General features: G+C 73.5%; 43 protein-coding genes and 1 pseudogene (1 of these 44 only partly in view). 15 read left to right on the top strand and 29 right to left on the bottom strand.

The window, feature by feature from the left end; translation table 11 throughout:
- From AFM16_RS34820 to tap, 4 genes are all read right to left on the bottom strand, one after another.
- On the bottom strand, positions 1–1,309 hold the 5' portion of the coding sequence (locus tag AFM16_RS34820) for a serine/threonine-protein kinase (protein WP_078636340.1). Its footprint begins 278 nt before the window's first position; the window shows 1,309 of its 1,587 coding nt (coding positions 1–1,309); its start codon is at positions 1,307–1,309; its stop codon lies beyond the left edge, outside the window.
- 112 nt (positions 1,310–1,421) lie between these two features.
- On the bottom strand, positions 1,422–2,162 hold the full coding sequence (locus tag AFM16_RS34815) for a VOC family protein (protein ID WP_030783115.1): 741 nt from the start codon (positions 2,160–2,162) through the stop codon (positions 1,422–1,424).
- 39 nt (positions 2,163–2,201) lie between these two features.
- On the bottom strand, positions 2,202–2,762 hold the full coding sequence (gene tpg / locus AFM16_RS34810) for a telomere-protecting terminal protein Tpg (protein ID WP_030783117.1): 561 nt from the start codon (positions 2,760–2,762) through the stop codon (positions 2,202–2,204).
- Between the two features lie 3 nt (positions 2,763–2,765).
- The gene (gene tap / locus AFM16_RS34805) at positions 2,766–4,952 is read right to left on the bottom strand and encodes a telomere-associated protein Tap (protein WP_078636339.1); all 2,187 of its coding nucleotides are present in this window, start codon (positions 4,950–4,952) and stop codon (positions 2,766–2,768) included.
- A gap of 147 nt (positions 4,953–5,099) precedes the next feature.
- On the opposite strand from tap, the gene AFM16_RS34800 reads away from it, so the two are divergent.
- Both AFM16_RS34800 and AFM16_RS34795 read left to right on the top strand, forming a co-directional pair.
- Positions 5,100–6,266, top strand: a complete 1,167-nt coding sequence (locus tag AFM16_RS34800) for an SMI1/KNR4 family protein (protein WP_078636338.1) — start codon at positions 5,100–5,102, stop codon at positions 6,264–6,266.
- The gene (locus tag AFM16_RS34795) at positions 6,263–7,096 is read left to right on the top strand and encodes a GNAT family N-acetyltransferase (RefSeq protein WP_078636337.1); all 834 of its coding nucleotides are present in this window, start codon (positions 6,263–6,265) and stop codon (positions 7,094–7,096) included. The genes AFM16_RS34800 and AFM16_RS34795 overlap by 4 nt, the downstream gene beginning before the upstream one ends.
- A gap of 3 nt (positions 7,097–7,099) precedes the next feature.
- On the opposite strand, the gene AFM16_RS34790 is transcribed toward AFM16_RS34795, so the two are convergent.
- The 5 genes from AFM16_RS34790 to pgm form a co-directional block, all read right to left on the bottom strand.
- Positions 7,100–8,362 carry a YhgE/Pip domain-containing protein gene (locus tag AFM16_RS34790; protein ID WP_078636336.1) on the bottom strand — a complete coding sequence of 421 codons (1,263 nt, stop codon included), beginning with the start codon at positions 8,360–8,362 and terminating at the stop codon, positions 7,100–7,102.
- Between the two features lie 168 nt (positions 8,363–8,530).
- Complete coding sequence (locus AFM16_RS34785; protein ID WP_078636335.1) at positions 8,531–9,628, bottom strand: GNAT family N-acetyltransferase; 1,098 nt, start codon at positions 9,626–9,628, stop codon at positions 8,531–8,533.
- A gap of 284 nt (positions 9,629–9,912) precedes the next feature.
- Positions 9,913–10,917, bottom strand: a complete 1,005-nt coding sequence (locus AFM16_RS34780; protein WP_030783137.1) for an MASE1 domain-containing protein — start codon at positions 10,915–10,917, stop codon at positions 9,913–9,915.
- A gap of 50 nt (positions 10,918–10,967) precedes the next feature.
- Positions 10,968–11,813, bottom strand: a complete 846-nt coding sequence (locus AFM16_RS34775) for a PP2C family protein-serine/threonine phosphatase (RefSeq protein WP_078636333.1) — start codon at positions 11,811–11,813, stop codon at positions 10,968–10,970.
- A 139-nt stretch (positions 11,814–11,952) separates the two neighbouring features.
- The gene (gene pgm / locus AFM16_RS34770; RefSeq protein ID WP_030783145.1) at positions 11,953–13,593 is read right to left on the bottom strand and encodes a phosphoglucomutase (alpha-D-glucose-1,6-bisphosphate-dependent); all 1,641 of its coding nucleotides are present in this window, start codon (positions 13,591–13,593) and stop codon (positions 11,953–11,955) included.
- Positions 13,594–13,788: 195 nt separating this feature from the next.
- Here pgm and AFM16_RS34765 point away from each other — a divergent pair, with 195 nt between their 5' ends.
- Positions 13,789–14,445: a lysophospholipid acyltransferase family protein gene (locus tag AFM16_RS34765; protein ID WP_030783148.1), complete on the top strand. Its 657-nt coding sequence runs from the start codon at positions 13,789–13,791 to the stop codon at positions 14,443–14,445.
- Positions 14,446–14,856: 411 nt separating this feature from the next.
- Here AFM16_RS34765 and AFM16_RS34760 read toward each other — a convergent pair whose 3' ends face one another.
- Positions 14,857–15,906, bottom strand: coding sequence for a LacI family DNA-binding transcriptional regulator (locus AFM16_RS34760; RefSeq protein WP_078637191.1), 1,050 nt, complete (start codon positions 15,904–15,906; stop codon positions 14,857–14,859).
- Positions 15,907–16,152: 246 nt separating this feature from the next.
- On the opposite strand from AFM16_RS34760, the gene AFM16_RS34755 reads away from it, so the two are divergent.
- The 4 genes from AFM16_RS34755 to AFM16_RS34740 all read left to right on the top strand — a co-directional run bounded on the left by AFM16_RS34755 (position 16,153) and on the right by AFM16_RS34740 (position 21,640).
- Entirely contained in the window at positions 16,153–17,079 is a 927-nt protein-coding gene (locus tag AFM16_RS34755) for a carbohydrate ABC transporter permease (RefSeq protein ID WP_078636331.1), read from the top strand.
- 4 nt (positions 17,080–17,083) lie between these two features.
- Positions 17,084–18,034 carry a carbohydrate ABC transporter permease gene (locus AFM16_RS34750; protein ID WP_030783157.1) on the top strand — a complete coding sequence of 317 codons (951 nt, stop codon included), beginning with the start codon at positions 17,084–17,086 and terminating at the stop codon, positions 18,032–18,034.
- A 126-nt stretch (positions 18,035–18,160) separates the two neighbouring features.
- Positions 18,161–19,498 carry an ABC transporter substrate-binding protein gene (locus tag AFM16_RS34745; protein ID WP_030783160.1) on the top strand — a complete coding sequence of 446 codons (1,338 nt, stop codon included), beginning with the start codon at positions 18,161–18,163 and terminating at the stop codon, positions 19,496–19,498.
- 84 nt (positions 19,499–19,582) lie between these two features.
- A complete protein-coding gene (locus tag AFM16_RS34740; protein ID WP_078636330.1) occupies positions 19,583–21,640 on the top strand; it encodes a beta-galactosidase in 2,058 nt (685 codons plus the stop codon).
- Positions 21,641–21,653: 13 nt separating this feature from the next.
- Here the strand turns inward: AFM16_RS34740 and AFM16_RS34735 are convergent, their stop codons facing one another.
- Genes AFM16_RS34735 through AFM16_RS34715 form a run of 5 tightly spaced genes read right to left on the bottom strand, consistent with a single transcriptional unit; the run spans position 21,654 to position 26,936 of the window.
- Positions 21,654–22,550, bottom strand: a complete 897-nt coding sequence (locus AFM16_RS34735; protein WP_078636329.1) for an STM4011 family radical SAM protein — start codon at positions 22,548–22,550, stop codon at positions 21,654–21,656.
- Between the two features lie 10 nt (positions 22,551–22,560).
- On the bottom strand, positions 22,561–23,910 hold the full coding sequence (locus AFM16_RS34730) for an STM4012 family radical SAM protein (protein WP_078636328.1): 1,350 nt from the start codon (positions 23,908–23,910) through the stop codon (positions 22,561–22,563).
- Positions 23,907–24,722, bottom strand: coding sequence for an STM4013/SEN3800 family hydrolase (locus AFM16_RS34725; protein ID WP_179123400.1), 816 nt, complete (start codon positions 24,720–24,722; stop codon positions 23,907–23,909). Before AFM16_RS34725 ends, AFM16_RS34730 begins: the two co-directional genes overlap by 4 nt.
- A 34-nt stretch (positions 24,723–24,756) precedes the next feature.
- Complete coding sequence (locus AFM16_RS34720; protein ID WP_179123344.1) at positions 24,757–25,962, bottom strand: STM4014 family protein; 1,206 nt, start codon at positions 25,960–25,962, stop codon at positions 24,757–24,759.
- An 11-nt stretch (positions 25,963–25,973) separates the two neighbouring features.
- Positions 25,974–26,936 carry an STM4015 family protein gene (locus AFM16_RS34715; RefSeq protein WP_078636326.1) on the bottom strand — a complete coding sequence of 321 codons (963 nt, stop codon included), beginning with the start codon at positions 26,934–26,936 and terminating at the stop codon, positions 25,974–25,976.
- A 201-nt stretch (positions 26,937–27,137) separates the two neighbouring features.
- Here AFM16_RS34715 and AFM16_RS34710 point away from each other — a divergent pair, with 201 nt between their 5' ends.
- Both AFM16_RS34710 and AFM16_RS34705 read left to right on the top strand, forming a co-directional pair.
- Positions 27,138–27,464 (top strand): DUF8820 family protein, encoded by a 327-nt coding sequence (locus tag AFM16_RS34710; protein WP_030783179.1) that lies wholly within the window; start codon positions 27,138–27,140, stop codon positions 27,462–27,464.
- Between the two features lie 53 nt (positions 27,465–27,517).
- A complete protein-coding gene (locus tag AFM16_RS34705) occupies positions 27,518–28,582 on the top strand; it encodes a DUF6745 domain-containing protein (RefSeq protein WP_030783182.1) in 1,065 nt (354 codons plus the stop codon).
- Between the two features lie 30 nt (positions 28,583–28,612).
- Here the strand turns inward: AFM16_RS34705 and AFM16_RS34700 are convergent, their stop codons facing one another.
- A complete protein-coding gene (locus tag AFM16_RS34700) occupies positions 28,613–29,332 on the bottom strand; it encodes an FAD binding domain-containing protein (protein ID WP_078636325.1) in 720 nt (239 codons plus the stop codon).
- Between the two features lie 181 nt (positions 29,333–29,513).
- On the opposite strand from AFM16_RS34700, the gene AFM16_RS34695 reads away from it, so the two are divergent.
- The gene (locus AFM16_RS34695) at positions 29,514–30,440 is read left to right on the top strand and encodes a GNAT family N-acetyltransferase (protein ID WP_078636324.1); all 927 of its coding nucleotides are present in this window, start codon (positions 29,514–29,516) and stop codon (positions 30,438–30,440) included.
- Between the two features lie 56 nt (positions 30,441–30,496).
- Here AFM16_RS34695 and AFM16_RS34690 read toward each other — a convergent pair whose 3' ends face one another.
- Together AFM16_RS34690 and AFM16_RS34685 are read right to left on the bottom strand one after the other, a co-directional pair.
- A complete protein-coding gene (locus AFM16_RS34690) occupies positions 30,497–33,871 on the bottom strand; it encodes a pyruvate carboxylase (protein WP_078636323.1) in 3,375 nt (1,124 codons plus the stop codon).
- A 177-nt stretch (positions 33,872–34,048) separates the two neighbouring features.
- Positions 34,049–35,836: an FAD-binding dehydrogenase gene (locus tag AFM16_RS34685; RefSeq protein WP_078636322.1), complete on the bottom strand. Its 1,788-nt coding sequence runs from the start codon at positions 35,834–35,836 to the stop codon at positions 34,049–34,051.
- 246 nt (positions 35,837–36,082) lie between these two features.
- On the opposite strand from AFM16_RS34685, the gene AFM16_RS34680 reads away from it, so the two are divergent.
- Both AFM16_RS34680 and AFM16_RS34675 read left to right on the top strand, forming a co-directional pair.
- Complete coding sequence (locus AFM16_RS34680; protein ID WP_078636321.1) at positions 36,083–37,240, top strand: PucR family transcriptional regulator; 1,158 nt, start codon at positions 36,083–36,085, stop codon at positions 37,238–37,240.
- Between the two features lie 85 nt (positions 37,241–37,325).
- The gene (locus AFM16_RS34675; protein WP_078636320.1) at positions 37,326–38,834 is read left to right on the top strand and encodes a hypothetical protein; all 1,509 of its coding nucleotides are present in this window, start codon (positions 37,326–37,328) and stop codon (positions 38,832–38,834) included.
- On the opposite strand, the gene AFM16_RS34670 is transcribed toward AFM16_RS34675, so the two are convergent.
- From AFM16_RS34670 to AFM16_RS34650, 6 genes and pseudogenes are all read right to left on the bottom strand, one after another.
- Complete coding sequence (locus tag AFM16_RS34670) at positions 38,809–41,616, bottom strand: DUF5682 family protein (protein WP_078636319.1); 2,808 nt, start codon at positions 41,614–41,616, stop codon at positions 38,809–38,811. The two genes, AFM16_RS34675 and AFM16_RS34670, sit on opposite strands and share 26 nt — an antisense overlap.
- Positions 41,613–42,734, bottom strand: a complete 1,122-nt coding sequence (locus tag AFM16_RS34665; RefSeq protein ID WP_078636318.1) for an ATP-binding protein — start codon at positions 42,732–42,734, stop codon at positions 41,613–41,615. Before AFM16_RS34665 ends, AFM16_RS34670 begins: the two co-directional genes overlap by 4 nt.
- Positions 42,735–42,802: 68 nt before the next feature.
- The gene (locus AFM16_RS34660; protein WP_078636317.1) at positions 42,803–44,239 is read right to left on the bottom strand and encodes a vWA domain-containing protein; all 1,437 of its coding nucleotides are present in this window, start codon (positions 44,237–44,239) and stop codon (positions 42,803–42,805) included.
- Positions 44,236–45,675 (bottom strand): hypothetical protein, encoded by a 1,440-nt coding sequence (locus AFM16_RS34655; RefSeq protein ID WP_245178025.1) that lies wholly within the window; start codon positions 45,673–45,675, stop codon positions 44,236–44,238. Before AFM16_RS34655 ends, AFM16_RS34660 begins: the two co-directional genes overlap by 4 nt.
- Positions 45,649–46,149: pseudogene (locus tag AFM16_RS40310) on the bottom strand (hypothetical protein); the annotation flags it as partial. The gene AFM16_RS34655 and the pseudogene AFM16_RS40310, both read right to left, overlap by 27 nt.
- A gap of 259 nt (positions 46,150–46,408) precedes the next feature.
- The gene (locus tag AFM16_RS34650) at positions 46,409–46,744 is read right to left on the bottom strand and encodes a hypothetical protein (protein WP_245177873.1); all 336 of its coding nucleotides are present in this window, start codon (positions 46,742–46,744) and stop codon (positions 46,409–46,411) included.
- A 407-nt stretch (positions 46,745–47,151) separates the two neighbouring features.
- On the opposite strand from AFM16_RS34650, the gene AFM16_RS40525 reads away from it, so the two are divergent.
- Together AFM16_RS40525 and AFM16_RS34640 are read left to right on the top strand one after the other, a co-directional pair.
- Complete coding sequence (locus AFM16_RS40525) at positions 47,152–49,008, top strand: NlpC/P60 family protein (protein ID WP_306293485.1); 1,857 nt, start codon at positions 47,152–47,154, stop codon at positions 49,006–49,008.
- Positions 49,009–49,126: 118 nt separating this feature from the next.
- Complete coding sequence (locus AFM16_RS34640; protein ID WP_030795880.1) at positions 49,127–50,311, top strand: cytochrome P450; 1,185 nt, start codon at positions 49,127–49,129, stop codon at positions 50,309–50,311.
- A gap of 24 nt (positions 50,312–50,335) precedes the next feature.
- Here the strand turns inward: AFM16_RS34640 and AFM16_RS39595 are convergent, their stop codons facing one another.
- The gene (locus AFM16_RS39595) at positions 50,336–50,512 is read right to left on the bottom strand and encodes a hypothetical protein (RefSeq protein ID WP_167797308.1); all 177 of its coding nucleotides are present in this window, start codon (positions 50,510–50,512) and stop codon (positions 50,336–50,338) included.
- A gap of 427 nt (positions 50,513–50,939) precedes the next feature.
- Here AFM16_RS39595 and AFM16_RS34635 point away from each other — a divergent pair, with 427 nt between their 5' ends.
- The gene (locus tag AFM16_RS34635) at positions 50,940–51,575 is read left to right on the top strand and encodes a class I SAM-dependent methyltransferase (RefSeq protein ID WP_245177872.1); all 636 of its coding nucleotides are present in this window, start codon (positions 50,940–50,942) and stop codon (positions 51,573–51,575) included.
- Between the two features lie 38 nt (positions 51,576–51,613).
- On the opposite strand, the gene AFM16_RS34630 is transcribed toward AFM16_RS34635, so the two are convergent.
- From AFM16_RS34630 to AFM16_RS34615, 4 genes are all read right to left on the bottom strand, one after another.
- Complete coding sequence (locus tag AFM16_RS34630) at positions 51,614–52,186, bottom strand: phosphatase PAP2 family protein (protein WP_030795878.1); 573 nt, start codon at positions 52,184–52,186, stop codon at positions 51,614–51,616.
- A complete protein-coding gene (locus AFM16_RS34625; protein WP_051780968.1) occupies positions 52,179–53,468 on the bottom strand; it encodes a diacylglycerol/lipid kinase family protein in 1,290 nt (429 codons plus the stop codon). Before AFM16_RS34625 ends, AFM16_RS34630 begins: the two co-directional genes overlap by 8 nt.
- A gap of 173 nt (positions 53,469–53,641) precedes the next feature.
- Entirely contained in the window at positions 53,642–55,342 is a 1,701-nt protein-coding gene (locus tag AFM16_RS34620; protein ID WP_030795876.1) for a tetratricopeptide repeat protein, read from the bottom strand.
- A gap of 177 nt (positions 55,343–55,519) precedes the next feature.
- Complete coding sequence (locus AFM16_RS34615; RefSeq protein ID WP_030795875.1) at positions 55,520–57,619, bottom strand: DUF1996 domain-containing protein; 2,100 nt, start codon at positions 57,617–57,619, stop codon at positions 55,520–55,522.
- Positions 57,620–57,671 lie beyond the last annotated feature (52 nt).

The raw sequence follows: 57,671 nt of genomic DNA, 5'->3' as shown, positions 1-57,671 counted from the left end.
ACACGTGCTCGGCCTGGCAGTCGGCGCGGCTGACGGTGATGATCCCGGAGATGTCGGTGATGCCGCTCCAGCACTCGGGGGTGGCGGTGCACCGGCCGCCGAGCCCGTCGACGGCCGTGGCGGCGCAGTCCTCCGTCGTGGTGGCGACGCCGAAGCCGGGTCCGGCGGACGGCGTGGCGGAGGCCGAGGACGAGGCGCCCGAGCGGGCGTCGGTGTCGCGGCCGCCGTCCGGCTGCCGTCCGTTGCCGTACGTCAGGACGGTGACCGTGACGCTCACCGACACCGTGACGACCGCCAGCGCCCCGATCAGCAGGGACCGGGACCGTCCGGCCCGCCCGCCACCGGGCGCGACGGGCGCGGTCGTCGCCCCGCCGCCCGGCCGGTCCGGCGGGGCGGGGGCGATCACGGGCGCGGGAGGCACGGTCAGGGGCGCCGCGTCCCGATAGGCGGGCACGGTCGCCAGGGTGTTCATGCCGGGCGCGGGTCCGAAGCCGCCCGGATCGGCGAGGTCGACGGCCGCGAGGGCGTCACGGAAGGCGCCCGCGTCCGAGAGCCGCTCGGCGGGCTCGGGGGCCATGGCCTGCCGCAAGGTCTCGTTCAGGGCGGCCGGTACGCCGGGGAGGGCGGGGTAGGGCCAGGTGTGCCGGACGATGAGTTCGGCGATGCTGAGGTGGGTGCCGTCGTCCGGGTGGTGCGGCGGGCGGCCGGACAGCAGGGCGTAGACGGTGGCGGCGAGCGAGTACACGTCCCCGGCGGGGGTCGGGTCCGCGCCGCGGAACGCCTCGGGCGGGGCGTAGGCGGGGGTCAACGCCTCCCGGGTGACGGAGAGTTCCTGGCCGGGCCGGGGCATCGCCGCGAGCCCGAAGTCGGTGAGGGCGATCCCGCCGTACCGGTTGACCATGATGTTGCCGGGCTTGATGTCGCGGTGCAGCACACCGGAGGCGTGCGCGGCGGCCACCGCGTCCGCGAGGCCGACGCCGATGTCGCGGGCCTCCTTCGGCGGCAGCGGGCCCTGCCGGACCAGCCGCTCGCCCAGGGAGCCGCCGGGGCACAGCTCCAGCACCATGTAGGGGCGGTTGTCGGGCAGCACCCCCGCGTCGTACACGGGCACCACGTGCGGGTGTCCGGAGAGCTGTCCGGCCGCCGTGACCTCGCGCAGGAAGCGCTGCCGGTCGCGCGGGGTGGCGAGCAGCCTGCCGTCCACCTTGAGCGCGACCTCCCGGCCCACGGCGAGCTGCCGGGCCCGGTAGACCGTGGCGAATCCGCCCTGGCCCAGGACACCCTGGATCTCGTAACCGGGCAGTTCCATGCGTCGTGGCTCCCTCTGCCGTACCCCAGCACGTCCCCGGGGCGAAGACGTCGTCCGGCCGAGGATGAGCCGAGACTAGCCGAGACCTCGGACACCGGTACGAGGAGCGTCCTCAGGACAGGGCCAGTACGCAGAACTCGTGCCCCTCGGGGTCGGCCAGGCACGTCCACGGGACGTCCCCCTGGCCGAGGTCGAGGTCGACGGCACCGAGGGCGCGCAGCCGGGCCACCTCCGCCGCCTTGTCGTCACCGGGGTACGGCAACAGATCGAGATGGACGCGGTCCGGCACGGTCTTCGCGCCGGGCGTGCGCAGGAACTCCAGATACGGTCCGCCGCCCGACGCGGACCGCAGCACCGCCTGCCGGTCGTTCACCTCGTGCACGGTCCAGTCGGTCGCCGCGCCCCAGAACCGCGCCATCTCCCGCGGCTCCTCGCAGTCCACGACCACCGCGGCGATCGGCCCGGTGTCCCGGTAGACCTCCCGGGGCTCCAGCACACAGAACTCGTTGCCCTCGGGATCGGCGAGCACCACCCACGGCACGTCCCCCTGCCCCACGTCCACGGCCGTCGCGCCCAGCGCCTTCAGCCGCGCGACCAACTCCTCCTGATGCGCTAGGGAGTTGCTGGCGAGATCGAGATGCGTACGGTTCTTCACCGCCGACTTGGCCCCCGGAACCGGCACGACATCGATCCCGAGCACCACCGGATCCGGCCACACGAACACCTCCCCCGGCCCCACATAGGCGGTCACACCGGGCTGGAACACGGTCCACCCGAGCGCCTCCCCCCAGAACCGCCCGACCACCGCCGCGTCGAGAGCCTTCAGGTTCACGTGAACGGGTCGCAGTGCCATGCGGCCGATCATCCCACCCCGCCCCGGAGCGGACGCGGATCAGAAGGAGACGTCGAAGTAGTCGATGTCGGTGAGGGACACGTCCAGGGCGGCGGCGCGGTGGCCGCCGTCCCGGAAGTAGATGTCGCGCAGGCCCTCGGCGACGATGCCCCGCAACTGGGCGTCCTCCGCGCCGGCTCGGGCGGCGTCGAAGAGACGGCGGGCGTACTCCGGGGGCAGGTGGACGGTGAGGCGGCGCATGCGGGGGTCGTCGGTGGTGCCGACGGGGGCGCTGTAGCCGAAGCGGGCGCGGGTCTCGATCGTGATGCCGGTGCGGGCGGCGGCGTTCTTGCGGGCGCGCTGCCGGACCCGTGGCTGCCAGGCTTTGGCGACCTCGCGTTCCAGGGCCCGGCGCAGGGCCGGACGCGGGTGCTTGGCCGTGCCGGCCAGATAGCGTTCCACCTGCCGCTGGGAGATGCCGAGGCGGCGCGCCACCGCCTTCGTGGAGCCCTTCTCCGCCCGCAGCAGCAGCCGGATCTGCGCGGGCGCGGTCTTGGGCGGCGGCTTGGTGACATGGGCCCGGCCGCCGCGCTCGAGGGCGTCGTCGATCTCTCCCGCCACCGGTCACTCCCCTTCGTCGACGACGGCGTCGCCGCCCTTGATGTGGCGGGCCGGGTTGTGTCCCTGTTCGAGGAGGTCCACGGCCCAGGCCGTCTCCTGGACGCCCTCGAGTTTGCACTGCCCGGGGCCCACGCCGACCCGGAACGTGCCGTGCACCGGGCTGCCGTCGGCGTTCACCGGCAGAAGGTCCAGCGGGGAGGCGCCGGGGGCGGCGTAGACGACGCAGTCGGAGAGTACCGCCAGCGGGTGGCGGCCGGTCAGGGCGGCGAGCCGGGCCATCTTGCGGTGCATGTTCACGCGCGCCTTGGCGATGACGGCCGCGCGGATGTGCGGGCTCCAGGTGGGACGTTCGAGGGCGGGCCAGCGCGCGCCGTCCCGGTAGGTGTGGCCCTGCGGCCGTTCCCTGAGCTTGCCGATGCCGCCCTTGACGGTCGCCTTGATCGCCGACAGCACCATCGCGCCCTGCCGGTGCCTTCGTACGGCGGCGACGAGCCGCGCGTCGTCCGCCTCGACGGGACGGGCGTGGTGCAGGGGCAGCCGGCGCAGGGCGTCCCGCAGCGCGTCGAGGTCGTCCTCGTCGGCGGCCGCGTACGTCCGGTGCACCGCCATCGCGTCGAGGTACGCGGCCGGATCGGCGTCCTTGGCGACGGGGACGCCCATGTCCGCGCTGGTGGTGAGATACGCGTCCTTGAGCCGGTCGTGCCAGGGGTCCAGATAGGCGCCGCTCTCCTGCCGTACGTACGCCTCCGACGGGCGGACGGCGCAGCCGAGTTCCTCGGCGTAGGCCAGCGTCGGCGTGCTGTACCAGGCCGGACCCTCGGGGCGCAGGCCGGTCGGGGTGAAGGGGTTGGGCAGCCGCGGGTCGAGTTCGACGCCGGAGAGGTCCACCAGCCACGAACCGGGAACCTTCTTGTCGAAGACGGGCGCGGTGACGTGCACCGGCTCCGACAGACCGACCGGAAGCCGGGACGCGGCGGCGAGGAAGGCCGTGTTGATGTCGATGCCCACCGCCCACGGCAGCAGGCACTCCTCGTCCGACAGCAGATCCGCCGTCCGCGTCCACTGCCACGCCTCCTCGTCGAGGAAGCCGCCCTGCCAGCCCTGTGCGACGGGATGCTCGACGGGCGCCTCCGGCGGCGCCGGGTCCACCGGCCGGGTGAGCGCACCCGGGTTCGGCCCCGACACCCACGCGCCGGTCGCCTCGTCCCGGACCGGGCGGGTCGGCGGCCGCAGCGCGGTCATCAGCTCCAGGCCGGTCACGGCCGACGAACCGCGCGGGGTCAGCACCCGGGACGCGAACACGCCGAGGACGCGGGCCAGATCGGCCGGGTGCAGCCGGTCCGCGTCCCCCCAGGCCCGGGGGTCCAGGGCCTCCCAGGGCAGGACCGCGAGCTGCACGCACTGCCGCCGGCCGTTCTGCGCGGGCCGGTAGATCCGCGCCCACGGTCCGAACCCTCGCTGCGTGAGCTGCCACTTGGCGCGCGTCAACTGCTTGACGACGGGATGGTCCGGGGCGAGCCGCAGACCCCGGCGGTCCTCCAGCCGTTCCGGCAGCCCGAACCGGGCGGCGGCGGACGCCGTCAGCACGACGAGCGGGTCGGAGTCCTTGCCGTGCCGGTGCAGCCGCGGCGCCCCGATCCCGGCCTCGGCCAGGGTCCACTCCACGAGCTGCGGCAGGGTCGTCGCGGGGCACTCCAGCAGCACACCGCCCAGGCAGTACGCCGTACCGTCCCCGTCGACGACGGCCAGGGGGCCGTTGGTGAAATGGGGATCGGAGGCGAGGGCGGGCGCGGCGGCGCGACGCGGGGCCGGGGGGCGGCGGGTGGCGGGGCGGGGTGAGCCGCGGACGGGTTCCGGCGGCTCGGGACTCACTGCCGCTTCCGCTTCCGGTTCCGTCACAGCGTCCGGCGGTTCGGGCTCCTCCGTCGCCGGCGCCGCCGGATCCGGGTACTTGGCCGCCCAGCCCTCCAGCAGGCGCAGATACGCCTGGCGGCGCGGCGGGCGTGGTTCGGAGCGGCCGTTCTCCCAGTTCTTCACCGTCTGCGGGGTGGTCCGCAGTGCCGCGGCGAGCCGGGCCTGGGTCACCCCGGCCGCCTCCCGCAGCCGACCCCGCTCCTCGGGGTCCGGCAGATCGGGTTCGCCCGCGAGCAGTTCGTCCACGGCCGCGAACAGCTCTTCCTCCGTCGCCACAGGCCACCTCCTCCCCGGAGACTAGCAATGTTCCACCCCGGATTTAGCCTCGAAATCGCCTCGGAATCGCCGCGGAATTAGCCTGCCGTGCGCGCGGTCCGGGCCCCGTCAGGTCCGTTGTCAGTGGCTGCCCGTATGTTCGGGTGCATGACGACAGACCTGGTCGCGGCCTCGTGGGACCGTATCGACGCCTGGCTGCGGGTGCATGCGCCGCGCACGTTCGCTTCCCTCGGCGCGCCTGCGGCGGAGGCGGAGATACGGGCGGCGGAGGCGGACCTCGGGCTGGTGTTCCCGGCCGACCTGGTCGCGTCGTTGCGGCGGCACGACGGGGCGGCGGAGGGGACGGAGGCGTTCCGGCTGCCGACGGGTGACCGGCTGCTCGGGGTGCGGGAGATCGTGGCGGCGACCGAGTTCCTGCGGACGGCCGCCGCCGATCTGGACGAGGAGAGCGCCGAGTTCTACTGGCTTCCCGGCTATGTGCAGTTCGGGTCGTACGGGGTCACCGCCGACGGTCTCACCGTCGACTGCCGTCCCGGTGACTCCCTCGGCGCGATCGGGCGGTTCTTCGACGAGACCGGCACCGACTTCGGCCGGGCCGATTCGCTGGGCGGGTATCTGGAGGGGGTGGCCGACCAGTTGGAGCGCGGGCCGGTCGCGGGTGCGGTGACGTTCAACGGCCGTCTGATCTGGGAGTGGGCGGCGACCGGCCGCCCGGACTGGGGCGACGCCGGGGATCCGCTGCCGACGGCGGCCGCGGACCTCGCGCCGCTGGAGTGGCCGGCCGGGCCGACGGAGGCGCTGCGGCCCGGACCGCTGTTCGGGCTCGAGGAACTCGGCGCGCTGATCGCCTCGACGTCCCGGGAGCAGGTCACGGTCGCGGCGTGGCGGCAGATGCGCAGACTGGCCGTGGAGACCGGCCTCGCCAAGTATCCGGAGGTCGCGGCTGCCCTGGACGCGGGCGGGCGGGGCGAGTCCGTGGCTCTCGCTCAGGACGAGCCGCTCGGCCTCAGGCTGCGCGGCGTGATCGCCGCGGCGGGGGCACAGCGGGACAGCTACCGGGAGTGGGCCGCGCAGGCCCTGGTGGTCACCGTGTGCGGATCGCCGTACGCCGCGCTGGCGAAGAGCGCGACGATCCGGGGCCGGCTGAACCCGGACTGGCGGGAGGAGCTGCACTCCGACCTCGGCGGCCCGCCCCTGCCGCCCGTCCCGGACGACCGGTTCTGGGCGACGCTGGGCAACCCGGCCATCGACACCGGCTACTACGAGGGGCTGTTCGCCGCGAGCGGCGACGGCGTGGAGGGTGGGGCCGGATGAGCGGCGACGGCTCCCTGCTCGCCCGGATCGAGCGGTACTACGCCACCGTTCCGCTGCTGTTCGCCGATGCCGAGGAGTACGGCACGCTGCGGCTGTTCGTGCGGAAGGAGCCGGGTGCGCCGTACTACGGCGGGCCGGGGCACGCCCAGCCCGGCGGGGCGGGCGGTGTGGCCGACGGTGACATCGCGCGGGTGCGGGCCCGGCAGCGGGAGCTGGGGGTACCGGAGGCGTTCGAGTGGCTGGCCGAGGCCGCGCCGGATCTGCGGGAACGGGTCGGGGCCGCCGGACTGACCGTGGCGGAGCGGCCGTTGATGGTGCTGGACCCGGGGCTGCCCCTGGCGCCGCGGGCGCTGCCGGCCGGGGTGTCCGTCCGTGCGGTGGAGGCCGACGATCCGGCCCTGCCCGCCGTCCTCGCGCTGCCCCGGCTGGCCTTCGGCCCGGACGGCACGGCCGGTGCGCGGGAGTTGGCGGCGGCCGCCGAGGGCGTGGTCGCGGACGGCACCGTCGAGGCGGTACGGCCGACCCTGCGCGCCGGGCACAAGCGGCTGCTCGCCGCCTTCGGGCCGGACGGCGTCCCGCTGGCCGCCGGCCACTTCCATCCGGCGGGCGGCGCTACCGAGATCGGCGGCGTGGGCACCCTGCCCACGGCCCGTCGGCAGGGGCTGGCCGCCGCGGTCACGACAGCCCTGGCCGTCGACGCCCGGGAGCACGGTGTGACCACCGTGTTCCTGGCCTACGCCGCGGAATCCGTCGCCCGTCTCTACGCCCGACTGGGTTTCCGCCCCGCCGGGGTCACGCTCCTGATAGCCGATCAGCCCGCCCGCTCCTGACCGTCACGCGGGCTGGGGGGTGAGGCGCTTGTGGCCCTTCCTGTCGTAGTAGCCGGTCATCGCGAAACCGAAGGCGAACGCGAGGACCGTGCCGATGGCGATCATGATCCAGGAGCGGGTGAGGCCGGCGTCGCCGCGGGCGTCGAAGAAGAGGATGGCCCGGACGCCGTCGCTGAGCTGGCGCATCGGCTCGAAGTAGGACAGGAAGCGGTAGAACGCGGGCACCGCCTGGAGCGGGACGGTGGCCCCGGAGGAGGGCAGGCCCAGGACGATGAAGACGAACATGGAGACCAGTTGGCCGATCCCGCCGAACGCGGCGTTGATGGCCTGCACGCCGAGGCCGACGGCGAGCGCCGCGCAGTACGAGTACACCCACAGCAGGGGCAGATGGGTGGCGTCCATGCCGAGGATCGTGACGCAGGCCAGCATGACGAGGGAGACGCTGACGAGGGTGATGCCCGCCGTCATCGCCATCTTCAGCAGCAGGGTCTGGGTGCGGTTGATGGGCACGGTCGGGCGGCGGGTGTGCCAGGGGCCGATCTCGTTGTCGGCGTAGCCGAGGGCGGTGTCGACGCCGTTGCTGATGACGTTGCCGCCCATGAAGCCGGCCAGGACGAGCAGCAGCGTGTAGTAGAAGGCGGACAGGCCCAGGCCGCTGTGGCTGCCGATGGGGTGCCCGACCTCGGTGACGATCTCCACCGGGTCGGCGAGCAGCACCTTGATGGTGGAGTCGGCCGAGCCGGCGGCCGCGGTGAGCTGTTCGCCGAGGCCGGCGGACGCCTGCCGGGCCGCCGCGGTGGAGATCTGGCTCGCCAGGGAGGAGCCGAGGCTGCCCTTGCCGGGGTTGGTGAGCACCGTCATCGTCGGCCGGGCGGTGGCGCCGGTGGTGGTCAGCGCCGTGACCGAGTCGGTGAAGCCGGGCGGGATGACGAGGGCGCCGTAGACCCGGCCGGAGTCGAGCTGTTCCTGCGCCTCGGCGCGGGTGAGGGTGCGCCAGTCGGCCTTGCCGCCGGCCGTGTCGGCGGCGATGGCTTCGGCGATCCGCGTGCCGACGTTCTGCCGCTGTCCGGCGGGCGGTTCGCCGGTGTCGCCGTTGACCAGGGCGATGGGCAGATCGCGCAGGTCGCCGTTGGGGTTGACGATGCCGCCCATGTAGAGGAGGGACAGCAGCAGGGTGAGCAGTCCGGTCAGGACGGTGGGGACGAGCCACAGGTGGGGTCGGCGCAGCAGTGCGGTGGCGCGGGCCTCGGGACCGGGGGCGGCCATGGTTCTCCGTAGGGTCCGGGCGGTGCGGGGACCGCGCTGGGAGGGGCGGGGCGGTGCGGCCTCGTCGGAGGTCAGGTTGCAGGATGCGGTGTGCGCCGGGGCGGGACGGCCACCGCCTCGCCCCGCCTCCCCCGGTTGCAGTACAAGGAGCTGCGGCGGTCGGTCCGGTCAGCGGGCGCGGATCGTGCCCACGGTCCTCAGGGTCCGTACGGCCGCGCTCTTGAGGGCCGGATGGTCCCGCACCAGCCGGTGGGCGGCCCGCATCGGCTCACGGCGCAGCCAGTGCAGGGCGGCGCCGGGGCCCGCCGTGCGCAGGGCGCCCTCGTGGACGAGCAGATCGCCCGTCTTGAAGGAGTTCTTGTACGCCGCCTCGCCTCGGCCGAAGTCCACGAGGTCGATGCCGGCCCCGGCGGCGGCCTCGATCATGCGCAGATAGAGGACACGGCCGGGTGAGTACGTCGCCACGGCGAGGTCGTACGAGGGGAACCAGCAGGACAGGACGGTGCGGGAGCGCAGGCCGAAGTGGGCGGCGACGGGGCGGTCCGCGGCGTAGAGGACCGACAGGGTGCCCGTGCAGTCCGGGGCGGCGGTCGCGGAGAGCAGGTCGACCAGCCGGGCGATCCAGGGCTGGGAGAAGGGGTCGCGGCGGCCGGTGCGGCGGTAGTGGGCCGACTTCCAGGCGATCAGGGCGCGCAGGGCGGCGGGGTCCGGGTCGTCGAAGACGAAGCGCAGCGGGCCGAGGTTGCGGGTCATCCGGCGTTCCTGGGACCGGGCCGCCTTCCAGAAGCCGCGGGCGTGGGCGCGCAGGTGGTCCTCGTAGGCGGTGAAGCCGCCGGTGAGGTCCACGACGGGGGAGGCGAACTGGGCGGTGGCGTACGGCAGGAAGAGGTCCTGGCCGCTCTCCAGGTGGTTGAACTCCCAGGCGTTCAGGGAGCAGGCCCGCATCAGGTGGTGCGGGTCCAGGTGCAGGCCGGGCGGGAGGACGGCCCCCTGGCAGTCGGAGACGCCCAGGCCGACGGCGCGGCCGCAGCCCCATCGGCCGCGCTGGTAGGGGAAGTAGCCGACGGGTTTGCCTCTGCGGCGCAGGACCGCGACGCGGGTGTCCGAGCGGACCCGGCCGACTGCCTGGCTGAACTCCGCGCTCATGAAAGGGTTGGCCGCGCTGGCTGTCGCGGCGGTGGTGCGGAGGTCGTTCCACAGGGCGAGGTCGGTGTCCGTCAGGTCGGTGGGGTGGACGATGTCGATTCGGGGTGCGGGGGCGGTCATGGCGGGGTGGCTCCTGGGGTCGCGCGGGGCGGAGTTTGGGCGACATGGCCTGGGTCTGGGGGGTGGTGTCGGGTGCGGGTGGTTGTCTGCGTGCGGGTGCGTGGGGGTTGCTCGCGCGGTTCCCCGTGCCCCTGGGTGGGTCGGGCCGGTGTCGGTGGTGAGAGCGGCGTGATCATGGTTTTTCCATGGTCCGGGAGAAGCGTGGGGTGCGCTCCGGAACCGGGAAACCCGGTGATGTGAACGTTCAGCCGAAGGCTCACGGGCACGGGTGAACCGCCGGACGGTCAGTCGTCGCGGCCGTGGGAGAGGGGGTCGTAGGGGGCGGGGCGGTTGTCGCCGGCGGTGAGGTGTTCGAGGACCTCGACCAGTTCCTGGCAGGCGCTCTCCACGGAGCGGCGGGTGTTGCGCTGTTCCATGATCACGGCGGACAGCAGCAGCGCGGTCAGCGCCATGGTGCCGTTGAACGCCTGGAGCTTGACCATCACCTCGACCCGCGTCAGCCGGGCGAACGGCCCCACGTGGTCCGTGGCGGCGAGCGTGGCCATGACCGAGGTGAAGAGCGCGCACAGCATGCTGCCGGCCAGCTCGAAGCGGAGCGCCGCCCAGATCAGCAGCGGGTAGACGAGGAAGAGCACGCTGACGGGGCTGCGGGTGGCGAGCGGGACGACGGCCAGGCAGATGAGCGCGAGCCCGACGGCCTCCTTCCAGCGGGCCAGATGCAGCGCCCGCTGCGCCCGGTGGAGCAGGAGCAGCACCGGGGTGACGATCAGGACGCCCATCGCGTCCCCGACCCACCAGGCCAGGAACACCGGCCAGAAGCTGTCCGCGTCCAGCCGGTCGCCGTACACCAGGAGGCCCACGCCGATGCCGGAGCTGATCAGCATGGCGGTGAGGGCGCCCAGGAAGACCAGGGCGAGGCCGTCGCGTAACCGGGCGAGGTCGGTGCGGAAGCCCACCTTGCGCAGCATGAGGCAGGCGCAGACGGGGGCGAGCGTGTTGCCGACCACGGTCACCAGCCCCAGGGGCCGCAGTGTGGTGATCGTCAGAAGGACGAGGAGGACGCCGAGGGAGATGCCGGGCCAGACCCGGAGTCCGAAGATCAGCAGACAGGCGACCGCCACTCCGGTGGGCGGCCAGATGGGGGTGAACACCGCGCCCTCGACCGTGAGCTGACGCATCAGTCCCAGGCGCCCGGCCCCGTAGTAGCAGACGGCGACCGCGAGCACCTGGACGGCGTAGAGCGCCGTCCGCCGCAGCTCCGATTCCGGGGTACCCACCACAGCAGCCATCAGACACCGCTCCGTCCGCCGCGGCGAGGTGAGGGGCCCGCCGTCCGGCCCTATGGCTGAATCCGGGGCGGTCCGGTGAGCGGTCCGTCGTGTCCGACGACGAGGACCGCCGCGTCGTCCTCGTGGCCGACCCGCTCGGCGCCCTTGATCACGGCGGAGGCGAGCGCGCCGGCCTCCAGTCCGGCCACGGCGGCGATGCCGGCCAGCCGTACGACCTGGTCGAGGCCCTCGTCCACGGACATCGACGGTCCCTCCACCACCCCGTCGGTGAGCAGCACGAACACCCCGCCCTTGGTCAGCCGGTAGCGGGTGACGGGGTAGTCGATGCCCGCGGCGACGCCGAGCGGCGGGCCGCCCTCGTCCTCGGCTATGCCGGACTTGCCGTCCGCGGTCGCCCAGACGCACGGGATGTGTCCGGCGCGGGCGCTCTCCAGGACGCCGGTGGCGGGGTCGAGCCGCATGAAGGTGCAGGTGGCGAAGAGGTCGCCGCCGAGGGAGAGCAGCAGGTCGTTGGTGCGGGCGAGGAGGTCGCCGGGTTCGCCGGTGACGGAGGCGAGGGCGCGCAGACCGACCCGCACCTGGCCCATGAACGCGGTCGCCTCGATGTTGTGGCCCTGGACGTCCCCGATGGACAGACCGATCCGTCCGTCGGGCATGGTGAAGACGTCGTACCAGTCGCCGCCGACGTTGAGGCCGTAGCAGGCGGGGGCGTAGCGGACGGCCAGCCGGAAGCCTTCGGCGACGGGCAGGTCCCTGGGCAGCATGCCGCGCTGGAGGGCGAGGGCCAGTTCGACGCGTGAGCGTTGCAGCTCCGCGCGCTCGCGCGCCTGGGCGGTCAGCGAACCGAGCCGGGCGAGCAGCTCGTCGCTTTCGTCCGGGGGGCGCTTGCGGGACACGGGGGGCCTTTCCGACAGCACGCTCGACTCTCGACAGACCTCTATGAAACTCGACAAACCTCGCGTTCACACCTGAGAGGACCACAACGAGAACGGGGGACGCCCCCTCGGCGAGCGGCCCCGCGGTCCCCGTCGTGCGTCAGCCGCCCAGCGCCCGCATCACCACGTCCTTCGCCTCCTCCTGGACCCGGCGCAGATGGTCGGCGCCGAGGAACGACTCGCCGTAGATCTTGTAGACGTCCTCGGTGCCCGACGGCCGGGCCGCGAACCAGGCGTTGGCGGTGGTCACCTTGATGCCGCCGATGGCCGCGCCGTTGCCCGGGGCCTCGGTGAGGACGCCGGTGACCGGCTCCCCGGCCAGGGTGTCGGCGGTGACCTGCGCGGGCGAGAGCCTGGCCAGCAGCGCCTTCTCCTCGCGGGTCGCGGGGGCGTCGATGCGGGCGTAGGCCGGTGAGCCGAACCGGTCGGTCAGGGCGGCGTAGTGCTGCGAGGGCGTCCTGCCGGTCACCGCGGTGATCTCGGAGGCGAGCAGCGCCAGGATGATGCCGTCCTTGTCGGTGGTCCACACGGAGCCGTCGCGGCGCAGGAAGGAGGCGCCGGCCGACTCCTCGCCGCCGAAGCCGAGAGAACCGTCGACCAGGCCGTCCACGAACCACTTGAAGCCGACGGGCACCTCGACGAGCGGGCGGCCGAGGTCGGCGGCGACCCGGTCGATCATCGAGGAGGACACCAGCGTCTTGCCGACACCCGCCGCGGCCGGCCACTGCTCGCGGTGGCTGTAGAGGTAGGCGATGGCGGTGGCCAGGTAGTGGTTGGGGTTCATCAGGCCCCCGTCGGGGGTGACGATGCCGTGCCGGTCGGCGTCGGCGTCGTTGCCGGTGGCGATGTCGAAGCGGTCCCGGCGCTCGATGAGCGAGGCCATCGCGTACGGCGAGGAGCAGTCCATGCGGATCTTGCCGTCCCAGTCGAGCGTCATGAACCGCCAGGTGGGGTCGGTGAGCGGGTTCACCACGGTCAGGTCGAGGCGGTGCTGCTCGGCGATCCGGCCCCAGTAGGCGACCGAGGCGCCGCCCAGCGGGTCGGCGCCGATGCGTACCCCGGCGGCCCGGATCGCGTCCAGGTCCAGGACGTTCGGGAGGTCGGTGACGTAGGCGCCGAGGAAGTCGTGGCGGCCGGTCGTGGCGGCGGTGAGCGCCCGGGTGTACGGGAGGCGGCGGACGTCCTTGAGGCCCGCGGCGATCACGTCGTTCGCCCGGTCCTGGATCCAGGAGGTGGCGTCGGAGCCGGCCGGGCCGCCGCTGGGCGGGTTGTACTTGAAGCCGCCGTCGCGGGGCGGGTTGTGCGAGGGGGTGACGACGACGCCGTCCGCGAGGCCGGTGGTGCGGCCGCGGTTGTAAGTGAGGATGGCGTGCGAGACGGCCGGGGTGGGGGTGTAGCCGTCGGCGCTGTCCAGGAGCACGGTGACGTCGTTGGCCGCGAACACCTCCAGCGCGGTGACCCGGGCGGGCTCGGACAGGGCGTGGCTGTCGGCGCCGAGGAAGAGCGGGCCGTCGATGCCCTGGGCGGCGCGGTACTCGCAGATGGCCTGGCTGGTGGCGGCGATGTGGTCCTCGTTGAACGCGGTGTCGAGGGACGAGCCGCGGTGCCCCGAGGTGCCGAACGTGACGCGCTGCGCGGGGTCGGACGGGTCCGGGTGCAGGGCGTAGTACGCGGTGACCAGCCGGGCGACGTCGACGAGGTCCTCGGGGCCGGCCGTCCGACCCGCTCGCTCGTGCTGCATGTGCCCGCTCCTCCGTGTCGGTTGACCTGTGGCTTGCGTGGGGTGTGCAGGGGGCTTGCGTGGTTCATCTTCCCCCGCCGGGGCGCGAACTCCCTTGCCCCGCACGGTATGAGTATCCGTACTCAGGCGGTACGGCGCCCGCGGCGGCGAGACTGTGCGCACACCAGCGTTCAGCGTTTCCGGGGAGGTCCGCACGTGTTCAGCCGTACCGTCGTCGCCCTGACTCCGTTCTTCGGCCGGCTCACCACCACGAGTGAGATCACTCTGCGGCTGCCCGCGGGGAGCATCTTCGTCGCCAACCACGACTCCCTCGCGGACCCGGCGGTCGTCATGGCCGCGCTGCGCCGCTACGACCTGGAGCCGGTCGTGCTGGCCGCCGCCGGGCTGTGGCGGATCCCCGGGTTCGGGCGGGCGCTGACCCGGGCCGGGCACATCCCCGTCCGGCGGGGGACGGCCCAGGCGGCGCTGGCGCTGGACGCCGCCGCCGAGGCGCTGGCCGGCGGCCGGCACGTGCTGCTGTACGGCGAGGGGAGGCTGCCGAGCCGCAGGGACGCGGGCGCGGCGCCGCCGGAGCCGTTCCGCACGGGACTGGCCCGGCTGGCCCGGACGTCCGGCGCGATGGTGGTCCCGGTGGGGCACGCGGGCGCCCGGCGGATCGCGTCGGGCTCGGCGGCGAAGCAGTTGGCCGGCACGCTCACCGCCCCGGTCCGGCGCCCACACTGCCACGTCCACCTCGGCGCCCCCCTCCGCCTGCCGACGGAAACCGACCGGGGCACGGCCTTCGCCCGCCACGCGGTCACGACGGCCTGGCGCACCGCGGCCCGAGCGGTCGGCGAACGCCTCCCGGTCTGAGCCCGGCACCGGCCCCACCGGGCACGCCGCCGACGGACACACGACCACCCGGCCACGTACACCCCTCCGGGCCGGGCCCACACGGTCGGACCCGCTCTCACATCGGACGCCGCACTCTCCCGCACGACCGGCCGCCCCGGGACGAGCGCCCTGCCCGGGCACGGGATCGCCCTGCCGCACCCCGCGAGACCCCCTGCGCACAACCGACCGGCCGCAACCGAGCCCACGCAGCCACGCCCACACAGACCGCCGGCCCTCAGCCCCGCCCCTCCCGCACGACCAGCCGCCCCGGGACGAGCACCCCACCGCGCACAGGACCGCCCTGCCGCACCCCCGCGACACCCCCTGCACGCACAGCGGACCGGACTCGGCCAAGCCCTCGAAGCCACCGTCCGCACAAACCCCCAGCCCTCAGCTCGCCCTCCCGCCCGGCGGCGCCGTACTCGCCCGCATGACCAACCGCGTCGGAACCAGCGTCGTGCCGTGTTCCGGGTCGTCCTGGCGCATCTTGCGGAGCACCGCCTGGACGCAGAGGCGGCCGACCTCGGCGAAGTCCTGGTGGACCGTGGTGAGCGGGGGCAGGAAGGAGCCGGACTCGGGTATGTCGTCGAAGCCGATGACGCTGACGTCCTCCGGTACCCGCCGGCCCCGTTCGTGCAGGGCGCGCAGCAGGCCGAGGGCCATCTGGTCGTTGGCGGCGAAGACGGCCGTGCAGTCCTCGTGGGCGGCGAGTTCGAGGCCGGCCCGGTAGCCGGACTCGGCGGACCAGTCGCCGCGGATCAGGGGCGGCGGGGTGCGGCCCGCCTCGGTGAGCGCGGCGCGCCACGCGTCGGTGCGGCGCTGCGCGGCGAAGGAGTCCTCGGGTCCGCCCAGATGCCATACGGTCTCGTGGCCGAGGCCGAGCAGATGCTCGACGGCGGTCCGGCTGCCGCCGGCCTGGTCGGTGTCGACGACCGTGTAGTGGTCCCCGGCGTCGGAGTCGACGACCAGGACCTGTACGTAGGGCGGGAGCATGATGGTCGCGGCGTCCAGGAGGTGCACCTCCATGATGACGATGACCGCGTCGACGGCCAGCTCCTCGAGCCGGGTGAACGCGCCGCGCACCTCGTCCTGGGTGGGGACGGCGACCGGCAGCAGGGTCACGGCGTAGCCCTCGGCGGCGGCGGAGGTGGCGATCGCCTCCAGGGTGCGGACGTTGCCGGTGCTGGAGAGCGAGAAGGTGATCACACCGATGGTGCGGAACTCGCCACGCTTGAGGGCGCGGGCGGCGCTGTTGGGGCGGTATCCCAGCTCCTTCATGGCGGCGAGGACCTGTTCCCGGGTCTCCTCGTTCACGCCCGCGTAACCGTTGGAGACCCGCGAGACGGTCTGTGAGGAGACCCCCGCGAGCCGGGCCACGTCGGCCATGGAAGCGGTGGTCCGCGAGCGTCTCTTTCCCCTGGCCTGGGCTGTTTCAGCCATGTCCACCGGGCGTCCCCACCTCTCTGTCCGCGCTGTCCGGGCGGGTGTCACGGCACCGTAGACGACCCTTGACCACCGTCATCAGGGCAGTGTAGACATGCCGCCATCAGATGTTTACGTAAACATAACAGCTCGGTCCCGCTTCTTGCGTGACTGATGTTTGCGTAAACATCATGGGTGCGGCGCAGCGCTCGACAGCAGAGCGCGGCACCGCCCGGTTCCAGGACTTCTCTAGCGAGGACCGACATGACGACGCTGCAACCGCCGGCCGCCGCCGAGCCGCGGCCCGCACCGCCTCCGGCGCGACGGGACCGCCGCTCGTGGACCGGATGGGGGTTCATCGGCCCCTTCGTGGCCGTGTTCGCGCTGGTCTTCCTGGCCCCGATCGCGTACTCGATCTATCTCAGCCTCTTCCGTGACCAGCTCATCGGCGGCACCACGTTCGTCGGCCTGGACAACTACACGCAGGCGCTGAAGGACGAGCGGTTCTGGGACTCCCTCGGCCGGGTGACCCTCTTCCTGCTGATCCAGGTGCCGATCATGCTCGGCATCGCCCTGCTGGCGGCCCTGGCCCTGGACAGCGGACGCCTCTACGGCAAGAGCTTCTTCCGCATCACGATCTTCCTGCCGTACGCGGTGCCCGCCGTGGTCGCCACCCTGATGTGGGGCTTCATGTACGGCACGAAGTACGGCCTGGTGGGCGACATCAACGGCGCCTTCGGGGTCACGCTGCCCGACCCGCTCTCCCCCGACCTGGTCCTCGCGTCCATCGGCAACATCGTGACCTGGGAGTTCGTCGGCTACAACATGCTGATCTTCTACTCCGCGCTGCGCGTGGTCCCGCACTCGCTGTACGAGGCGGCGGAGATCGACGGCGCCGGACAGTTCCGGGTGATCACCGCGATCAAGCTGCCCGCGATCCGGGGCGCCCTGGTCATCGCGACGATCTTCTCCATCATCGGCAGCTTCCAGCTCTTCAACGAGCCGAGCATCCTGCGCCCGCTGGCCCGCAACGCGATCACCACGGACTACACCCCCAACTTCTACACGTACTCGCTGTCGTTCAACGGCCAGCAGCACAACTACTCCGCGACGGTGGCGATCATCATGGGCCTGATCACGATGGTGATCGCCTACGTCGTGCAGCTTCGCGGCATGCGCAAGGGAGCGTGACCCGATGAGCAGCCCTCTCACCACCGCCTCCCCCGCCGCACCGGCCGAGCCCGCGGGCCCCGGCAGGCGCGCCCCGCGCCTGCGCCGCCCGCGCGGCGGACATCAGCCCGGCAGGCCGAAGCGCAGCGTGCTCCTCACGGTGCTGGCCTCCCTCGTGGTCCTCTACACCGTGGTCCCGCTGATCTGGCTGGCCGTCAACGCCACCAAGACCCAGTCGGGCCTGGCCGACTCCTCCGGCCTGTGGTTCGCCCGCGACTTCGCCCTCTGGGACAACGTCCGCGAGACGTTCACCTACGACGACGGCGTGTTCACCCGCTGGCTCCTCAACACCCTGCTGTACGTGGTGCTCGGCGCCGGCGGCGCGACCCTCCTCGCGGTCCTGGGCGGCTACGCGCTGGCGAAGTTCGCCTTCCCCGGCAAGCGCGGGATCTTCGCCCTGGTCATCGGTGCCGTCGCCGTCCCCGGTACGGCGCTGGCGGTGCCCACCTTCCTGATGTTCAGCAAGATGGGCCTCACCGACACCCCGTGGGCGGTGATCATCCCCTCGCTGGTGTCGCCGTTCGGCCTCTATCTGATGTGGGTCTTCGCCACCGAGGCGATCCCCACGGAGCTCCTGGAGGCCGCCCGGATCGACGGGGCCGGCGAGGCGCGCACCTTCTTCCGGGTCGCCCTGCCGCTGCTCGCCCCCGGCATCGTGACCGTGCTGCTGTTCACCACGGTCGCCACCTGGAACAACTACTTCCTGCCCCTGATCATGCTCAAGGACCCGGACTGGTACCCCCTGACCCTGGGTCTGAGCGCCTGGAACTCCCAGGCGGAGACCATCGGCGGCGACGTGATCTTCAACCTGGTGATCACCGGTTCGCTGCTCACCATCCTCCCGCTGATCGCCGCGTTCCTGCTGCTCCAGAAGTACTGGCAGTCGGGTCTGTCCGCGGGCAGCGTCAAGGAGTGATCCGGCGGCCCTCGGCCGCCCCCTCAGCCCCACACTCGCGCACCATCCTCACGTTCGCGCACCACCCCCACCCTCACCTGTCCCACCCCTGCCCTGTCCCACCCACGAAGAAGTGGAAGCATCCTCATGCGCAGAAAGACCGGCCGCCTGCTGCGCGGCCTCGCCCTCCTGTCGACCCTCGCCCTGGGCGCGACCGCCTGCGGCGGCTCGGACGACTCCTCGGACACCAAGGCGGTCTCCGCCGGGGACATCCAGGCGGCCCTGAAGAAGGGCGGCTCGGTCACGGTCTGGGCCTGGGAGCCCACGCTGAAGTCGGTCGCCGCCGACTTCCAGAAGAAGTACCCCAAGGTCAAGATCAACCTGGTCAGCGAGCGGTCCGGGGACAAGCACTACACCGCGCTGTCGAACGCCATCTCCGCCGGCAAGGGCGTGCCCGACGTCGCCCAGGTCGAGTACTTCGCGCTCGGCCAGTACGCCCTCACCAAGGGCCTGAGCGACCTGGCCCCCTACGGCGCCGACAAGCTCGCGTCCAAGTACACCCCGGGCCCGTGGAACGCGGTGACCGAGGGCGACAAGGTCTACGGCCTGCCGATGGACTCCGGCCCGATGGCGCTGTTCTACAACAAGAAGGTCTTCGACAAGTACAAGATCGCCGTCCCGACCACCTGGGACGAGTACCTGGACGCGGCCCGCAAGCTCCACAAGGCCGACCCGAAGGCCTACATCGCCAACGACGCCGGTGACGCCGGCTTCACCACCAGCATGCTGTGGCAGGCCGGTTCGCGCCCCTACCAGGTCGACGGCACCAAGGTGAAGATCGACTTCTCGGACGCGGGCGCCACCAAGTTCGAGGCCGTCTGGCAGAAGCTGATCGACGAGAAGCTCCTCGCGCCCGTCAACGGCTGGACCGACGACTGGTACAAGGGCCTGGGCGACGGCACCATCGCCACCCTGGCCACCGGCGCCTGGATGCCCGCCAACTTCGTCACCGGTGTCCCGGACGCCGCCGGCGACTGGCGCGCGGCCGCGCTGCCGGCCTGGACCGCGGGCGAGAAGGCCAGCGCGGAGAACGGCGGCAGCTCGCTGACGCTGCCCGCCCTGGGCAAGAACAAGGAACTGGCCTACGCGTTCGTCGAGTACGCCAACTCCGGTGACGGCATCGCCACCCGCGTGAAGGAAGGCGCCTTCCCCGCCACCAAGGCCGAGCTGGAGTCCCCCGACTTCCAGAGCACGAAGTTCGAGTACTTCGGCGGGCAGGAGGCGAACAAGATCTTCGCCGAGTCGGCCGCGAACGTCGCCGACGACTGGTCGTACCTGCCGTTCCAGCCGTACGCCAACTCGATCTTCAACGACACGGTCGGCAAGGCGTACGTCTCCGGCACCACCCTGGCCGACGGCCTCAAGGCGTGGCAGGACGCCTCGGTGAAGTACGGCGAGGAGCAGGGCTTCACCGTCGAGAAGTAGCGCTCCGCGCAGGACCGGCATCACACCGGGCGGCGCGGCACCCGGGCCGCGCCGCCCCACTGCACCACCTTCGGAAGGACCGCCATGATCTCCACCCTCCAGTCCCGCATGCTGCGCGGGGCGGACGGTGACCCCGCTCCGCGTCTGGCCTACGGCGCCGACTACAACCCCGAGCAGTGGCCCCGGGACGTGTGGGAGGAGGACGTCCGGCTGATGCGGGAGGCCGGCGTCACCATCGTCTCCGTGGGGATCTTCTCCTGGGCCCGGATCCAGCCGGGCCCGGACACCTGGGACTTCGGCTGGCTCGACGAGGTCATGGACCTGCTGCACGCGGGCGGGATCGGCGTCGACCTGGCCACCGCCACCGCCTCCCCGCCGCCGTGGCTGACCACCGCCCACCCCGAGATCCTCCCCGTCACCGCGAGCGGCGAGACGCTCTGGCCGGGCGCCCGCCAGCACTGGCGGCCCACCTCCCCCGTCTTCCGCGAGCACGCCCTGCGCCTGGTCCGGAAGATCGCCGACCGCTACCGGGACCATCCGGCGCTCGTCGCCTGGCACGTCAACAACGAGCTGGGCTGCCACAACGTCTACGACCACTCCGACGACGCGGCCCGCGCCTTCCGGGTCTGGCTGCGCGCCCGCTACGGCACGCTCGACGCCCTCAACCACGCCTGGGGCACGGCGTTCTGGTCGCAGCGCTACAGCGACTGGGAGCAGATCCTGCCGCCCCGGCTGGCCGCCTCGCACCCCAACCCGACCCAGCAGCTCGACTTCAAGCGGTTCTCCTCGGACGCCCTCAAGGACCATCTGATCGCCGAGCGCGACATCCTGAAGGAGATCACGCCCGGGATCCCGGTCACCACGAACTTCATGGTGATGGGCAACACCAAGGGCATGAGCTACCCGGACTGGGCGGGCGAGATCGACTTCGTCTCCAACGACCACTACGTCCACCCCGGCCCGCAGGACCGCGACGAGCTGTCCTTCTCCGCGAACCTCACCAGCGGCATCGCGTCCGGCAGGCCGTGGTTCCTGATGGAGCACTCCACCAGCGCCGTCAACTGGCAGTCCGTGAACGTCGCGAAGCGCCCCGGCGACCTGGCCCGCGACGCGCTGCTGCACGTGGCGCACGGCGCCGACGCGGTCTGCTACTTCCAGTGGCGGCAGTCGGCGGCGGGCGCCGAGAAGTACCACTCGGCGATGGTCCCGCACGCCGGCCCCGACAGCGAGGTCTTCCGCGCGGTCACCGATCTCGGCGCCACCCTCAAGGCCCTTGCCCCGGTGGCCGGTTCGGAGCGCGAGAGCGCCGCCGTCGGCATCGTCTACGACTGGGACTCGTGGTGGGCGAGCGAGCAGGACTCGCACCCCACCGCGCTGCTGGAGTACCGGCAGGAGGCGCTCGACTGGTACTCGGCGCTCCTCGCCCTCGGCATCCGCGCCGACCTCGTCACCACCCGCGCCGACCTCTCCCGCCACCGGGTGCTGATCGCGCCCGTCCTGCACATGGTGCCCGCCGGTCTCGCCAAGGACCTGACGTGCTACGTCGAGCAGGGCGGCCACCTCGTCACCACCTACTTCTCCGGGATCGTCGACGAGAACGACCATGTCTGGCTGGGCGGCTATCCGGGCGCCCTGCGGGAGCTTCTCGGCATCCGTGTCGAGGAGTTCGGGCCGCTGCTCGCCGAGGAGAGCGTGGAACTGGACGACGCCTCCACCGGCACCCTGTGGACCGACCGGATCACCCTCGCCGACCCCGACACCGAGGTCCTGGCCCACTACCGCACCGGCGTCCACGCGGGCCGCCCGGCGATCACCCGCCGTACGACGGGGGCCGGTTCGGCGTCGTACGTCTCCACGCGGCTCGGCGTCGACGGGCTGCGGGCCCTGCTGCCCCGGCTCCTGGAGCCGGCCGGGGTGCGCAGCGAACTCCCCGAGGACGTACGGGGATCGGTGGAGCTGACCGTGCGCGCAGGCGAGCGGGGACGGTTCCTGTTCCTGGTCAACCGCACCGACGGCACCGTGCCGGTGGCCGGACTGGCGGGCGAGGTCCTGACCGGCGGCACGGCGGGCGCGGACGGCGCGCTGGTCCTCGGCCCGCGCGAGGTCGCCGTGCTCCACCAGGCAGTGGAGCCCACGCCGTAGCCCCCCGTGGCCTTCAGTGGTCCCGGTTCTCCGCCCGTGTCGCGATCGTCGTGACGCGGGCGGAGTGCTGTGCGGCGGGGATCCGCTCCAGGACGCCGCCCGCGAAGACGTCGTACAACGGCAGCGTCTCCAGATGGACATAGCCGATGTGGCAGTCGCAGACGGCGAGCGGGCAGGCGCGCGGGCGCAGCGCGGCCCGGTAGGAGCCGTCGTAGAGGTTGCCGAGTTCGGCGCGCACGAAGTGGCAGCGGCGGACCGTGCCCTCCCCGTCGACCGAGATCACGGACTCGCCGGTGCGGCAGGGCAGTCCGGCGCTGCGGTGCGGGTGGCGGCTGTAGGGGAAGAGCGGGTCGAGGGCCGTCCAGGTGTCGGCCTCCGCGTCGGTGTAGGTGTGCCCCTCGGCGGCGTTGATCCACAGATAGACGTGGCCGGGCAGTTCGGCGCGCAGCCGGCGGGCCGCGTCGAGGTGTTCGGGCAGGCCGACGACACCGACGCTGAAGCGGACGCCCCGGTCGGCGAGGTCGCGGCACTTGCCGAGGAAGCGGTCGTACGGGGTCTGCCCCGGGTGGTAGGTGCACCACAGGGCGAGGGTGCCGGGGTCGGCGCCGTCCAGCCAGTCGGTGCGGCAGCTCAGATTGGTCTGGATGGCCACCCTGCGGATGTGCGGGAGGTGGGACAGCTCGGTGAGCGCGCGCCGGTACCAGGAGCGGACCAGGCCCTCGCCCCACGGGGTGAAGAGGACCGAGAGGCGGTCCCCGGTCTGCGCGGCGGCCCAGCCCGCGAACCGTTCGAGGGCGGCGCGGTCGGCGCGGAGCTGGGCGGTGGAGTCGCGGCGCTTGGCGAACGGGCAGTAGGGACAGTCGTAGTCGCAGGAGGCGAGCGGGCCGCGGTAGAGGAGGGTCAGGTCCATGGGGGGCCGGTCACTTCCGCTCGTAGGCGGCCATCGCGGCGCGCACGGCCGGGGAGAACAGCTCGGGGCCGATGGCGTCGGAGTGGGCGAGGCCCTCCGGGGTGAGGCGCAGAATCGTCCCATCAGCGCCTGTGAGCCAGCCGTGGTCGGTCAGGCGGGCCAGTTCGGGGCCGAAGTCCTCGGCGGGGGTGGCGCCGAAGCGGGCGCGGTAGTCCTCGACGGGGAGTCCGTCGGCCTGGAGCAGGGACTGCAGCAGATGGCGGCGGCGCGCCTCGTGGGCGTCCATGGCGTAGCCGACCTCGGCGCGGGAGAAGTCGGTCGTGGTGACGTAGGTGTCGATGATGCCGCGGATCTCGTGCATGCCGACGGCGTAGTCGAACGAGTAGTGCAGCCCGGCCGTGTAGGAGCGGGCGCCGCAGCCCAGGCCGATCATGCCGTCGGTCTGGCAGGCGTAGTCGTCGGCGCCCTGGGCGGGGGCGTCGGCGCGGCGGAACATACGCATCGACTGCTGGGTGTAGCCGTGCGCGAGGAGATGGTCGCGGCCCGCCCGGTACAGGCGCAGCCGCTGCTCGTCCCAGGCCGGGTCGGGTCCGGGGCCGATGTCGGGGCCCTGGCCGCGGCGGCCGAGGCCGGTGAGGGGGCGGACGTAGAGCGGGTAGAGGTACAGCTCCTCGGGCCGCCACGCGAGCGCCGCGTCCAGCGACCGCCGCCAGGTGCGCTCGGTCTGGCCGTCGATGCCGTAGATGAGGTCGATGTTGAGGACCGGGATCCGCGCGTCGCGGACCCGGCCGAGGGCGGCCTCGACGTCGGCGCGCCGCTGCGGGCGTACGGCGGCCCGGGCCTCGCTGTCGACGAAGCTCTGGACGCCCAGGCTGAGGCGGGTGGCGCCCCGGTCGGCCAGGACGGTGAGCCGGTCGGCGGTCGCGGTGGCGGGCGACGCCTCCACGGACAGCGGGATCGCGCGCAGGTCGGCGCCCATGCGGTGTTCGGCGAGGTCGCAGAGCCGCTCCAGCTCGGCCGCGGTGAGGAAGGTGGGGGTGCCGCCGCCGAACGCGGCCGTCGCGAACCGGACTTGGTCCGACTCCCCCAGCGCCTCGCGTACCGCGACGGCCTGGCGTTCCAGGGCGTCCAGGTAGGCGCCGGTCAGTCCTTCGGGGGCTCCGACGCGGGTGAAGAGGTTGCAGAAGCCGCAGCGCACCTCGCAGAACGGTATGTGGAGGTAGAGGGAGAGGGCGTCCTTGGGCTCGTCCGCCCACAGTCCGGCGAGCGCGGGGCGGTCCGGCAGTGGGCGGTAGGCGGTCTTGTGCGGGTAGGCGTAGACGTAGTGCTGGTAGGGGCTGGTGAGTTGGGCGGTGGTCATCGGGCGGCCTCGGCGGGGTCCAGGAAGAAGTGGGCGTACGGCACGGTCCACACGCACGCGTGGCCGAGGCGGTGGCCGGTGTAGCCGTCGTCGCCGTAGGCGGTGCCGTGGTCGGAGCAGACGATCGCGAAGCAGGGGCGCCTGCTGCTCGCGGCGGCGAAGAGCCGGCCGATGTGCCGGTCGACGTACTCCAGGGCGGCGGCGTGCGTCGCGCGGCTGTCGCCGGCCTCGCGGGTCGCGCCGGGCAGGTGGAACCAGTTCGGCTGGTGCAGCGCGGAGACGTTGACGAAGAGGAACAGTCGCTGCTCGGCCGGGAGTTCGCCGATGACCTGCTCCGCGCGGGCGATCTGGTTCTCGAAGGAGTGGGGCGAGGTGACGCCGAACTCCGGTTCCCAGTGCGCCTCGTGGAAGAGGCCGGGCAGCACCGAGCCCAGCGGGCCCTGCCGGTTGAAGAAGCCCACGCCGCCGATGCACACCGTGTGGTAGCCCTCCTTCGCGAGGCCGGAGACGAGGTCCGGGGTGTCGTACACGAAGGTGCCGTCGGCGGTGCTCTCGCTGCCCGCGAAGCTCGCCGCGAAGAGCCGCGGGTGGGGGCCGGGGGCGGCCGGGGTCGGCAGGAAGCCGGCGAAGATCGCCTGGTGGGAGGCGTAGGTGAAGCTGCCCGGGGCGTGGCGCTTCTCCCAGCGGCCGTGCGGGAGCCGGCGGGCGAGGTGCGGGATGCGGCCCGCCTCGGCCAGCTCGACGGCCACGTCGTGGCGGAGGGTGTCGAGGGTGACGAGGAGGATGTCGTGACTGCCGACGACCTCGTTCATGTCCACTGGGTCGAGGGGTACGGGCATCTCGGGCTCAGGCATGGGGTGTTCCTGTTCTGTACTGGTCGTGCGCGCCGCGCCCGCGGCCGAGGTGCGCGCCGCGCAGGACGGCCGCCACCTGGGTGGCGTAGGTGTCCAGGCCCTCGGCCCCGCTGCCGGGCAGTCCGGTCAGCCGGGGCAGCAGGTCGCCGAAGGCGTTGACCTCGCCGACGGCGGCGCCGCGCCAGCCGACGGCCGGGAGCAGGTCGACGCCGACGCAGAGGGTGCGCGGGAAGCAGGCGGCCGCCCGTTCGCAGACGTCGAGCAGGTCGCGCCAGCGGGCGCCTGCCGCCTCGACGGCGCGCCGGGCGGCGTCGAGGTCGCCCCGGCGGCCGCCGAGGTGGAGGTTGGTCATGGGCGAGCGGCTGGTGCGCAGCACGGCGTGGGTCGCCCTGCCCGCCACCACGACGACCCGGAGGTCGGCGGCGCGGCCCTCCTGGGACGCCTTGGGCAGCCAGCGTTCGAGGTGCAGTCCGTCGGGGGCGAGCGCGTCGACGATGGCGGCGAGGTCGCTCTCGCGCTCGTAGCGGCGCACCTTGAGGGAGTTGAACAGCCGTCCGTCCGGGGTGAGTTCCACGGAGGTGGTGGCCCGGATCCGGCCGCCGCCCGTCTCGACGGCGAGGACGCCCGACGCGGACGAGCCGTGCGCGGGCTTGACGAAGAGCCGGGGCATCCGGTGCTCCAGCATCAGCGCCCGTACGTCGTCCCAGCCGCGCACCGGCGTGCCGGCCGGGCCCGAGGTGGGCGAGGCGGGGACCGGGACCCCCGCCGCGTCCAGGACGGCGTGGCAGAGCCGTTTGTCGAACAGCACGGCGAGATCGTCGGGGTCGTCGAGGCGGACGCCGCCGCGCAGTCCGCTCAGCGCGGCGGTGAAACCGGCGTACCAGCGGCCGGAGCCCTCGACCCGGGTGGGGTCGTCGGTGCCGCGCCAGGCGTGGTCCACGCGCGCGTTCTCCCCCGGGGAGTCGATGCGGAGGATCTCGTCGGGGGCGAACTCGGCGCCTCCGTCGCGCAGGACGTCCGTCCAGGCGACGACGCGCGGGGCGGGCAGGCCGGCCGCGCGGACGGCGTCGGCGAAGAGGGTGACGCGGCGGTTCTCGGGGTTGCCGACGACCGCGAACCGCGGCGGCCGGTGCGGGCCGTCGGAGGGCGGGGCGACTGGCACGGAGGCCGTCGGTGCGGCAGGCGGTGCGGCGGGCATGTGCGGGGTGTTCACTCGCCCACGGCGACCCAGCGCCAGACCGTGCCGTCGTCCTCGTCCACGTCCTCGTCGACGCCGTCGCGGTCGAGGTCGACCTCGACGCCCGCCGGCTCCAGCGTGCCGCGCAGCCGGTCCAGCAGGGGTTCGCTGAGGTAGTGGTGGTGCAGGTCGAGCTTCTTGAGGTGGGTGAGGGGCTGGCCGCCGAGCAGCGCGGCGGCGCCCTCGTCGGTCAGGACGCCCATGGACAGGTCCAGCACCTCGAGACGGGCGACGACGGGCGCGGAGGCGACGGCCGCGGCGACGGCGTCCTGCATCTCGCTGTTGCGCAGCGCCAGATGACGCAGCTTCGGCAGCCGGCCGCCGGACAGCAGGGGCTCCAGGTCGGCGGCCTCGCTGTCGCCGCCGTACTCGGGGGTGCCGAGCCACAGGTCGAGGTGCTCCAGCGCGGGCAGGTCGCTGCCGCCGACACCGCGCACGACGTCGGCGGGCAGGCCGCCGCTCTCCAGGACGAGGCGGCGCAGCGCCTCGTGCCGCACGGCGGACAGGCGCAGTCCCGAACCGCCGCGCACGCCCAGCTCCTCCAGCTCGGGGAAGCCTTCGAGGAGCGGGGTCACGTCGGTCTGGTTGATCCAGGAGATCTCGCACTCCTCGGACTCCATGTCGCCGAGGAACAGCGCGCGCAGTGCCGGGAAGCGGTCCTTGGCGGCCAGCAGGGCCTCGATCACGTCGGAGGGGTCGGTGTCGTACGCCCCTTCCCAGGCACCCACGATCAGGGCTTTCACCCGGGTGGTGTCGACGGTGTCGCAGAAGCGGGCGAAGGCCGCCGTCCACTCCTCCTCGCCGTCGTAGACGTCGCTCGCGATCCGCCAGGCGCGGGAGTCGGCGGCGGGCAGGTCGTCCGTCTTCCCCTCGGGGCCCGGGAAGGTGTGGGCGGGCAGCCGGTACAGCGAGGTGAGGTGGGTGGGGTAGGACATACGGCTGCTCCTGTGCGGAAGGGGTCTGCGATCCCCGACGTGCGATCCGTGACGTGCGATCCCTGACGCCCGCAGTTCTACCAACAGCCACTGACAACGCCGGTCGGCGGGGGCGGGCTTCGGGGCGTTGTCAGTGCCGGGTCGTACGGTCGTCGTCATGAGGCCGGCGCGTTCGGTGCGTCCGGCGGTGAGGGGAGAGCCATGTACCGGCAGGGAGATGTGCTGATCGTGCCCGTGGCCGAGGAGGCGGTGCCGGCGCATGTGGCGCGGGCGCCGAAGGAGCGGCGGGACGGGCGGGGCCGGCTGGTGCTGGCGCTCGGCGAGGTCACGGGGCACGCCCACGCGGTGGTCGGTCCGGGTGATCTGGTGCGGGAGCCGGGGCCGTTCGGTCCGCTGCTGCTGCATGTGCCGCAGGGCGGCCGGGTGGTGCACGAGGAGCACGCCGCGATCACCCTGCCGAAGGGCTGGTACCGGGTGATCAGACAGCGGGAGTACGTCCCCGGGTCCGTGCGGATCGTGGCGGACTGAGCGGCGAGATCGGGCAGCGGTCGGGACCGGGTGGAGAGCGAGGGGCAGGGCACGTGAACGGCACGGTGGGTACGGGGGGTACGGCGGTGGCGGAGTCGTCCGACGAGCTGCGCGGGTGGCGGGAGTGGGCGTCGTCGACGGCTCCCGCGGACCGCGCGGCCGCCGAGGAGGGGATCCGCCGGGCGTACCGGCGGGCGGGGCTCGTGGAGCCGGAGCGGGTGGTGTGGGCCGGTTCGCCGCGTGCGGCGGTCACCCTGGTCCGGGAGCTGACGGACGCGGGGCCCAGTGTGCGCGAGGCGGTCCGCAGCGCTCCCTGGGCGCGTGAGCGCGGCCGGCTGCACGCCGAGCTGGGCGCGGCGGGCTGGTCGGCGCACTGGGCGGCGACGGGCGGCCGGCTGTGGGAGTCGGCGCAGTCGCTGGTGGACCGGATCCGCGCCGGGGTCGTCGCGGAGCTGGCCGGCCGGGAGACGGGCCCTGAGGCCGCGGCGGTCCGGCTGGTCCTGCTGGACGCGGTGCTCGGACAGCACGACGCGCCGTGGCTCGCCGCGTTCGGCACGCAGGACGGCATGCTGGACGGCCCGTTGGACGGGCTGGCCGCGGTGTGCCGCAGCGCCGGCTGGTGGTGGCCGTTCGCCCGGGTGGCGGTGGTGTGCGAGCGTCCGGTGGCCCTGCACCGTGACGAGGCGGGCCGGCTGGACCACGGGGACGGTCCGGCGCTCGCCTATCCCGACGGGTTCGCGCTGTACGCGTGGCGCGGGATGCCGGTCCCGGCGGAGTTCCTCGCGGAGCTGCCGGCGCTCACGCCGGAGCGCATCCGCTCCGAGGAGAACGCGGAACTGCGCCGGGTCATGCTGGAGTACTACGGCTACGACCGCTATCTGGCGGACTCGGGCGCCCGCCCCGTCCACCGGGACGGGACGGGCACGCTGTGGCGGATCGACCTCGCGAACGACGAGGCGGTGGTGATGGTGGAGGTCCTCAACTCCACCCCGGAGCCGGACGGCACGCACCGCACGTACTGGCTGCGCGTGCCGCCGTCGACCCGTACGGCGAGAGAAGGAGTGGCGTGGACGTTCGGTCTGGACGCGGACGTGTACGCGCCGGTGCGCGAGACATGAGCCCGGCGGGCGCCCGCTCGGTCCGGTGTCTCAGCCGGCGGCGCGCGCCAGGACGTCGGTGACCTGGGCGCGGACGGTGTCCCGGGCCTGGGCGGGCAGTCCGCCCAGGTCGGTGCGCTCCAGCGCGGTCCAGGCCCGGTCCGCGTCGGGGTCGTACGGCGTGCTCTCGCTGAGCACCTCGTAGCCGTCGCGGACGGCCACCCTGAGCCGGCCGGGACCGGCGCCCTCGGACTGGACCGCGGCGGCCACGACGAGCGGCGGCGGGCCGCCCGGGTCGCCCTCCAGTTTGCGGTAGCCGCTGGCCAGCGGGGTGTTCCAGCGCAGCCCCAGCAGGAGCTGCCGCTTGGCGACGACCTCCGACAGGTCCGCCTCGTACACGCCGTCGGACTCCAGGACCGTCGCCCGCGCGTCCAGGACGAGGGCGGCGGGGAGCAGGTCGCGCAGGGTGCTGCCGACGATGTTGCCGCCGACCGTGGCCGTACGGCGGACCGCGCCCGTTCCCACCTGGGAGGCGGCCCGGTGCAGGGCCTCGGGCACGGTGGCGTCCACACGGTGCAGGAGGACGGCCCCGCCGACCTCCTCGGGCCCGACGGCGGTGGCCTCGGGCAGATTGCGCAGGGAGACGGCCTGCTCGGGGAAGCCGTCCCGCTGCCAGGCGGCCCACACCAGCGTGGCCCCGCCGATCGGTACCGCCCCCTCCGCGAGACACCGCTGTGCTTCGGATATGGAGGTGGGAAGACGCAACTGCACGACAACCGACCTGCCTTCCCGGGTAGTTCGGGGCGGGGCGCCTGAAACACCCCGCCCGCATGATCACTGGCAGAACGGATTCTGCCCAGGCACGCGGGGGCGCATACAGGGCTCACGGCGGCACCTCGCAGGACGTCAAAATGCGTTGCGGCGAAACCCCCTCCCCCGGAGGCTGGGGCTCATGTCCTACGTCCTTCGCCCCGCCGGGCTCGCCGACGCGCCCGCCGTCACCGCTCTGCTCAACGAGATCGATGTGATCGAGATCGGCCGGCCCGAGACCGATCTGCACACCGTCGAGGCCGATCTGAAGCATCCCGAGACCGATCTCGACCGTGATTCCTGGCTGGCCTTCGACGGGGACCGGCTGGTGGCCTACGGACTCCTGTGGGACGAGTCGGGCGGCGAGCGCATCGACATCGACCACTACGTCCTGCCGGACCGTCAGGACACGGGACTGGTCGTGCTGAAGGCGATGGAGGACCGGGCCCTGGAGAAGGCGCGGGAGAACGGCGCCGAGCGGGCCGTGGTCCATCTGCACCTCAACGTCCGCCCCACGCTGGACACTTCACTGCTCGGCGACCGTGGCTGGTCGGCCGTGCGCCGCCACCATGTGCTGCGCCGGACGGTCGACGCGGCCACCGATCTGACGCCGGAGCCGCCGGCCGGGGTGCGGCTGCGGCCCTGCGCCGACGAGGCGGACCGGGAGCGGGTGCACGCGCTGTACCAGGCGTCCTTCGCCGACCACTTCGACTTCCAGCCGCGCGCGTACGAGGCGTGGCTGCACGACCTGGACGCGGTGCGTCTGGACTGGTCGCTGGTGTGGATCGCCGAGGTGGACGGCCTCGGGGACGCCGGGTTCCTGATGGCCCGGGACGACCGCGAGGCGATGGGCTGGATCCGGGGCATCGGGGTGCTGAGCGAGGCCCGGGGCCGGGGACTGGCCGGGCTGCTGCTCCGGCACGCGTTCGCGGCCTTCGCCGCGCGGGGCCGGGACGTGGTGGGGCTCGGCGTGGACACCTCCAACGCGACCGGCGCGCCGCGGCTCTACGCCCGGCACGGGATGACGGTCCACTACGCCGTGGACACCTGGGAGACCGTCCTGCGCTGACCGGGAACGCAAGGGGACCCGCCGCTCGTGAGGGCGGCGGGTCCCCTTGCGGTGTGTCAGCCGACGACCACGAGCAGGTCGCCGCCCTCCACCTGCTGGATCCGGTTGATGGCCAGACGGCTCACCCGGCCCCCGGCCGGGGCGGTGATGGTGGCCTCCATCTTCATCGCCTCGATGGTGGCCACGGTGGCGCCCGCCGCCACCTCGTCGCCCTCGGCGACGGCCAGGGTGACCACGCCCGCGAACGGGGCGGCGACATGGCCGGGGTTGGCGCGGTCGGCCTTCTCGGTCACCGGGACGTCCGAGGCCGCCGCCTTGTCGCGGACCTGGATGGGCCGCAACTGGCCGTTCAGGGAGGACATCACGGTCCGCATGCCGCGCTCGTCGGCCTCGCCGATCGCCTGGAGCTCGATCAGCAGCCGGACCCCCGGCTCCAGGTCGACGGCGTACTCCTTGCCCGGGCGCAGCCCGTAGAAGAAGTCCTTGCTGTCCAGCACGCTGGTGTCGCCGAACGCCTGGCGGTGGGTGTCGAAGTCGCGCGTCGGGCCGGGGAAGAGCAGCCGGTTGAGGGTGGTACGGCGGGACTTCTCCAGGCCCTCGCGGTCCTCGGTGGTGAGGTCGTTGACGGGCTTGGCCTCGGCGCGGCCCTCCAGGGCCTTGGTGCGGAAGGGCTCCGGCCAGCCGCCGGGCGGGGTGCCCAGCTCGCCGCGGAGGAAGCCGATGACCGAGTCGGGGATGTCGTACCGGGCGGGCGCGGCCTCGAAGTCCTCGGGGGAGACACCGGCGCCGACCAGGTGCAGGGCGAGGTCGCCGACCACCTTGGAGGACGGGGTCACCTTCACCAGGTGGCCGAGGATGCGGTCGGCGGCGGCGTACATGGCCTCGATGTCCTCGAAGCGGTCGCCGAGGCCGAGCGCGACGGCCTGGGTGCGCAGGTTGGAGAGCTGGCCGCCGGGGATCTCGTGGTGGTAGACGCGCCCGGTCGGGGCGGCGAGGCCCGCCTCGAAGGGGGCGTAGACGCGGCGGACGCCCTCCCAGTAGGGCTCCAGGTCGCCGACGGCCTGGAGGTCGAGGCCGGTGGGGCGCTCGGAGTGGTCGGTGGCGGCGACCAGCGCGGACAGCGAGGGCTGCGAGGTGGTGCCCGCCATGGAGGCCACCGCGCCGTCGACCGCGTCCGCGCCGGCCTGGATCGCGGCCAGGTAGGTGGCGAGCTGGCCGCCCGCCGTGTCGTGGGTGTGCAGGTGGACCGGCAGGTCGAACTCGCGGCGCAGCGCGGAGACCAGCTTGGCCGCGGCGGGTGCGCGCAGCAGTCCCGCCATGTCCTTGACGGCGAGGACATGGGCGCCGGCGTCGACGATCTGCTCGGCGAGCCGCAGGTAGTAGTCGAGCGTGTAGAGGCGCTCGTTGGGGTCGGACAGGTCGGAGGTGTAGCAGAGGGCGACCTCGGCGACCGCCGTGCCGGTCTCGCGTACGGCGTCGATGGCGGGGCGCATCTGGCCGACGTCGTTGAGGGCGTCGAAGATGCGGAAGATGTCGATGCCGGTGGCCGCGGCCTCCTGCACGAACGCGTCGGTGACCTCGGTCGGGTACGGGGTGTAGCCGACGGTGTTGCGGCCGCGCAGCAGCATCTGGAGGCAGATGTTGGGCACGGCCTCGCGCAGGGCGGCCAGCCGCTCCCAGGGGTCCTCGGCGAGGAAGCGCAGCGCGACGTCGTAGGTGGCGCCGCCCCAGCACTCCAGGGAGAGCAGTTCGGGCAGGGTGCGGGCGACCAGCGGGGCGGAGGCGAGCAGGTCCTTGGTGCGCACCCGGGTGGCGAGCAGCGACTGGTGGGCGTCGCGGAAGGTGGTGTCGGTGACGCCGAGGGTCGGCGACTCGCGCAGCGCGCGGGCGAAGCCCTCGGGGCCGAGCCGCACCAGCCGCTGCCGGGACCCGGCGGGCGGCTCACCGGCGGGAAGCGCGGGCAGCTTGGTGGTGGGGTCGATCAGGTCGGGCCGTTCGCCGTGCGGCTTGTTGACGGTGACGTCGGCGAGGTAGGTGAGCAGCTTGGTGCCGCGGTCGGCGGAGTGCCGGGCGGTGAGCAGGTGCGGGCGCTGCTCGATGAACGAGGTGGTGACCCGCCCGGCCTGGAAGTCGGGGTCGTCCAGGACGGCCTGGAGGAACGGGATGTTGGTGGCCACGCCGCGGATGCGGAACTCGGCGACGGCACGCCGGGCGCGGCCGATCGCGGCCTGGAAGTCCCGTCCCCGGCAGGTCAGTTTGACCAGCATGGAGTCGAAGTGGGCGCTGATCTCCGTACCGGCGTGGGTGGTTCCGCCGTCGAGACGGATGCCGGAGCCGCCCGGGGAGCGGTAGGCGCTGATGCGGCCGGTGTCGGGACGGAAACCGTTGGCGGGGTCCTCGGTGGTGATCCGGCACTGGAGGGCGGCGCCGCGCAGGGTGACGGTGTCCTGGGAGAGGCCGAGGTCGGCGAGGGTCTCGCCGGAGGCGATCCGGAGCTGGGCCTGCACCAGGTCGACGTCGGTGACCTCCTCGGTGACCGTGTGCTCGACCTGGATGCGCGGGTTCATCTCGATGAAGACGTGGTTGCCGTCGGGGTCGAGGAGGAACTCGACGGTGCCCGCGTTGCGGTAGCCGATCTCGCGGGCGAAGCGGACGGCGTCGGCGCAGATGCGGTCGCGCAGCACGGGGTCGAGGTTGGGCGCGGGCGCCAGCTCGATGACCTTCTGGTGGCGGCGCTGGAGCGAACAGTCGCGCTCGAAGAGGTGGATGACGTTGCCCTCGCCGTCGGCGAGGATCTGCACCTCGATGTGGCGGGGGTCGACGACGGCCTTCTCCAGGAAGACGGTCGGGTCGCCGAAGGCGGACGCGGCCTCGCGGCTGGCCGCCTCGATGGACTCGCGCAGGACGGCCGGGTCCTCGACCCGGCGCATCCCGCGGCCGCCACCGCCGGCGACGGCCTTCACGAAGACGGGGAAGCCGATCTCCTCGGCGGCGCGCACCAGTTCGTCCACGTCGGTGGAGGGCGCGGATGAGCCGAGCACGGGCACCCCGGCGGCGCGGGCGGCGGCGACGGCGCTCGCCTTGTTGCCCGTCAGTTCGAGGGTGCGGGCGTCCGGTCCGACGAAGGTGATGCCCGCCTCCTCGCAGGCGCGGGCGAGTTCGGGGTTCTCGGAGAGGAACCCGTAGCCGGGGTAGACGGCGTCGGCGCCGGCCCGGCGGGCGGCGCCGACGATCTCCTCGACGGAGAGGTAGGCGCGCACCGGATGGCCCGGTTCGCCGATCTCGTACGCCTCGTCGGCTTTCTGCCGGTGCAGCGAGTTGCGGTCCTCATGGGGGAAGACGGCGACCGTGCGCGCGCCCAGCTCATAGCCGGCGCGGAACGCACGGATCGCGATCTCGCCACGGTTGGCGACCAGCACCTTGCGGAACATCCTGGACCCCTTCGGCCTGCGGGTGACGGGGTCCATCGTGGCGGTGAGTGACCGGGTTGGCCATGTGAGTCGGGCCACTCACCGCATGTCTCGCTCGTTTGGACCGTGATCTGAGAGGCTGCCGGGTCGGGACGGTGATCCGCCGACGACCGGTCAGGTCGCGGAGCCGCTGGACGGTCAGGTCGCGGTCGCCGCCGCCGCGGCGCGGCCCGCCTGGCGTCCGGAGAACAGGCAGCCGCCGAGGAACGTGCCTTCCAGGGACCGGTAGCCGTGCACTCCGCCGCCGCCGAAGCCGGCGACCTCCCCGGCCGCGTACAGGCCGGGCACGGGGTTCCCGGATCTGTCCAGGACGCGGCCGGAGAGGTCGGTCTGGAGACCGCCGAGGGTCTTGCGGGTGAGCACGTTGAGCCGTACGGCGATCAGGGGCCCGGCGCTGGAGTCCAGGATGCGGTGGGCGGAGGCGGTGCGGCTGAGCGAGTCGCCGGTGTAGGAGAGGGCGTTGCGGATGCCCATGACCTGGACGTCCTTGGTGTAGGGGTTCTCGATCTCGCGGTCGCGGGCCTCGATCTGCCGTTTGAGGTCGGCCAGGTCGATGAGGTGCGTGCCGGTGAGCCTGTTCATGCCGGCGACGAGGTCGGTGAGGGTGGTCGCGACGACGAAGTCCTCCCCCTTGTTCTTGAACTTCTCGATCGGCTCCGGGGTCTGCCAGATCCGGGACAGGAGCTGCCAGACGTTCTTGTTGGTGAGGTCCGGGTTCTGCTCGGATCCGGAGAGCGCGAACTCCTTGGCGATGATCTTCTGGGTGGTGACGAACCAGGAGTAGTCGTAGCCGGATTCGGTGATGGTCTTCAGGGTGTGCAGGGTGTCGTAGCCCGGGATGTCGGGGGTGTCGAACCGCTTGCCCTTCGCGTCGAACCACATCGAGGAGGGGCCGGGGAGGATGCGGATGCCGTGGCCGGGCCAGATCGGGTCGTAGTTCCTGAGGCCCTCGGTGTAGTGCCACATGCGGTCCGGGTTGACGATCCGGCCCCCCGCCCGCTCGGTGATGGCGAGCATCCGGCCGTCGACGTGCGCGGGCACTCCGGTGACCATGAACTTGGGCGGGGTGCCCATGCGGGCGGGCCAGTTCTGGCGGACGAGGTCGTGGTTGGCGCCGATGCCGCCGGAGGTGACCACGACGACCGGGGCGCGCAGTTCGAAGTCGCCGACGACCGTGCGAGAGCTGGGCTTGCCGCGGGCGGCGCTGCTGGGCTCCAGGATCGCGCCGCGTACGCCGGTGACGACTCCGCCGGTGGTGACGATCTCGTCCACGCGGTGCCGGAACTTGAAGGTGACCTTGCCCGCGGCGACCGCGGCGCGCACCTTCTTCTCGAACGGTTCGACGACGGCGGGGCCGGTCCCCCAGGTGACGTGGAAGCGGGGCACCGAGTTGCCGTGCCCGGTGGCGAGGCCGCCGCCGCGCTCCGCCCAGCCGACGATCGGGAACCACTGCACGCCGAGTCCGGAGAGCCAGGACCGCTTCTCGCCGGACGCGAACTCCACGTACGCCTTGGCCCAGCGGCTCGCCCAGTAGTCCTGGCCGGACGGGTCGTCGACGCCCCGGTCGAAGCCGGCCGTGCCCTGCCAGTCCTGCCAGGCCAGGTCGTAGGTGTCCTTGACGCCCATCAGGCGCTGTTCGTCGGAGTTGACGAAGAACAGCCCGCCGAAGGACCAGAACGCCTGGCCGCCGAGGCTCGCCTCGGGCTCCTGGTCGAGGAGCAGCACCTTGCGGCCGGCGGCGGCGAGTTCGGCGGTGGCGACCAGGCCGGCGAGTCCGTGGCCGACGACGATCGCGTCGGCCTGCTGCGACTCGGCGCCGAAGGCGGGGAAGGCGTGGGCGGCGAGGGTCGCGCCCGCGAGGACTCCGCCGGTCACGGTCAGGGCGTGGCGGCGCGTGACACCGGAGGCGGCGTCGGGGTGGTCCATGGCGGCCCTCCTGGGCGAGGCGTGGGGCATGGAGGTGGCGTGGGGCATGGGGGTGGCGTGCGCGAGGGGTGGGGCAGGGGTGGGGCACGGGGGCGTGCGCGAGGGGTGTTCCTGTGACATCCCCGCTGTTACCGTCGGTAGCCCAACAGGTAACCAGGCCGACACAGCTCTGCGATAGTGCGCGGCAGCCAACGCGGCGCCCGCCTGCTTGTGGCCCGGCGACAGCGGCCGGGCGGGAGGGGGACCATGACGGTCGTTCACGGCCCGGAGCAGGTCACCGCGGTCCTGCGGGACATGGCCGGCGACCCGGACGTGTGCGGGGAACTGGTCCGGGTGGCCCGCAGCCGCTCCCCGGAACTGTCCCGGCTCACCGAGGAGGCGACCCGCTCGCACGTCACGGCGATGATCCGGGCGGCGGGACCCTGGTTCGCCGCGCTGGAGCGGTCGGGTTCGGTCGAGGAACAGGACTTCACCGCCGCGCTGCTGCTGGGCGCCGACCGGGCCGTGCAGGGCGTGCCGATGACCGCCGTCCTGCAAGGGGTGCAGGCGGCGCTCGCCCGGGCGGCCGAACTGGCGGTGGACCGCTGCCGGTCGGCAGGCGTGGCGGACGCCGTCCTGCTCTCCGTGGTGCTGCGGCTCCAGGAGTACGGCAACGCGGTCGAACGCCATGTGATCAACGGCTACCGCGCGGCCGAGCACGACTCCCCACGCGCCCTGGACGCCGTACGGACGCGGCTGCTGCGTCAGGCACTGCTGGGGGAAGTGCCGCCGCGGGCCGAGGAGTTGGCGCGGGCCGGGGTGCGGGCGGACGCCGCGGGACACCACCGCTGTCTCGCCGCGCTGCCGGGCGGGCGGCCGGCGCTGCGGTCGCCGCACGTGGTCACGGCGCTGATCGACGGCCGTCTCGCCGGACTGTGCCCGCGGCCGCCCTCGGCCGACGAGATCGACGCCGGGGCCGTGGTGGTGATCGCGCCCGCCGCTCCGCTGCCCGAACTGCCCGCGCTGTACCGGCTGTGCGCGCGTGCGGCCGCGCTGGGCCTGGAGCGGGGGCTGCGCGGGCTGTACGACGTCACGGACCTGGCCGGCCGGATCGCCCTGTCCGAACAGCCGTTACTGGCCTCGCTGGTGAGCCGTCGGCTGCTCGGCGCCCTGGATCCGGGCAACGACTTCCACCGCCAACTCGCGCGCACCGCGCTGACGTTCCTCGACAACGGCCGTCGGCTCGACCAGACGGCGGCGGCGCTGTTCACCCACCCCAACACCGTGCGTTACCGGCTGGGGCGGCTCCGGCAGATCACCTCGGCGTCCCTCACCGACGGCGACACCGGTCCGCTGGACACCCTGCACTGGTGGTGGGCGCTCACCTCCTGGCTGCACGCGGACGGCACCCCGCCCCCCGTCTGAGCTGGGCCGTCGCGGTTAAGGTCATGGTCCCCGGCCTCGGCCGGGGACCTGTGCGTCGTCGTGGAGTACTGGGGGAACCGACCGTATGCCGACACCCGATCAGATCTGGAACGAGGCCGACCTGCCCACCCGGCGGCTGGCCGGGCTCGCCCTCAATCCGTCCGCTCCCGACGAGATCCTGCTGCGACTGCTGGCGGACGCCCCGCTCGCGGTACGGATGGTGCTGTGCCGGGACCGGGATCTGCCCGGGGCGGTGGCCGACGCGGCGATCGCGCACCCGGACCGGTACACCCGCAGCTTCCTCGTCCGCAATCCGCACGTCGACCCGGCCGTGCGGGCGCGGCTGGTGGACGACCCGGACTGGTTCGTCCGCGCGCATCTCGCCGAAGGCCCGAGGACCACCGACCCCGTCGTCCCGCGGCCGCTGCCGGACGAGACCGTCGTCCGCATGATCACCACCTACTCCCGGGACGACCTGGGCTTCAGCCTCGACCGGCAGATGTCCGCCGCGCTGCGCCGGGCGCTGCCCACCCATCCGATCGCACGGCTGCGGCTGTGGGGCACCGGATCGTTCGGATCGCTGCCCGCCGAGACCCGGGCCGCCCTGCTGGCCGACCCGGACGACGAGGTCCGGGAGTCGGCGCTGCGGCATCTGCGGCACGAGGACCCGGCGTGGGTGGAGAGCACGCTGCCCGCCCACCCGTCGCACGCCCGCACCGGGGCGCTGCTGCACGACGCCCTCAGCCGGGCCGTCGTGGACCGGGTCCTCACCGATCCGGCCGGTCCGGACGAGCGGGCGATGATCGCGAACAATCCGAGCCTGCCGGCCGACGTGGTGGTCCTGCTGGCCGGCGATCCCGACCCCGAGGTGCGGGAGCGGATCGCGCGCCGCGCAGAGCTCGGCCCCGCCGAACGCCGGGCCCTCGCCGAGGACCCCGACCCGAAGGTGCGGCTCGCCGTGTCCGTCCATCCCGCGTGGAGCGAGGAGGAACGGGCGCGGATCGACTACGACGTCCCGCAGGACGGGCCGTTCCTCCACCACTGGCCGCCCCTGCCTCCCCGGGATCCCGAGGCCGTCCGCCGGGACGCGCTCTCCGCCCATCCGCTGCTGCGGCGCCGGGCGGCGAGCCGGCACACCCTTCCCGCCGACCTGCTGGAGCGCCTGGCCGCCGACGACGACCTCGGCGTCCGCGTGCTGCTGGCGCAGAACCACCCCGACGCCCCGCCGCCGCTGCTGCTGCGCGCGTTCCTCGAATACACCGGCCTCGGGCGCGACGACCTGCTGCTGCGGCCACAGTTCCCGACCGACGGACTGGCCGTGCACGCCGACGACGCCGACCCCGTCGTGCGCGCACTGGCCGCCCGTGATCCCGGGTGCGCGCCGGAGACCGTGGCGCGGCTCACCCGGGATCCGGACCCGGCCGTCCGCGCCGCCCTGGCCCGCCACCCGAACCTGCCGCAGGACCGGCTCGCCGAACTGCTGGACGACGAGGAGCTGGCCCACCATGCCGCCGCCAACCCGGCGTTGGCGGCGGACACCGTCCGGCGGCTGGTGGCGGCCCTGCCGGTCAGCCCACGCCCAGCAGCTCCGTGAGGTCCCGCGCGGTCCGCGGGTGCCGGGTGAGGAGCGCCGCCCCGGGAGCGGGTCCCGCGGTCTCCCAGGTGCCGTCGCAGCCCAGCAGGTCCGCCAGCGCGTCGCAGGTCGCGGGGTGGGCTGCGGCCAGTGCGGCACCGGCCGCCCGGCCCGCCGCCGGCTCCGCCCGCGCGCCCGCGGGCCGCTGCGGGAGCCGCCACGGCGGCACCCAGCCGTCCAGCTCGGCGAGCCGGGCGGGGAAGATCCGGCCGGCCTCGCGGATGAGGAGGGGGGCCAGTTCGGTGCCGCTCGCCCGCAGGGTGGTGATCAGGGTCGGCAGCCAGGGCAGCAGGACCGGGTCGGGCAGCCGGGCGAACGCGTTCGACACCGCCTCGACGACGAAGTCCGCAAGACCCGGCACCGGCTCCAGCGCGTGCACGAAGCCGCTGAGATAGCGCGGGTAGGCGGGCACCACCAGCGGGTTGCCGAGCAGTTCGTCGCAGCGCTCGCGCAGCTCGGCCCGGGACAGGGTGCCCAGGTGCGTGCGGGCGGCCCACAGCAGCGCGATGCGGTCGGGCTCCTCAGGATGGGACTGGGCCAGGGCGAGTTCGAGCTGGGTGCGGTCGCAGCCGAGCGAGAGGGCGAGCCCCTCCATGCCGAACAGGAAGCCCAGCATGGCCGCGACCTGCCGGACGGTCGCGTCGTCGTCGGTGAACGCCGTCGGCAGCAGGGTGCAGTAGTGGGCGTAGCCGGTCTTGACGAACGACTCGATCCACGGCGGCAGCACCGGCTCGGCGGTGCGGTAGTGCGCGAGCAGCCGGCGGATGCGGCGCAGCACCTCGGGCGCGCCGTCCACGCTGCGTTCGCGTGCCAGCACGTCGAGGGCGTGGGTGCCCAGTTCGTCGGCGAGGCGGCGGCTGCGCAGGTAGAGGATGGCGTCCTCGACGGCTTCGAGGACGGTCGCCGCGGTGGCCTGCGGCGCGTACGCGGCGCGCCGCAGCCGCTGCTCCAGCACCTGTTCGATGCTGACGCCCTCGTAACCGAGTTCGATCAGAGCGCGCTGGTGGGTGCCCAGGGAGAGGTCCCAGGACTCCTGGATGGGGCGCTCGCCCAGCCGCCGTTCGCCCATGATGGGCCGGGCGGCGCCGTCCGGCATCAGCCGGCGCAGCATCCACAGCACGTCCGAGCAGCGCTCCAGTTCGGGCCGGGAGGCGATGTCCAGCAGGGCGCGCACCACCCCGCGCTGCTGGAGGCGCAGGCCGAGCGGCTCAAGGCGGTCGTGGACGTCGCGGGCCAGCGGCGGCAGCGCGTCGTAGCCGACCTGGCCGACGCGGTCGCCGCCCATCATGATCTCGACCAGCCGCCGCACGTCCCGCCGCCCCGGGACCCGGTCCTTCTCGATACAGGTGACGGCCGCGTCCTGGAAGTCGTACGGCGTCGGCTTGGCGCGCTCGCGCATCCCGGCGAGCAGGATCGACGTCTCGAAGACGGCGATGGCGTCGGCGGTGGAGGCGAGGTAGCCGTTGCGCCGGGCGGCGCGCACGATGTCCACGGACCAGCCGAGCAGTTCCGCCTCGTCCAGCCGGTCGAGGACGGGCGGGCGCTGGAGGAAGCCGGTGAGCCGGTCGGCGGCCGGCGCCTCGGCGGCGGGGAGTGCCCGGACGGGCTGCGCGGCCTTGGCGGGCTTCTTCGTGCCCGCCTGACCGGCGAGCCGGTACGGCTTGACGCGGGTCCGCTTGAGGTTCTTCTGCCATTCGGTCGCGGCGATGGACACCGAACCCGCGGCCAGGCCGAACTGCGCCTCGATCGCGGCGTGGCTGGACGGGATCAGCCCGTGCCGCCACTTGGTGCCGCTGGGCGGGCTGATGGTGAAGGTGTCGCTGCCGTGCACCCCGAACTCCTCGACGCGGCTGGCCGCGTGGAAGGCGCCGCACACGTACAGGCAGTCGGCGGGGTCGGTGCCGGTGGCGGCGAGGTGTTCGCGCATCCGGGTCCACATGTACCGCTCGCGGTCCTCGTCCACCCGCACGCGGTGCGCGTCGCCCGGGGCGAGACGGCGGAAGAGGCTGCCGATGAGCAGCATGACCTGACGGTAGGTGTCGTGGTCGCTGTCGCCGAGGGGGAGTTCGACGAACTGGTGCCACCACTCCGACCAGTGCCGGACCCGGCCGTGGCGCAGCAGGTGCTCCTCCAGTTCGGCGAAGCGGGGGCGCAGGTCGCCGATCTCCACGCCGACGGCGTCGCCGTGCAGGGCGCTCTCCTCGTCGGCGGGTGCCGTGTCGGGGTCGGTCCCGCCGTCCTCCGCCGCGACCGCCGGGAGGTTCTCCCGCCGCTTCTCCCACTGGAAGACGTGGTCGGAGGACCGGTCGACCAGGACGAGTTCGACGCCGGGGGTGTCGAGGGCGTAGGCGATGGCCTGGTACTCGGCGGACGCCTCGGTGACCGGGGCGACCACGGACAGCGGGGTCCAGTCGGCCGGGAAGCCCTCGACCTCGCTGGCGAACGCCTGGACCGCCACCGGCAGCCGGCAGTTGCGCAGTTCGGTCAGGAGCGGGGCCATGTCCTCGCACAGCTCCAGGTACACCACCTTGGGCTGCTTCTCGCGCAGCCGGCGGGCCATCGCGATCGCGGAGGCCGGTGAGTGGTGGCAGACCGGGAAGATCTCCAGCGGTTCGCGGACGGCGCGCTCCACGTCGTCCACGATGCCCCGCAGGATGCCTTCCAGGGCGCCGGGTCCGTCGGCGAACGCCGTGGCCGCCTCGTGCAGTTGGCCGCGCAGGGCCTCGAAGGTGCCGCCGCTCATGACAGGGTCGCGATCGCGTCGCGGCCGCCCTCGAGGAACTCCGGCCAGGCGCCGCCCTCTTCCTTGCCGCGCGGCTCGACGACGCCGTGCAGGTACTTGTTGAGGATGGCGAGGTCCTCCGGCTCGCGCCGGGCCAGGGAGCCGACCAGGGAGGAGGCGAGGGTCCGGGCGGTGAGGGCGCGTTCGCCGAAGAAGTTGCTGTGCAGGATGGCGTCCTCCAGGACGCCGATCTGCTCGGCGGTGGACAGGGCGGACTCCAGCTTCTCGTCGTCGCTGCCGGCCGCGGCGGCGGAGGCGCGCAGGTCGGCGAAGCTCTGGAGCAGCACGTCGAGCAGGGTCGGCGGGACGTCCAGTTCGATCTGGTGGCGGCGCAGCAGTTCCTCGGTGCGGAAGCGGACGATCTCCGCCTCGCTCTTCTTGTTCGTGATGACGGGGATGCGCACGAAGTTGAAGCGGCGCTTGAGCGCGGAGGACAGGTCGTTGACCCCGCGGTCGCGGCTGTTGGCGGTGGCGATGACGGAGAAGCCGGGCTTGGCGAAGACGATGTTCTCGCCGCCCGCGCCGTCGAGTTCGGGCACGGAGATGTACTTCTCGGAGAGGATCGAGATCAGCGCGTCCTGGACGTCACTGGTCGAGCGGGTCAGCTCCTCGAAGCGGCCGATGGTGCCGGTCTCCATCGCGGTCATGATCGGCGAGGGGATCATCGACTCCCGCGACTGGCCCTTGGCGATCACCATGGACACGTTCCACGAGTACTTGATGTGGTCCTCGGTGGTGCCGGCCGTGCCCTGCACCACCTGGGTGGAGTTGCGGCAGATCGCGGCGGCGAGCAGTTCGGCGAGCCAGCTCTTGCCGGTGCCGGGGTCACCGATCAGCAGCAGACCGCGGTCGGAGGCGAGGGTGACGATGGACCGCTCGACGAAGCTGCGGTCGCCGAACCACTTCTGGGCGACCTCCCGGTCGAGACCGTCGGCGCGCTCGGCCCCGAGGACGAAGAGGCGGACCATCTTCGGCGACAGCCGCCAGGAGAACGGCTTGGGGTTGTCGTCGATCGACTCCAGCCAGTCCAGTTCCTCGGCGTACTTGATCTCGGCGGGGGCGCGCAGCAGGTCGGACATGTCGGAACCTTTCTCGGAAGTTCAGAAGTTCACAAAGTCAGGGGGACGTGCGGAGGAGCCGCGGCGCGTCAGCCGAGGAACGTCTTGAGTTCCTGGACGAGCTTGCGGATGTGCCCGGAGAGCACCGGGGTGCCCTGGTCCTTGAAGCGCTCCCGGAACCACGGGTTGACGCTGCCGCGCCCGGAGCTGGTCACCGAGCCGACGGGGATGAACTTCACCCCGGAGCGGTGGAGGGCGGCCATGCTGTCGAACAGGGGCTGGCTCCGCCATTCGTAGAAGTCGGATATCCACACGACGACCGTGTTGCGCGGTTCGGCGATCTTCGGCTCGGCCAGCGCCATGGCGACCGTCCCGTCGGTGCCGCCGCCGAGCTGGGTGCGCAGCAGCGTCTCGAAGGGGTCGTGCACCCAGGGGGTGAGGTCGAGGGCCTGCGTGTCGTACGCGATCAGGTGGACGTCGACCTTGGGCAGTCCGGCGAAGATCGACGCCAGGATGGTGCAGTTGACCATGGAGTCGACCATCGAGCCCGACTGGTCGACCACGACGATGAGCCGCTGCGGGGTCGTCTTGCGGGCGGTGTGCCGGTAGTAGAGGCGGTCGACGTAGAGCCGCTCCTCCTCCGGGCTGTAGTTGGTGAGGTTCTTCCAGATGGTGCGGTCGAGGTCGAGGTTGCGGAAGACGCGCTTGGGCGGGACCGAGCGGTCGATGGCGCCGACCGTGGCCTTCTCCACCTGGGTGCGCAGGACGTCGGCGACCTCGTCCACGAAACGCCGGATCAGGTCCTTGGCGTTGGCGAGGGCCACCCCGGAGAGGTTGTTCTTGTCGCGCAGGAGCTGTTCGACCAGCGACATGCTCGGGGTGAGCCGGGCCGCGAGTTTCGGGTCGGCGAGCACCTCGCGCAGGTGCATGCGCTTGACGAGGTCGGCCTCCAGGGCGCCCAGTTCGGGTCCGATCGCCGGGATCAGCCGGCTGAGGTCCGGTGTCCTGCCGCCCCCTCCGGTGCCGGTGGGGGCGACCCCGCCGGAACCGCCGGAGCCGCGGCCGCCGCGCAGGTCGCCGGGGGCGCAGCCGAGGGCGCGCTCCAGCCAGCCGGCGTCGGACTGCCAGCGGGAGAGCTGACCCGCGCTGACGGCTCCGCTGCCGGTGGAGAAGACGTTGAGCAGCACCTTGGAGACGAGCGCGGCGCGACGCACCTCGGCGGCACCGGCGCGGGTGACCTCGCCGTCCGGGTCCGCGTCCGGGCCCTGGTCCTCGTCCGTGACCATCAACCCGTCGAACTCCGCCGCCAGTTCCGGGTGGCGCTGGACGATCGAGTCGACCGACGCCTGCGGGTCCAGCAGGGCGGCCGGCAGGCCGATGTCCTCCACGACGGCGAGCCCCGCCCGCTCCAGCGCGGGCTGCTCCTCGGGGTCGAAGAGCCGGGCGAGGAGCCGCCAGTACAGCACCTGACGGCGGTTGTCGTGGGGCAGGGCCTCCACCTGGTCGTCACTCTGACGCTCGCTCACTTCCGCAGCAGCCTTCCCGCGCGCTCCCGCAGGACGGTGACGGCGTCGGTGGCCGCCTTCTCCGCCCTGAGGCCGGCCTTGTCGGTGGTGCCGCCGGCCCACGCGCCCGCGTGCAGGGCGACGGGCTTGCGGCGCACGGTCGTCTCGACGGCGAGCGGCTGCACCCGGAACTCCCCGTCGTCCCAGCGCAGCAGGGCGATACAGGCACCGGAGGCGGCGACCGCCTCGGGGGTGAGCGGTCCGGCGGCCGGGATGCGGTCGGTGTCGACCGTGTACGGCTGTCCGGCGACCGTGAAGGTGAGGGTGTCGCCGTCCTGCCGGATCTCGTAGCCCTCCAGGAACACCGGCTCCGCGATGCGTGCGGGGTGGCGGTCCAGCGGGGCGACGGGCGGCGTGACGGCCGTGGCGAGGGCGACGCGGGCGGTGGCGAGGGCGTCGGCGGGCTCGCCCGCGCGGGCCAGGGTGTCGTCCCAGAGGAGATCGCCCTCCTCGGTGAGGGGCATGCCGTCGAGGTCCATGGTCCGGCCCTCGCCGAGCGCCGCCAGCAGCGAGAGGTGCGGCCGCAGCAACTGCCAGACGCCCGCGGCCACGACGGTGTCCGGCTTCGGCACGGAGACGCTCGCGCGGACCAGCCGGGGCGCGGTGCCGTCGGCGGGCTCGAACACGGCGTGCACCTGGGCCTGCGCGGCGGTGGCGTGTTCGTGCAGGTCGACGCCGAGCGGCAGCAGCCGGCCGGTGGCGGGCGCGGTGGCGGCCGGTTCGGCGGCGCCGGGGCAGGTCAGCAGCAGGGCGCGGGCCCACAGGTCGCCCCAGCGGCGGGCCGGGATCCGGTCGAGGGCGGCGCCCGGGCAGGAGGCGGCCAGTTCGGCGGCGAACCCGTCGAGCAGCGTGGCCAGACGGCGCAGTCCGGGCTGGGGAAGCAGCGCGGAGACGATCGGGGCGGCGCCGCCGACGAGTTCGTGGTCGATGCCCTGCCAGCCGGTGCGGGCGAGGTCGGAGAGCCAGGTGCGGGCCGCCGCCAGCAGGTTGACGGTCTCACGGTCACCCGCGGCCGGGGGTGCCGGTTCGCCGCGGGTGCGGCCGGTGGTCTCGTCCACGAGCGCCGTGAGCGCGTCGTGGGCGGCGCCCAGGAGAGCGGTGCGGCCGGCGGCGAGGGCGACGAAGTGGTCCTCCCCCGCGGCAGCGGCACCGGCCTTCTCGGCGGCCTCGGCGACCACGCCCGCCAGCGGGCTGCCGGCCAGGGCGTCGGCGAGTTCCAGCAGGTCGGCGGCGCGCTCGGGGCGAGGGCGCAGCAGCCCCGTGACCAGCGCCCGGTCGACGGCGTCCACCGCGGCGAGGGCCTCGTCGAGACCGTCCACGGACGAGGCCGCCGTCTCCTCGCGCTCCCCCGCGGGCGCCCCCGGCTCCGCCGCGCGGGTCGGCGGGAACCAGTGCATCTCCGGCAACGGCGTGGTGACCGGGGCGAGTTCGAGGTAGGCGAGGTGACGCAGGAACCTGCTGAAGACGGGTGCGGCGAGTGTCTTGCCGTCCGCCTGCGGCGGGCGGGTGCCCGTCATGACGGCGGTGAGGGCCGCGGCGTCCGTGCCGCCTCCGCCACCGGGCTCGGCGCGCAGATAGCGGGCGACGCGATCACCGCCGTACTGGAGCACCGCCTCGGTGACCAGGGCGCGGATGTGGTTGCAGAACGAGCCGCGGGCGCCGCCGCAGGGGCGGTTGTTGTTGGTGCTGCACGCGAAGGCGTACGTGCCGGACGCGACCGACGAGACGTACACCCGTTCGATGTCCGAACCGCTGGAGACGACGCCCTGGAGGCGTCCGTCGGCCAGTTCGACGAAGGGGACCTTGGCGAGCTTGCGTGGCCGCGCGGGTGGCACCACCCGGGCCGTGCTCGACTTCTCCCAGTCCGACAACGCACCATCTCCTTCGCGGCGCAGGGCTGCGCACGCCGGATCGGCGCAGCACAGGGGGGTTGTCGCGGGCTGATCACCCCGACGCCGAAAAACCTACCGGCGACCACTGACAACGCCCCGTGCGTCGGGCTCGCGAAGGCCACGGACGGGGACGGGGACGGGGACGGGAGGACGTCTTCCCCCCTGGCCACAGCCCCCTGGCCACAGCCCCCTGGCCACAGCCCCCTCGCCGCAGCTCCCTGGGCTCGGCTCCCTGGGCTCAGGCCAGCGGCGAGCAGCCCCCGCGGGTGCGGGCGCGGCCGGCCGACCAGGCGCACAGCAGGACGACGCCGGTCGCCGCGGCCGCTCCGGTGAGGACGCCGCCGCGGGAGCGCCAGGCGAGGACGGAGCCGGTGGACAGGGCGGACAGCGCCGATCCGGCGCTCAGCCAGGACCCCACCGACACGGCGGACGCGGCGCTGCCCACCGAGCCGATCGACAGGAAACTGCCCACGGAGCCGACGGACAGGAACGAGCCCACCGAGGCGATCGACAGGGCCGAGTCCTTCGACCACAGCGAACACCAGGAACCGTCGGCGCCACCTCGCATCGTCATACTTCGAGCGTACGCCGGGCAGGGCTGAGGTGCCGCTCTTCGGCCGGTCCCGGTAGGCGATGCGGGCCAGGGCCACCGGCGAGGCGGCCGCCCGGGGCGGCTTCACGCGCGCGAAGTTGACGACGGGGCGGCGCTGGAGACGAAGGTCACGAATTCATATCGGACATTTAACACGTCAATCTTCACACGGGCCACACACGTTGGTTAGTTTGACGCCAGGGCCGCACCGCGCGGCCTCCGCCGAGTCCATGGCACTCTTGGGTGCGGCCGGGTCCCGGAAGTGACCAGCACCCGGCATGGACAGCACAACCGCCCGGCAGGGCAGGGAACTTGAGGCGTGCCCGAACCGCGGGCCGTCCGGGTCCACCGCCCCTCGGCCGGCGGAGCACGGAAGGAGTACGTCTTCCATGGCGACGGAGGTCGGCGAGCCTAGCCGGGCGGAGATCCAGCAGGCCGTCAGCGCGTTGTACGACCGGGCCGAGAGCGACACCGGGACGTTCAACGCCACTCGCGCCAGGTCGAACGCGACCCGCAGGCCCGCCGGCGGCGCCCGGGGGTCCGGCGACGCCGCCACGGACTCCGTGGCCCGCCAGTGGTTCGACATGGTCCGCAACAACGTCGGACCGACGCTCGCCGCCACCCTGCCCGCCGACCGGATGCCCGAGCGTCCCGCCCTGGCGGCCCGTCCGCCGCGGGAGGAGCGCCCGACGGGCGGCGGCGCACCCCGTGAACTGGAAGCCGGACGCCGCCTCGAACTGGAGGCGCCCGAGCGGCGCACACCCGAACTCCCCGGCGGGAGCGGAGCCGTCGCCGCGCTGCCCCCGGCCGCGCCCGCGGCCCTGCCCGCCGCACCCGCGCCGTCCCGCCCGCCCCAGCTCTCCGCGGGCCAACCCGGCGACACGGCCGAGCAGTTGGCGTACCGCGCGGAGGCCGCGGCGGCCTGGTCGGGCAACCCCTCCCCCACCACCGGCACCGACCCGCTGACCGACACCGGCGGCATCCCGCAGCTCACCGGCGGCGCCGCCCCGATGCCGAACTCCGTTCCCACGGCGCCGACTTCGGACTATCTGACGCAGGGTGGCGGCTTCGGGACACCGGCGGTCGCCCTGACGGCACCGATGGCGGTCATCCCGTCCCCCACGCAGGCACAGACCCCGACTCAGGCTCCGCCGGCCGAGTACGCGACCCCGGCGGGCGGCGTACCGGCACCGACGGGCGGCTTCGCCACGGCGGCCGCCGGCTACCAGGGCGCCTCGGGCGAGTACGGCGCCCTCGCGCCCGGCATACCGACCCAGCCCGGCAGCATGGACGACATGCTGGGCGGCGGCGGACCCATGGTTCCGGAATCCACGCTCATGGCCCCCGGGGCCGCCTCCACGGCACCGACGGCCGGGTACCTCACCCAGGGCGCGGGCTTCCCGGCCCCCGTCACCGACTACGCGATGCCCGCGACGGCGGCGCCCGCCCCCGACTACGCGCCCTCGGCCATGACCGCACCGGTCACCGACTACGCCGCCCCCCTCACCGACACCTTCGCGGCGCCCACGCCCGCACCCGCGCCCGAGTTCGGTGGCGCGCTGCCCGCCACCGGGTTCCCGCCGTCGGAGTTCGGCTACGCCTCCCCGGTGGTGGCGGCCTTCCTCCAGTCCACAGCAGCACCGGCGGCCGCACCCGCACCGGCGCCTCCGCTCGGCCAGCCGGACCCGCTCGGCATGCCCGTCACCGAATCCGGTCTCCCGTACCTGCCGTACGAGTACCCGGCGCCCCAGCAGGCCGCCGCACCGGCACCCGCACCCGCGCCCGCCCCCATGCCCGCCCCGGCACCGGCCCCGGCACCGCCCCCCGCCCCCGCCGCACCCCCCGCTCCCACCGGCGCCACCTTCAGCGTCGGCGGCACCGCGTACCTCGGGAAGGCGGACAAGGCCCTCGCCTTCGCCCGCGCCCAGATCGGGCGGCCCTGTGTGTGGGGCGCCACCGGACCGGAGTCGTACGACCCGTCCGGCCTCAACCAGGCCGCCTGGCGGGCCGCCGGGGTGTCCCTGCCGCGCGCCACGCTCGACCAGGCCAAGGACTTCCCCCGGGTCGGTCTCGACGAGCTGCGCCCCGGCGACCTGGTCTTCTTCCACGACGACCTCAGTCACACCGGCCTGGTCTCGGGCAGCGGCATGATGATCCACGCCCCGCGCCCGGGCGCGCCCATCAGCGAGGAACCGATCATGGCCGTCGGCGAGGGCACCCTGCGCGGCGCGGTACGCCCCTCCTGACCCCACGTCCCCCTCCCCCTCCGCACCGCCACGCGCGTGTGGCCGAAAGCTGCGCATCGCCGGACCCGTCCCCCCGGTCACACTGGCGTCCGGTCCGGCGAACGGAAAGGTGGTCGGGGTGGGGGACGCTCAGGAGTCCGTACGGAAGGTCGACCGAGGGGCGGCGCCGTCCGGGTGCCCGGTGAGCCGCGGGGCGGACGGGACCTGGCGGGTGCACGGGTACGCCGCCGCCCGTGAGGTGCTGCGCAGCACGGACACCGTGCAGGCGGGGCTGGGCATCGAGACGGTGGAGAAGCTGCCGGCCAGGATCCGCCGGCCCGTGCTGTACCAGGACGGGCCCGGCCACCGCGAGCAGCGCCGCCAGACCGCCCGGTTCTTCACGCCCCGGCGGGTGGACGAGCACTACCGCGAGCTGATGGCCCGGGTCGCCGACGAGCAGGTGGCCGTGGTGCGGCGGGCCGGGCGGGCCCGGCTCTCCGATCTGAGCTTCACCATGGCGATCGAGGTGGTGCGGGAGATCATCGGGTTGACGCACAGCCGCCCGGGGCTGAAGCGGCGGCTGGACGCCTTCTTCCCCGAGGAGTTCGGGCGGCCGGGGCTGACGAGCGCGCGCGGTCTGTACTGGCTGGTCCGGCAGAACGTGAACTGGCTGCGCATCCATCTCGCCGACGTCCGCCCGGCGATCCGGGCGCACCGCCGCCGGGAGCGGGACGACCTGATCGGGCATCTGCTGGCCGACGGCTGCTCGGACGCGGAGATCCTGGGCGAATGCCTGACCTACGCCGCGGCCGGCATGGTCACCACGCGCGAGTTCATCTGTGCCGCCGCCTGGCATCTGTTCGACGATCCGGCGCTGCAGAAGCGGTACCGCGCGGCGGAGGAGCCGGAGCGGCTCGCGCTGCTCCAGGAGATCCTGCGCCTGGAGCCGGTCGTGGGCCGCCTGTCCCGCCGGACCACCGCGCCCCTGGAGGTCGGCGGGGTCCGGGTCGGGACGGGCGAGCTGATCACCGTCCACGTCGACGAGGCGAACGCCGATCCGGAGGTCGTGGGCGGCGATCCGCTGCTGCTGCGGCCGGGCCGGGTGCTGGGGCTCGGCCCGTGGGCGGCCGGGCTGGCGTTCGGGGACGGCGCCCACCGCTGCCCGGGGGCGGGGGTCGCCGTACTGGAGGCCGACGTGCTGCTCAGCCGGCTCTTCGCGCTGGACGGGTTGCGGACGGCCGGGGTGCCGCGGGTGTCGTTCAAGGACGACATCGGCGGCTACGAGATCAGGGACCTGACGGTGGTCCTGCCCACCGGCGGATGAGCCCGGGGGCGGCGGCGGGCCGGGTCAGCGCAGCGCGGTGCTGCCGGAGCGCATCTGGGCGCGCCGGGCGTTGTTGTAGGCGCGCAGGAGGAGCTTGGAGACGGCGCACGGGGCGTTGTCGTAGTGGCACTGGCGGCAGGTGCGCAGGTGCTCCTCGTAGGCGACGCGGGCCTCGTGCAGGGCTTCCTCGGGCGAGGGCATAGGGATCCTCCGAAGGGTACGACGAATCGCGGCGGCCTTTGCTACTTGCGAGTAGGCCACCCATCAGACGGCAGCAGATCATGTTACTTACGGTAGTGGAAACTCGGATTCCGGCCGCCCGCGGAATCCGTCGTCCCGCGGGCGACGCGAATCGGCCGACCGGCTCGTCCGCGCCAAGGGCCGGACGGGGAACGCGTAATGCGGCGGAAACGCGGGCGACGGAAGGACGCGGGCGGCCGGGAAACAACCGCGCCGGGGCCGCCCGGGGAGTTGCGCTCCGTAGCGGAGACGGCCGGGAGGCGGCGGTCGCGAGGCGGGCACCCGGCGGGTGAGGGCGCCGTTGTGAGAGGCCGTCAGGGATGCGAGGATGCGCGCGAGCCGAGTCTCATCCGGGTCTCACCCCGCCTGTCACCCCAGGAGGACCAGCGTGAACGACGAGGACGACGGACCGCGGGCCGCGGCGGTGTTCGACGCGCTCGGGGCCGCCTACGAGAAGGCGTTCGCGCACTCCTCGGCCCACCACGCCTCCCTGGACTGGCTCCTGGGCCGGCTCGCGCCGGGCAGCCGGGTGCTGGACGTCGGCAGCGGGACCGGCCGGCCGACCGCGCACACCCTGGTCTCGGCGGGCCACCGTGTGCTGGGCGTGGACGTCTCCCCGGTGATGGTGGAGCTGGCCTCCCGGCAGGTTCCCGACGCCGAGTTCCGGCTGGCGGACGTGAGCGAACTCACGCTGGAGGACGGCTCGTTCGACGCGGTCTGCGTCTACTTCTCGCTGCTCCAGATCGACCGGCCCGGGCAGGCCGAGCTGATCGCCCGTCTCACGCGGGCACTGGCGCCCGGCGGCACCCTGGTGCTCGCCACGGTGCCCCTGGACGTGGACGGCGTCGACGCCGTCTTCATGGGCCAGGCGGTGCGGGTGACAAGTTTCACGGCCGAGGACCTCGTCGGCGTGGTGCGGGACGCGGGCCTGACCGTGCTGGCCGAGCAGAGCATGCTGTTCACCCCCGACCACCCCGAGGCCGTGCCCGAGCCCCATCTCTTCCTGTACTGCGAGAAGCCGTAGACGCCGTAGAAGCCGTAACGGCACCCAGGGGCCGTCGCCTAGACGTCGGCCCGCGACGCGAGCGCCACGATCAGCGCGGCGGACCCGGTGCCGAGAAGCGCCCCCGCCACGACGTCACCCGGGTAGTGGACCCCGGTGTGCACCCGGGAGTAGCCGACCGCGCAGGCCAGCAGGCCCAGCGGGACGGCGGCGACAGGGAAGGCCGGGCCGACGGCGGCCGCGAAGGCGACGGCCGAGGCGGTGTGCCCGGAGGGGAAGGACGCGGAGTCCGGCATCGGCACATGGCGGCCGGGGAACGGCGAGTCCTCGGCGCGGTGCGGCCGGGGCCGGCGCACCAGCCGCTTGCCGAGCAGATTGGCGGTGGCGGAGGCGACCCCGACGGCCGCGACGCCCATCGCCGCGGCCCGGCGCGGACGGCGCCCGCACAGGGCGAGGCCCGCGGCGACCGCGAAGGAGATCTTGGAGTGGTCGGCGGCCGCGGAGAGCCGGCGCAGCGCGGTGTCCAGGGCGGGCGTCCTGGTGACCGTGACCGTCTCGTACAGGGCCTGGTCCATGGTGGCGAGGTCGCTGACGAGACTCAGCGCGGAGATCTTCTGACGGCGGTCAGACATCGTAGGCATCCTTGATCGTACGGGGGTCGGGGCGGCCGAGCGCGAGGCGGACGATCCGCCGCCAGTCGACCGTGGGAGGCGCGTAGGCGGCGCCCGGGCGGTGCCGCGGCACCCGGACCCGCAGCGCGCCGGGGCGGACCGTGCACACCACGGGGGTGGGCAGGTCGAGGGCCTCGCCGTCCACGGCGACCGGCACGGTCTCCCGGTCGGCCTCGACGACCACGCGGCGGGCGGTGAGCGAGGTGATGCCGCTGGCCCGCTCACCGAGCAGCGCCAGTTCGGCGGCCTGGGCGGCCCCCTCGACCCGGACGCCGATCACACCGAGCAGACCGGTCTCCAGCCGGGGCCGGCGGCCGCCGCCCAGCGGATCGGCGCGGGCGTAGGGGTTGTTGCTGACGAGGAGGGCCTGCGGGGCGTGGATCGAGGAGTCGTCGGCCCGGACGTCCAGGGTGGTGCCGGCCTGGCCCTGGAGCAGGTCGGGCAGGTGTTCCAGCGCGGTGGTGGCCTTGGCGTCGCGGTACTCGGGGCTCTGCACTATCTCCGCGTACGCCCCGAAGGAGACGGTGTTGACGAAGGCGCGGCCGCCGACGTCCCCGAGGTCGACGCGGAGTTCCACGCCGTGCGTGAGGGCGTCCAGGCTGAGCACCGGGTCGCTGCGGTCCAGGCCGAGGTCCATGGCGAAGTGGTTGCGGGTGCCGGCCGCGACGACCAGGAACGGCAGGTCGTGTTCGGCGGCCACGGCGGCCACCAGGGCCTGCGTGCCGTCGCCGCCCGCGACCCCGAGCAGGTCCGCGCCGTCGGCGACGGCCTGCCGGGCCTCGGCGACGGGGTCGGTGTGGCCCTCGTCGGTGCCGAGCAGCACCACACGCGCGCCCAGCGCCTCCGCGCGCTCCACGAGGTTGTGCTTGACGACCTTGCCGCCGCCCGACTTCACGTTCATGATCAGCACCGGGCGGCGGGGCGGCAGGGCCTTGCGGCCGTGCGTGCCCTTGGGGCGGCGCACGGTGCGCAGGGCGGCACGGGCCGCGGCGAGGGCGGCCGCCCAGAGCGCCAGCGCGCCCACCGCGACGACCCACAGGCCGGACGCGGCGTACAGCACCAGCACGCCGACCGGCGCGGTCACCGCGAGCAGGGCGCCCAGCAGCCGGGCGCCGCCGCGGTGCGCCAGCATCCACCACACGCCCGCCCCGGCCAGGCCCAGTCCGGCGAGCCCGACGAGCAGCACCAGCCAGCCGCCGGATCCGGAGCCGCCCGCGACCACGGCGGCGCATCCGGCGACCATCAGCAGCGCGACCCGCGCCCAGAGCCGGGCGCGCGCGACGAGGTCATGACCAGTCCGGCCGTCCGGCCCGGGTCTCGTCGGAGCGGACCCGCGTGTCTCGTTCACCGTGCGTCCGCCATGCCCCGGGACTCCTCGTCGTGCGGTCGGTTGCTCGTCCTGCGGTTCGTCGTCGGTCAATTGTCCATGCCGCAGCAGCCGGACGGGCCGGCGGAGTCCTCGGGCGCCTCCAGTCGGCAGAAGCAGGACGCCCGGACGGGTACGTCGGCCAGCGCGGCGGCGAACTTGAGCTGGTGGGCCACGATCCGGGCCTCGTCGTCCTTGCCCTGCCGGACCAGGCACTCGTGGAGTCCGTGCAGCGACCAGACGTTGCCCGGGTGCTGGGAGGGGCGCGGCAGGCTGTCGTCGAGGCCGAGGTCGGCGCGGTAGACCGCCTCGGCCTCCGCGATCCGGCCCTGCTCCAGCAGCAGGGCGCCGTAGGCGTGCCGGGTGGGCTGCATCCAGCCCCACGGCTCGTCGTAGGGCAGGGCGTCGTCCAGGGCGATCGAGCGCTCCAGGGCGGCGAAGGCGAGGTCGTGGCGGCCCTTGCGGTACTCCAGTTCGCCGTCCAGCATCGCGGCGGCGACGGCGAGGATGTCGTGGCAGGTGTTGTTGAACAGCATCCGGGTCTCCGGGACCCTGTCCACCGCCGCCCGGAACAGCTCGCGTTCGGCCTCGGCCTCCTCGACCCGGCCCGTTGCGGACAGGGCGACGCCGCGCGCGTAGTGGAAGAGGGCGGTCGTCATGCAGTACAGCCCGGGGTCCGCGGGGCGCGGCAGGGCGAGGATGTCCTCCCAGCGGCCGAACCGGATCAGGACGTGGAAGCGCATCCCGAGGAAGCCTTCGAGCCAGTCGGCCATCGGCGGGCTGGGCACCCGCAGCAGTTCCTCGGGGATCGACTCCTCCAGCCGGTCCGCGGCCGCGAGGGCCGTCTCGTACCGGCCGAGGAACATAGCGCCGTAGATCTTGAAGTGGTGGTTGTGCGACCGGTACAGCGTGTAGAAGTTCATCGCGCCGGCCCGCGCGAGGTACTTCTCGTCGGCGGCGATCGCCGCGGTGTTGTCGGTGACGACGCGTCGGTAGTCGCCGCAGAGCACGTCCAGATGGGACGGCATGTGTTCGAGGTGCCCGGCGTCGGGCACCAGGCCGCGCAGCCGGTCGGCGACCCGGAGGGCGGCCTCGGGGGTCGGTGACATCTCCATCAGGTGGATGTAGAAGTGCAGGATTCCGGGGTGCCGGGCGGCGGGGGCGGTGGCGAGCGCGCGGTCGAGGACGTCCTTGGCCTCCCGGGTGCGGGCACCCTCGGCGGGGGTTCCGGTCCGCAGGTCCCAGAGCTGCCAGGGGGTGAGGTTCATCAGCGCGTCGGCGTACAGCGCGGCCACGTCCAGATCGTCGGGGGCGAGGTCGTGGACGGCGCGCATGGCGTCGGCGTACGGCTCGTTCCACACCGAGCAGTCCTTCGCCGGGCCGGACTGCGGGTAGCGGGCGCGCAGGGCGCCGATCAGAGCGCGTTCGACGGGCGTGGCGTCGGCGGCCTTCTCGTGCGCCCGTTCCACGGCTGCGTGGGTGCGGGCGACGGTCCGGGTGAGGTCCTCCTCGTCGAAGAACTCCCAGGGCTTGTTGTAGTTGGGGCCGAGCGCGTAGGCGATGCCCCAGTGGGCCATCGCGCAGTCGGGGTCGGCCCGGACGGCGGCCTCGAAGCAGGCGACGGCCTCCTCGTGGTGGAAGGCGTACGACCACACAAGGCCCCGGTCGAACCATCGCTGGGCCTCGAGCGAGGTGGTCGTCACGGGCCGGCCGTGGCTGCCGAGGTCGTAGGGGTACTCCGTGGATTCCATGGCTCTCCCGTCGTCGCGCGCGCTTCCAGCGACGTATACCGCGCGGGCCGGGTCCTGGGGGTGACTCGGCGGGCGGAGCACCCGTACGGGAGGCGGGCGGGACGCACGAAGGGGCCCGCCGGCACTGCTGCACAGTGCCGACGGGCCCCTCACCGCCATGCGGGTCCTGCCGCGGGGTCAGTCCTTGCGGAAGGCCGTGCGTCGCAGGAGGACGAAGCCGCCGATCAGGAGCAGCGCGCCGGCCGCGGCGGGCCAGAGCTGGGCGCCCGTCTCGGCCAGGCTGCCCCCGACGGCCTGCGGCTGGGTCTGGGGCTGCGTCTGCGGGCCGGTGTCGTCCACGGGAGTGGTCGACCCCTGTTCGCCCTGGACGTCCTGGCCGCCCTGGTTGTCCTGGCCGGCCGGTGCGGCGGACTGCTCCGGGGGCGCGGTGGCGGCGTCGCCGACCTCGCCCTTGCCGCCCTTGCCGCCGTTGTCGGCACCGGCGCCGGGCTTCGTGTCGGCCTTGGCCGACGCCTTCGGGGACGGCTTGTCGTAGATCTTCGGGTCCTGGGTCACGGGGGTGTCGCCACCGGCGTTGTTGCCGCCGCCGTTGTCGTTGCCGCCGTTGTTGTTCCCGTTGTCGTTACCGCCGTTGTCGTTGCCGCCGTCGGCCGGGGGCTCGGGGGACTGGGCGGGCGGGTTCTCGGCGCCGTTGTCGCCACCGGCGTTGCCGCCGTTGCCGCCGCCGTTGTTGTTCCCGCCGCCGTTGTTGTTCCCGTTGTCGCCGCCACCGTTGCCGTTGTCGCCACCGCCGTTGCCGTTGTCGCCGCCGCCGTTGTCGCCGCCACCGGTGCCGGCGCCGCACGTGCGGCCCTCGTTGATGCAGGCGACCATCTCGCGCATCAGGTCCTCGCCGAAGACGTTGATGAAGTCGCCGTGGTCGGTGACCGGCTTGTGGAGCTGCTCGGGGAAGGAGTCCACCGCGAAGAGCGGAGTGGTCCGGCCGCCGTCGGCCAGGCTCGGCGCGTCGACGTCGTACACGATGCGCTGGACGAGCTGCGGGATCGCCTTGAAGCCGTTGGCGCAGCTTCCGTCGGCGGCGGCGAAGGCCACATGGGTGCGGTGGTTGGCGCTGTCGATGTTCGAGCCGTCCCAGCAGCTCTGGAAGCGGAAGGTGCGCACCACGTCACTGCCCTGCGGGCAGAGCGGGTACTTGTCCTTCAACTGCCGGTCCTCGAAGCCGGTGCAGCTCCAGGAGGCGTTGGCGTTGACCGGGCCGTTGACGAACGCCTTGGCGTCGCCGGTGATGATGCGCAGCAGCCGCGGCATCTCCGTGACCTTGGACTGCGCGTTGCCGACGAAGGTCATCGTGACGGCCTTGGGCGTGACGATCTCGCCGGCGTTGCCCTCGACACCGCCGCCGGGGCTGTTCGCGTCCCGTTCCTGGGTGCCGTTCTGCAGACGGATGACGGGCCAGAAGTAGCTGGACTTGTCGTCCTGGTCCACGCAGGACGTCTGGGCGTTGGCCAGGTCCTCGTCCGAGGCGAAGGCGTCGTTGGACTGGTTGCCGACGTAGTCGTGGAAGTGGTGGGCGCCGTTGGTGACACCCGGGGCGACGATCACGTTGTCCGAGTTGAACAGGCCGTTCTCGTTGACGCCGCAGCTCGTGACGAAGGTGCCGCGGGAGGGGCCGGAGGCCGGGTTCGCGCCCTGGCCGCCGGGCTGGACGGACTTGATGTCCACGTAGTCCGCGGCGACGGGGCCGTTGCCGGCCTGACCGCCGTTGCCCTGCTGGCCGCCACCGTTCTGGCCCTGGTCCTGACCGCCCTGCTGGCCGTCGTTCTGACCCTGGCCCTGGTCGCCCTGGTCCTGGCCACCCTGGTCCTGACCGCCGTCGCCCTGCTCGCCGTTGCCCTGCTCGCCGGCCTGGTCGTCGGCGGTGCGCAGGGTGCAGGCGGCGAACTCCTCGAGGCCCTGCGGGCGGTCACCGACGCGGTCGATGGCGATCGCGATGCGCTCGATGGTCGCCGCGCGCTTCTCCTTCAGGGGGTTCATCACCGCGTTGTCGGCGAAGCCGGCGTCCTCGCGCACGGACTGGGCCGAGTCCTGGAGCTGGCGGTAGGCCGCGGCTATCTGCTGGTCCAGGTTGGCCAGTTCACGGTCGACCTCCTCGCCGGCCTGCTGCGGCACATCGGTGAGCCGGGTGCCGACGTCGGGGCAGTCGATGGTGACGGAGCCCGAGGTCCAGGGCTTTCCGCCGTCGTCCTCCGTGGCGGAGGCGTAGACGTTGGCCGCCATGAGCCCGCCACCGCCCAGCATGAGCGCGACCGCCGCGAAGGTCGCGCGCCGT

The sequence above is a fragment of the Streptomyces antibioticus genome (genome assembly GCF_002019855.1).
Taxonomy (GTDB): Bacteria; Actinomycetota; Actinomycetes; order Streptomycetales; family Streptomycetaceae; genus Streptomyces; species Streptomyces antibioticus_B.
This window is presented reverse-complemented; position numbering and strand designations above follow the sequence as displayed.

Coding starts and splice junctions, on each gene's coding strand:
- AFM16_RS34815 (WP_030783115.1), bottom strand. CDS start 2,162: ATGGCACTGCGACCCGTTCACGTGAACCTGAAGGCTCTCGACGCGGCG.
- AFM16_RS34800 (WP_078636338.1), top strand. CDS start 5,100: ATGACGACAGACCTGGTCGCGGCCTCGTGGGACCGTATCGACGCCTGG.
- AFM16_RS34795 (WP_078636337.1), top strand. CDS start 6,263: ATGAGCGGCGACGGCTCCCTGCTCGCCCGGATCGAGCGGTACTACGCC.
- AFM16_RS34790 (WP_078636336.1), bottom strand. CDS start 8,362: ATGGCCGCCCCCGGTCCCGAGGCCCGCGCCACCGCACTGCTGCGCCGA.
- AFM16_RS34785 (WP_078636335.1), bottom strand. CDS start 9,628: ATGACCGCCCCCGCACCCCGAATCGACATCGTCCACCCCACCGACCTG.
- AFM16_RS34780 (WP_030783137.1), bottom strand. CDS start 10,917: ATGGCTGCTGTGGTGGGTACCCCGGAATCGGAGCTGCGGCGGACGGCG.
- pgm (WP_030783145.1), bottom strand. CDS start 13,593: ATGCAGCACGAGCGAGCGGGTCGGACGGCCGGCCCCGAGGACCTCGTC.
- AFM16_RS34760 (WP_078637191.1), bottom strand. CDS start 15,906: ATGGCTGAAACAGCCCAGGCCAGGGGAAAGAGACGCTCGCGGACCACC.
- AFM16_RS34755 (WP_078636331.1), top strand. CDS start 16,153: ATGACGACGCTGCAACCGCCGGCCGCCGCCGAGCCGCGGCCCGCACCG.
- AFM16_RS34750 (WP_030783157.1), top strand. CDS start 17,084: ATGAGCAGCCCTCTCACCACCGCCTCCCCCGCCGCACCGGCCGAGCCC.
- AFM16_RS34745 (WP_030783160.1), top strand. CDS start 18,161: ATGCGCAGAAAGACCGGCCGCCTGCTGCGCGGCCTCGCCCTCCTGTCG.
- AFM16_RS34740 (WP_078636330.1), top strand. CDS start 19,583: ATGATCTCCACCCTCCAGTCCCGCATGCTGCGCGGGGCGGACGGTGAC.
- AFM16_RS34735 (WP_078636329.1), bottom strand. CDS start 22,550: ATGGACCTGACCCTCCTCTACCGCGGCCCGCTCGCCTCCTGCGACTAC.
- AFM16_RS34730 (WP_078636328.1), bottom strand. CDS start 23,910: ATGACCACCGCCCAACTCACCAGCCCCTACCAGCACTACGTCTACGCC.
- AFM16_RS34725 (WP_179123400.1), bottom strand. CDS start 24,722: ATGAACGAGGTCGTCGGCAGTCACGACATCCTCCTCGTCACCCTCGAC.
- AFM16_RS34720 (WP_179123344.1), bottom strand. CDS start 25,962: ATGCCCGCCGCACCGCCTGCCGCACCGACGGCCTCCGTGCCAGTCGCC.
- AFM16_RS34715 (WP_078636326.1), bottom strand. CDS start 26,936: ATGTCCTACCCCACCCACCTCACCTCGCTGTACCGGCTGCCCGCCCAC.
- AFM16_RS34710 (WP_030783179.1), top strand. CDS start 27,138: ATGTACCGGCAGGGAGATGTGCTGATCGTGCCCGTGGCCGAGGAGGCG.
- AFM16_RS34695 (WP_078636324.1), top strand. CDS start 29,514: ATGTCCTACGTCCTTCGCCCCGCCGGGCTCGCCGACGCGCCCGCCGTC.
- AFM16_RS34690 (WP_078636323.1), bottom strand. CDS start 33,871: ATGTTCCGCAAGGTGCTGGTCGCCAACCGTGGCGAGATCGCGATCCGT.
- AFM16_RS34685 (WP_078636322.1), bottom strand. CDS start 35,836: ATGGACCACCCCGACGCCGCCTCCGGTGTCACGCGCCGCCACGCCCTG.
- AFM16_RS34680 (WP_078636321.1), top strand. CDS start 36,083: ATGACGGTCGTTCACGGCCCGGAGCAGGTCACCGCGGTCCTGCGGGAC.
- AFM16_RS34675 (WP_078636320.1), top strand. CDS start 37,326: ATGCCGACACCCGATCAGATCTGGAACGAGGCCGACCTGCCCACCCGG.
- AFM16_RS34670 (WP_078636319.1), bottom strand. CDS start 41,616: ATGAGCGGCGGCACCTTCGAGGCCCTGCGCGGCCAACTGCACGAGGCG.
- AFM16_RS34665 (WP_078636318.1), bottom strand. CDS start 42,734: ATGTCCGACCTGCTGCGCGCCCCCGCCGAGATCAAGTACGCCGAGGAA.
- AFM16_RS34655 (WP_245178025.1), bottom strand. CDS start 45,675: ATGCACTGGTTCCCGCCGACCCGCGCGGCGGAGCCGGGGGCGCCCGCG.
- AFM16_RS34650 (WP_245177873.1), bottom strand. CDS start 46,744: ATGACGATGCGAGGTGGCGCCGACGGTTCCTGGTGTTCGCTGTGGTCG.
- AFM16_RS40525 (WP_306293485.1), top strand. CDS start 47,152: ATGGCGACGGAGGTCGGCGAGCCTAGCCGGGCGGAGATCCAGCAGGCC.
- AFM16_RS39595 (WP_167797308.1), bottom strand. CDS start 50,512: ATGCCCTCGCCCGAGGAAGCCCTGCACGAGGCCCGCGTCGCCTACGAG.
- AFM16_RS34630 (WP_030795878.1), bottom strand. CDS start 52,186: ATGTCTGACCGCCGTCAGAAGATCTCCGCGCTGAGTCTCGTCAGCGAC.
- AFM16_RS34625 (WP_051780968.1), bottom strand. CDS start 53,468: ATGGTCGCCGGATGCGCCGCCGTGGTCGCGGGCGGCTCCGGATCCGGC.
- AFM16_RS34620 (WP_030795876.1), bottom strand. CDS start 55,342: ATGGAATCCACGGAGTACCCCTACGACCTCGGCAGCCACGGCCGGCCC.
- AFM16_RS34615 (WP_030795875.1), bottom strand. CDS start 57,619: ATGGCGGCCAACGTCTACGCCTCCGCCACGGAGGACGACGGCGGAAAG.